A 54,177-nucleotide genomic window follows, 5' to 3' on the forward strand; every position below is an offset into this window, starting at 1 on the left:
CACGTCGCACATGACGTATGACAAGCACCCCGAAGAGGTGGGTCTGCCCAAGCTGGAGGAGTACCTCGGCGCGAACCGAAAGATCATTGCCTGGGTCAATTCCGGAACGATCCTAGGCTCCAACGACCAGCGCACCTCGCCCGATCACTTCCTCGTCGTGACCGGGATCGACACCAACAAAGAGCTGGTCCACCTCAATGACCCCTACGCCGATCACGCCGACACCAAGGTCAGCATCTCCACATTCATGATGGCGTGGAAGATCGGGCAGGAATCGATCGTGGTGACCGCGCAGGCCGGCTGAGAATCGGCTGCGCGGTTTCGACGTCGCGGTAAGTTCTGACAGGTGAGCGAAGACAGAGTTCGAGTACAGGTCGGCCCCGCTGGCGTGGCGACGGTGACGATGACGCGCGCCGACAAGCACAACGCGCTTGACCAAGCCATGTTCGAGGGCTTGATGAATGCCGCGGCGCAACTAGCCGACGACACGTCGGTGCGCGCGGTCGTGCTGCACGGCGAGGGGAAGAGCTTCTGCTCAGGCCTCGATGTCGCCAGCTTCATGTCCGGCCGTGGCGGCACCGGAATTCTGCTGGAACGCGACGGCGACCGGCTCGCCAATTTCGCTCAGCGGGTGAGCTACGACTGGTCCTTGGTGCCGGCTCCGGTCATCGCCGCTATTCACGGCAATTGCTTCGGCGGTGGCCTCCAAATCGCGCTGGGCGCCGACATCCGGATCGCTGCGCCGGAGTCGAAGCTGTCCGTTATGGAGATCAAGTGGGGTCTGGTGCCCGACATGGGCATCACGCAGGCACTGCCTCGACTGGTGCCAATCGACGTCGCCAAAGAGTTGACGTACACCGGCCGCATCATCTCTGGGAGCGAAGCTTTGGCGCTCAGGTTGGTGACGCGCAATAGCGACGACCCGCTGGCCACGGCGCTGGCGCTGGCCAGCGAGATCGCCCAGAAATCTCCCGATGCCGTCCGTGCCGCCAAGCGCCTCTACGACCAGACCTGGGCCAGCGACGACGCCGCCGGCGCCCTGAAGCTTGAATCCGAGCTGCAAGCCGGGCTGATCGGCAAGCCCAATCAGCTCGCCGCCGTCATGGCCGGAATGTCGGGGGAGCCGCCGGTATTCGCCGACCCCGTCTAGTGCTGCATCGGGAAGGCCCGTGATGCAGGGGTTCGGCTTCGAAACACTGGCGTTGTTGACCGCCGTAGGTTTCGTCGGCCCAGCACTGGCGTCATTGCCGCGCTTGCGAATCCCGGTCATCATCGGCGAGCTGTTGGCCGGGCTTGTGGTCGGTGACACGGGTTTCCGGATCGTCGGTGTTGCCAATCCAGCGTGTCAGTTGTTCGCCAATATCGGCTTCGCACTGGTGATGTTTGTCGTCGGCACCCATGTCCCAGTTCGGGATCACGAGATGCGCTCGGCGGTGCCCATGGCGCTGGCGCGGGTCGCTCTGGTCGGTCTACTGGCCGCGGCTCTCGGCGTAGGGCTGGCCGCGGTGTTCGGCACCGGTCATGCGGCGCTCTACGCGGTATTGATGGCGTCTTCGTCGGCGGCGCTGGCATTGCCGGTGATCGATTCGCTGCGGTTGCAGGGACCGCCGGTGCTGTCGGTGACTGCGCAGATCGCTATTGCAGACGCCGCGTGTATTGTCTTGCTGCCGTTGGTAATTGACTTAGAACATGCGATAAGGGCGGCGCTGGGTGCGCTCTCGATTGCGGCCGGCGCGGCGGTGCTGTTCCTGCTGCTGCACCTGCTGGACCGCCCGGCCTGGCGTCGGCGCATGCACGACTACTCCAAGAAGCGTCGGTTCGCACTCGAGTTGCGGATCAGCTTGCTCGTGTTGTTCGCGCTGGCGGCGCTGGCCGTCAGCACCCACGCATCGATCATGCTGGCCGGTTTCGCGTTGGGCTTGGTGATTGCCTTCGTCGGCGAACCGCGGCGGCTGGCGCGCCAGCTTTTCGGCATCACCGAGGGATTCTTCGGTCCGTTGTTTTTCGTCTGGCTGGGAGCCTCGTTGCAGGTACGCGAGCTGGGGTCGCATCCGAAACTGATTCTGCTGGGTGTGGGCCTGGGGCTGGGGGCGGTGCTGGCGCACAGCGTGGGAAGGTTGCTCGGCCAGCCGCTGACGCTCGCGGTGCTGTCGGCGGCGCAGCTCGGGGTGCCCGTGGCGGCAGCCGCCATCGGCACCGAGAAGCACCTGCTCGTCGCCGGGGAGTCGGCAGCACTGATGTTCGGCGCCCTGCTGACAATTGCCTGCACTTCGATCGCGGGCGCGCTGGCGGCGCGTGGGCAGGACGCCGCTGGATCCGAAGAGCCTGACAAGCGCGCTGAGGCTGACCGGTCCTAACGGGCAAGAAAAAAGGTCAGAGGGCGAAAAGCCCTCTGACCTGTGGGGTGAGTGACGGGACTCGAACCCGCGACATTCAGGATCACAACCTGACGCTCTACCAACTGAACTACACCCACCACGGCCGCCTGCAGGTCCGGGACGGACTAACGAGCGGCGACGTCGATATTAACCGCTCGGACGCTCGCCGGCCGAATCGACTGCCTCAGCCGTGTCCGCGGCTTCTTGAATGCCGGCGACCACCGCGGCGATTTCGCTGGTAGAGGGCCCAGGCGGCGGCACAAAGGCCGTCCGGCGGTAATACTGCAGTTCCCGAATCGACTCGTGAATGTCGGCCAGTGCGCGGTGCGCCAACCCCTTGGGCGGCTGCCCGAAGTAGATCCGCGGGTACCACCGGCGACAGAGTTCCTTGATCGAACTGACGTCGATCATCCGATAGTGCAGGAACGAATCCAGCGCCGGCATGTCCCGGGCGATGAAGGACCGGTCGGTGGCAATCGAATTGCCTGCCAGCGGCGCCGTCTTAGCCTGTTTCACGAATTGACCGATGTAGTCGAGCACCATCGCCTCGGCGGTAGCCAGGTCGACCGTGGATGCCCTGACCTCGTTGGTCAGGCCCGAACGCGAATGCATATCGGCGACGATGTCGATCATCGACGTCAACGAGGCTTCCTCGGCGTGAATCACGATATCGATTCCGTCGCCCAGAATGTTGAGGTCGGCGTCGGTGACCAGGGCGGCGATTTCGATCAACTTGTCCGACCCCAGATCGAGCCCGGTCATCTCGCAGTCGATCCACACCAATTCGTCACGCACAGGCCTCACATTAAGCCCACATGCCGACTACGCGCGTTCTGCCCCTGCTCGGCGTCGGGAAGTAGGGTGATGTTTTGCCGTAGAGCGACGGGCTTGAAGAGGGGATTGAAGATGAGCACCGGAGCAGAGGAAGGGCCAGCAAAGAAGATCGCTGCGGGCTATGCCGTCGAAGGCCAGGCGCTCGAACTGGGCACCGTCGTCGTCGACGGCAAGGTGGACCCGACGGCCCAAATTCGTATTCCACTGGCCACCATCAACCGGCACGGCCTGGTGGCCGGCGCCACCGGCACCGGCAAGACCAAGACCTTGCAGTTGATCGCCGAGCAACTCAGCGCGGCCGGTGTGCCGGTCTTCATGGCTGATGTGAAGGGTGACCTGTCCGGTCTGTCCCGCCCGGGAGAGCAGAACGACAAGACCGCCGCGCGCGCCACGGACACCGGTGACAACTGGGCGGCGACGGGATTTCCGGTCGAGTTTCTCTCCCTGGGCACCGACGGCATCGGGGTGCCGGTGCGTGCCACCGTTGCCGGCTTCGGTCCGGTGCTCCTGTCGAAAGTGTTGGGGCTCAACGCTACTCAGGAGTCGACGCTCGGGCTGATCTTTCACTGGGCCGAGCAGAACGAGTGGCCGCTGGTCACCCTGGATCAGCTCCGCAACGTCATCAGCCACCTGACCAGCGACGAGGGCAAAGCGGACCTGAAATCCCTTGGCGGGGTGTCTAATACGACGGCGGGTGTCATCCTGCGGGCGCTGGTGAACCTCGAAGGCGAGGGCGGCAAGACGTTCTTCGGTGAGCCCAAGCTCGATTCACACGACCTGCTGTACACCGACGACCAAGGCCGGGGCACCATCTCGTTGCTCGAGTTCAGCGGTCAGTCGTTGCGCCCGGTCATCTTCTCGACCTTCCTGATGTGGTTGCTGGCTGATCTTTTTGTGCAACTGCCTGAAGTCGGTGACATCGACAAGCCCAAGCTGGTGTTCTTCTTCGACGAGGCGCACCTGCTTTTCGCCGACGCATCGAAAGCGTTTTTGGAGCAGGTCGAGCAGACCGTCAAGCTGATTCGTTCCAAGGGCGTCGGAGTCTTCTTCTGCACCCAGTTGCCGACGGATCTGCCCAACGACGTGCTCTCTCAGCTTGGTGCGCGAGTCCAGCACGCGTTGCGCGCTTTCACGCCCGATGACCAGAAGGCGCTGAGCAAGACGGTACGTACCTATCCGAAAACCGATGTCTACGACCTGGAGTCGGCGTTGACGTCGTTGGGGATCGGCGAGGCTGTCGTCACCGTGCTGTCCGAAAGAGGTGCGCCCACACCTGTTGCCTGGACGCGGATGCGGGTGCCACGGTCGTTGATGGGCGCCATTGGGACTGACGCGGTCCGCGAGGCGGCTCAAAAGAGTCGCCTGTACCCCACATACGGAACGACGCGCGAACAGCCTGCCGCGCCGCCGGCGCCCCGGCCTTCGGGTCAATCCGCTCCGCCCGCTCAGTCCGACGCCTATCCGCCGGTGCCAACGACCTACGAGATACCGCCCATGCCTGCGCCGGCTGAGCCGAAGGGGCCCGGCATGTGGGAGGACGTGCTGAAGAACCCGACGGTGAAAAGTGGCATCAACACGGCGATACGCGAGATCGTCCGCAACCTGATGGGCAGCAGTCGTCGCCGCAAGTAGGCCCTAACCGCCGCCGAGCTTCTTGTAGATGGCGCCCACGATCGGTGCGACGATGGCCCGTGGTCCGTACCCGGTGGCCGCCGACATCGCCTTGGACGTCAACCCGGGAACGACGCGCATCTTGTTGCGCTCCAAGGCATCCAGCGATACCTGCGCGGTGTGTTCGGTCGAGATCCACAGGAAATCGGGCACCAGCTTTTCCACGAGTGATCGTTCGTCACCCTCGGGCAGATCGGTGCGCACCGGGCCGGGGGCCAGCACCGTGACATGCACGCCGTGCTTGCGTACTTCCCCGCGCACCGATTCGCTGAAGGTGTTCGCGAACGCCTTGGTGGCGGCATAGGTGGCGTTGTAGGGAATCGGCGAATTCCCGGCTACCGAGCCAGAAATCAGGATGCCGCCGGCCTTGCGCGCGACCATGCCCGGCAGTACTGCCAACGTAAGGTCGTGCACGGCAATGGCATTCAGCTGTACCTGGGCCTTCTCGCCCGCCGGGTCCAGGTCGGCGACGGCGCCGAACGTCGCGGTGCCCGCGTTGGCGCACAGGATGGAGATGGGCCGCGCGGCCAGTTCGTCGCAGAGCTTGTCGCGGTCGGACGGGTCGGCGAGGTCGGCCGCTCGCACCTCGACCGCGACGCGGTACTTGTCCACCAACCGGGCGGCCAGGTCGGTGAGTTTGTCCTCGCGTCGTGCGGTGACGATCAGACTGTGGCCGCGCGCGGCGAGTTCGGTGGCCAGCGCCTCGCCGATGTTTTGCGAAGCCCCGGTGACAACGGCGCGCGCGTCAGGGCTGGGAGCGGGAATCGGCATGAGGACGATGGTAACGACCCCGGTCCCTATCGAAGTTATAGGCAGCGGGTGGTGACCAAATACCAATAGAGTGCCGGGCATGAGTGAGTCGGAGCGCGGTTCAGCCGGAGAGGGCCGCGACCCGAACAACGACGGCGCTACCGAATCCTTCATGCGACCGCGGGTACTCGCCTGGGCCATGTGGGACTGCGGTTCCACCGGCCTGGCCGCTATAGCCACGACCTTCGTGTTCTCCGTCTACCTGACCGACAGCGTCGGGGTGGGAACCCCGGGCGGCGCGACGCCCGAGAGTTGGCTGGGGCGGGCCGGGGCCACGGCAGGTGTGACCATCGCGTTCCTGGCGCCCATCGTCGGTGTCTGGGTGGAGTCGCCGCATCGCCGACGCGTGTCGCTGGGCGTGCTGACGGGCCTCGCGGTGGCGATGACCTGCGCGATGTTTCTGATTCGGGACGACTCCAAATACTTCTTCGCCGGGCTGGCCTTGCTGGCCACGACGGCGGCATGCAGCGACCTGGCGAGTGTTCCCTACAACGCGATGCTGCGCCAACTCTCGACGCCGGAAACGGCGGGTCGCATCTCCGGCTTCGGCTGGGCGGCGGGCTACGTGGGCAGTGTCCTGTTGCTGTTGTTGGTCTACTTCGGCTTCATGTCTGGAACCGGCGACACTCGCGGGCTGTTCCACCTGACGACCGACGACGGATTCAACGTCAGGGTGGCCGTATTGACGGCTGCGGCCTGGCTGGCGCTGCTGGCGCTGCCGCTGCTGCTGATTGCCCACCGGCTACCCGGAGCGCCAGAAGTCTCTCGACCACCCAGTGTGCTGGGCGCCTACCGCAAGCTGTGGACGGACATCAGCGGCGAGTGGCGCCGCGACCGCAACTTGGTCTATTTCCTGCTGGCCGCGGCGATCTTCCGCGACGGGCTGTCGGCAATATTCGCCTTCGGAGCGGTGCTGGGCGTCAACGTCTATGGCGTCGCCAAAGCCGACGTACTCATCTTCGGCGTCTGCGCAAGCCTGGTCGCCGCGGTGGGCGCGGTAGTGGGTGGCTTTGTCGACCATCGGATCGGATCCAAGCCGGTCATCGTCGTCTCGTTGATCGCCATCCTCGCGGCCGGGATGACGATGCTTGTGCTGTCGGGACCGCTCGCCTTCTGGATGTGCGGACTGTTGCTGTGCCTGTTCATCGGCCCGTCACAGTCGTCGGCGCGCGCGCTCTTGCTGCGGATGTCGCAGAACGGCAAGGAAGGGGTGGCGTTCGGCCTCTACACGATGACGGGCCGCGCGGTGGCGTTCATTGCGCCGTGGCTGTTTTCCGTCTTCGTGGACTGGTTCAACGCGGTCCGCGCCGGCCTGGGCGGCATCTGCGTCGTCCTTTTCGTCGGACTGCTGGCGATGCTGATGGTGCGGGTGCCGGAATCAGACCGGAGCGTCGCAGATAAGTAGTCCCTGACCGGTGCGCTGACGCACCTGGACTCCGGCCACTGACACCGAACACGTCACGTTGTGACCGATGTTGACAACCGTGACGCTCGCCGGCCGCTGAGCCGACGATGACAGGCTGACCTGCTTGCTCCACGGCAGCACCACGTTGAACTCGGTCTGGATCAGATCGCCGGAGTCCATGTACATGACGCTGATGGCGCGGCCTTCGCCGGTGACGCTGTAAACCACCGTCTGCAGTGCGCCCGGTGTGCCCGGAGTGGTGGGCTGGCCGGGAGGCACGGTGCTCGGTGGGGTCGTCGTGCGCGGTGGCCGGCGGGTGGTCGTCGGCGGCGGTGACGTTCTGGTCGTCGGAGGTGGGACGGTGATGCTGGGCTGGGGCATCGGCGGCAGCGGTTCGATCGCCGTCTGCTGTTCGGACGAGTTGTTGGTGATGACCAGCGCAATGGTCAACGCGATGACGAGCAGCACCGCCGCGCCGGCCACGATCCACAGCCAACGCGGCGATCGCGGTGGTGGGGAGCCTGCTGGCGGCTTGTCCGGCGGCGGCTGGTCCTTCTGCCAGTACTTGGGTGGCAGTTGCTGGGTCGGGTTGGGTTCGTAGCTGCCGGGCGCCCAGGGCGACCTGCCGCCGCCGTAGGTGGCGTACGGCGTCTCATCGGCATAGGCCGGGTAGTCGACGACTTCCGAATCTCGATAGTCGTTCGGCCACGCCGAAGCAGACCCCTGTTGCGGGGGACCGAATTGCTGGGTGCGAGGTGGATCGTTCATGTCCACTTCGCAGGGTACCGGGCAATACGGGGAACTGGTTTTGTGAGTGCGCTGGCCTGCCCGATCGGCACGGCCCAGAGCCTGCGCGGCTACTGGTCGCCGGCGGTCAGCGCGGCGATCGTCATCGCCTTCATGACGGCGCGCGACTGGACGGCACGCGACGGTTTGGTGTCGCTCGACTTCATGCTGTGCGGTGTGGAATTCAGCAGCCCGAACGCAGCGTGCGCCATCAATCGGGCGTCGGCCTCGGCCAGACCCGGGTGTAATTCACGCAACACGCCTACCCAGATCTCGACGTATTGCCGCTGAGCTTTGCGCACCTGTCGCTCCGCTGCCGCGGGTAGGTGCGCGAGGTCGCGGTCCTGAATCCGGATGAGGTCGGGTTCGCCGAGCGCGAAGTCGAGATGAAAGTCGATCAGCCCGTGCAGCGTCGCGGCGGCATCCGCACCGCGGTCTGTCACCGTCTTTGCCCCGGCGAGCAATCCGGCACTGATCCCGACCAGCAACTCCACCAGCAGCGACTCCTTGTTCGGGAAGTGCCGGTAGATCGCCGGACCGCTGACGCCGGCGGCGGCGCCGATGTCTTCCAGTCGTACGGCGAGGAATCCACGCTCGGCGAACAACCGCTCGGCGGCCGACAACAGCTGTTGGCGCCGATCGGATTTCAACTGGCTACGACGACTCGGCGTCTCAGTCTGGCCGGTTGGGCTGTCCGGGTCGGACGTTGCCATGACGGACTCCTGGACATGTCGGTTAATCGTCACTAACGTAGCATCCGAGTCGCGATCGCAAGCGCGGCCGGTGGGCCGGGTGCAGCGGGTCGCGCCCGCCGGCACGCACGGGCCGGAGGAACCGTGGCAACCACTCAAGCCGCAGGATGCGATCCGCTTTCCTATGAACGCGGCCCCGGCGCACCCCCTCTCCTCGAAACGACCATCGGTGCCAATCTTGCAAGCACCGCAAGCACATTCGGCCGTCGTGAAGCTCTCGTCGACGTAGCGGCCGGTCGGCGCTGGACCTACGCAGAATTCCTCGCGGACGTGCGCCAACTGGCGACAGGACTGCTGCGCGCGGGCATCGGCGCGGGCGACCGGGTCGGCATCTGGTCGCCCAACCGGTGGGAATGGGTCCTCGTGCAGTATGCGACCGCTGAGGTCGGCGCGATCCTGGTGACCATCAATCCGGCTTATCAGGTGCGTGAATTAGATTATGCCCTAACGCAATCCGGCGTTGCGATGATGATCGCGGCAGCGGGCTTCAAAGGTTCGGACTATGCGCTCATGCTGGCCGAGGTGTCATCGGCCTGTCCCGACCTTCGCGATGTGGTGATTATGGGCAGCGAGCGTTGGGCCGAATTGGCCGGCGCGGAAGCCGACCTCGGCGCGCTGGCTCAAATCGCTGCGACGTTGACGCCGGGCGACCCGATCAACATCCAATACACCTCGGGCACAACGGGATACCCGAAGGGCGTCACGCTCAGTCACCGCAACATCCTCAACAACGGTTACCTGGTCGGTGAGCTACTCGACTACACCGAGCACGATCGGATCTGTATCCCGGTGCCGTTCTATCACTGCTTCGGCATGGTGATGGGAAACCTGGCGGCCACCAGTCACGGTGGTTGCATGGTGATCCCGGCGCCGGGGTTCGATCCCGCCGCCACCTTGCGCGCGGTGCAGGACGAACGGTGCACCAGTCTCTACGGAGTGCCGACGATGTTCATCGCCGAACTGGCGCTGCCGGATTTCGCCGATTACCAATTGCACAGTCTGCGTGCCGGCATCATGGCCGGCTCGCCCTGCCCGGTCGAGGTGATGCGCAAGGTGATCGAGCGGATGAATATGCCCGGCGTTTCGATCTGTTACGGCATGACCGAGACTGCACCCGTCTCGACCCAGACTCGCAGCGACGATTCGCTGCAACGGCGGGTGAGCACGGTCGGACGGGTGGGTCCGCACTTGGAGATCAAAGTGGTGGACCCAACCACGGGTGCGACGGTGCCCCGCGACGTGGCGGGCGAGTTCTGCACGCGCGGCTATTCGGTCATGTCCGGCTATTGGAACGACCCGGCGAAGACCGCCGAGGTTGTCGATGCCGACGGTTGGATGCACACCGGAGACCTGGCGTCGATGGACGCCGACGGCTACGTGCAGATCACCGGTCGCATCAAGGACATCGTGGTCCGCGGCGGCGAGAACATCTCGCCGCGCGAGATAGAGGAGTTCCTCTACACCCATCCCGACATCGTCGACGGTCACGTGATCGGCGTCCCCGACGAGCGCTACGGCGAGGAACTGATGGCGGTGGTGAAACTGCGCGACGGGGCTGCGGCGCTGACGGCCGAACAGTTGCGGGAGTTCTGCGTCGGCAGCATCGCCAAGTTCAAGATCCCGCGATATCTGTGGATCGTCGACGAGTTCCCGATGACCGTCACAGGCAAGGTGCGCAAAGTCGAGATGCGTCAGAAGGCAATTGAGTTCCTCGGCGGCGCCGAGTAGGTGCAGGTGAGCAGCCACCCTCTCTGGACGCTCCGCGCGGGGAATGGTATTCTCGCATCTGAGTTAATGATTATTAACTGAAATCGGAGGCCCTGCGGCAATGGACAAGGTAGTGGCTACCGCTGCGGAGGCGGTCGCTGACGTCATCGACGGGTCGTCGCTGGCCGTCGGTGGATTTGGACTGTGCGGGATCCCGGAAGCGTTGATCGCCGCGCTGGTCGACAGCGGGGTGACTGACCTCGAGACGGTTTCCAACAATTGTGGTGTCGACGGCATCGGCCTGGGAGTGTTGTTGGCGAACAAGAGGATTCGCCGCACGGTGTCGTCCTACGTGGGCGAGAACAAGGAGTTCGCGCGCCAGTTCCTGTCCGGCGAACTCGAGGTCGAGCTGACGCCACAGGGCACCCTGGCCGAGCGTTTGCGCGCCGGCGGGCTCGGCATACCGGCCTTCTACACCCCGGCCGGTGTCGGCACCCAGATCGCCGACGGGGGACTGCCCTGGCGTTATGACGCGTCGGGTGAGGTCGCGATCGTGTCGCCGCCCAAGGAGACCCGCGAGTTCGACGGCGTCACCTATGTTCTGGAACGCGGTATCCGCACCGACTTCGCGCTGGTGCACGCCTGGAAGGGCGACCGGCACGGCAACCTGGTGTACCGCTACGCCGCCGGCAACTTCAACCCGGAGTGCGCGCCGGCCGGACGCATCACCATCGCGCAGGTCGAACACCTCGTCGAACCGGGCGAGATCGATCCCGCGACTGTCCACACACCGGGTGTGTTCGTGCAGCGCGTCGTGCATGTGCCTGATCCCGAGAAGCGGATTGAGAAAGAGACGGTGCGGTCGTGACCGCGGGCGCCGAGGGTGCGGCCAGCCGCACGTTGGAAGCCGAGTGTGCGGCCAGCCGCACACTCGAGGGGCGAAGGAGAGTCCGATGACCTGGACCAGGGACCAGATGGCCGCCCGGGTGGCCACCGAATTCGAGGACGGCCAGTACGTCAACCTCGGCATCGGCATACCCACCTTGATTCCCAACCACATTCCCGACGGCATCCACGTCGTCCTGCACTCGGAGAACGGCATCCTCGGCGTCGGGCCCTACCCCCGCAAAGAGGACGTGGACGCCGACCTGATCAACGCCGGCAAGGAGACCGTCACCACCCAACCGGGTGCCTCGTTCTTCGGCTCGTCGACCTCATTCGGCATCATCCGCGGCGGCCACCTCGACGTGGCAGTCCTTGGGGCGATGCAGGTTTCGGCTACCGGCGACCTGGCGAACTGGATGATCCCGGGCAAGATGGTCAAAGGTATGGGCGGCGCAATGGATTTGGTGCACGGCGCTCGCAAGGTGATCGTGGTGATGGAGCACGCAGCGAAAGACGGTAGTCCGAAGATCCTCGAGCGGTGCACGCTGCCGCTGACCGGCGTCGGGTGCGTCAACCGTATTGTCACCGAACTCGCGGTCATCGATGTCCGGGAGGACGGCCTGCACCTGATCGAGACGGCACCGGATGTATCGGTCGAAGAGGTCATCGCCAAAACGCAGCCACCGCTTATCGTTTCGGACCTGGCGACCAAGTGACTACCGCAAACGCACCGTCGTTCGCCGATGAACACCAGCGGCTGATCGCCGAACTCAACGACAAGTTGGCCGCCGCCGCACTCGGTGGGAATGAGCGATCGCGCGAGCGTCACGTCAGTCGCGGCAAGTTGTTGCCCCGCGAGCGGGTGGACCGCCTGCTCGATCCGGGCACGCCTTTCCTCGAGCTGGCCGCGTTGGCCGCCAACGGCATGTACGGCGATGAGTCTCCCGGCGCCGGCATCATCACCGGCATCGGTCGGGTGTCCGGGCGCGAATGCGTGATCGTGGCCAACGATGCCACGGTCAAGGGCGGCACCTACTACCCGATGACGGTGAAAAAGCATCTGCGCGCGCAAGAAGTTGCGTTGCAGAACCTGTTGCCATGCATCTATCTGGTCGACTCCGGTGGCGCGTTCCTGCCTCGTCAGGACGAGGTGTTTCCCGACCGCGAACACTTCGGGCGGATCTTCTTCAACCAGGCGACGATGAGCGCCAAGGGAATTCCGCAAGTGGCGGCGGTGCTGGGTTCGTGCACGGCCGGTGGTGCCTACGTGCCGGCGATGAGCGACGAAGCCGTCATCGTCCGTGAGCAGGGCACGATCTTCCTCGGTGGCCCACCCCTGGTCAAGGCGGCGACCGGAGAGATCGTCACCGCAGAGGAACTCGGCGGCGGCGACCTGCACTCCCGGGTATCGGGGGTCACTGACCATCTTGCCGACGACGATGAGGACGCGTTGCGCATCGTCCGCGCGATAGCGGCGACCTTCGGGTCCCGCGAACCCGCGCAGTGGGAAATCGTCCGAGCCGTCGAACCCAAGCATGCTCAGAGCGAGCTTTACGACGTGGTGCCTCCGGACCCGAGGGTGCCCTACGACGTCCACGAGGTCATCGTGCGATTGGTCGACGGCGGCGAATTCAGTGAGTTCAAGGCCAACTACGGCAAGACGCTGGTGACCGCCTTCGCTCGCATCCACGGTCACCCGGTCGGCATCATCGCCAACAACGGAGTGCTGTTCAGCGAATCCGCGGTCAAGGGAGCACATTTCATCGAGCTGTGCGACAAACGCAAGATCCCGCTGCTGTTCCTGCAGAACATCGCAGGCTTCATGGTCGGCCGCGACTACGAAGCGGGCGGCATCGCCAAGCACGGCGCCAAGATGGTGACCGCGGTGGCGTGCGCCCGGGTGCCGAAGTTGACCGTGGTGATCGGCGGATCCTATGGAGCGGGCAACTATTCGATGTGTGGACGGGCCTACTCGCCGCGATTTTTGTGGATGTGGCCGAACGCCCGCATCTCGGTGATGGGTGGCGAGCAGGCGGCGTCGGTGCTGGCCACGGTGCGCGGCGAGCAGTTGACCGCATCCGGCAAGCCCTGGTCCGCCGATGACGAAGAGGCGTTCAAAGCGCCCATCCGCGAACAGTACGAGGATCAGGGAAATCCGTACTATTCCACGGCCCGCCTCTGGGACGACGGAATCATCGACCCAGCAGATACCAGAACGGTTGTGGGGCTTGCTCTTTCGGTATGCGCCCACGCACCCCTGGAACCTGTCTCCTACGGCGTCTTCCGGATGTGAGTGTGATGTTTGACACCGTACTAGTGGCTAACCGCGGCGAGATCGCGGTGCGGGTGATCCGGACTCTGCGTCGACTGGGCATTCGCTCGGTCGCCGTCTACAGCGACGCGGACGCCGGCGCCCGGCATGTTCGCGAGGCCGACACCGCCGTTCGCCTTGGTCCGCCGCCGGCCCGGGAGAGTTACCTCGACATCGGGAAAGTCGTTGACGCCGCGGTATCCACCGGGGCGCAGGCGATCCACCCGGGCTACGGATTTCTTTCCGAGAACGCCGATTTCGCGGCGGCCTGCGAGCGGGCCGGAGTTGTATTCCTAGGTCCCCCCTCGCGCGCGATCGAGGTGATGGGCGACAAGATCGCCGCCAAGAACGCGGTTGTGGAATTCGACGTGCCCGTCGTGCCGGGCATTGCGCGGCCCGGGTTAACTGATGACGAACTGGTGGCGGCCGCCGACGAGGTGGGCTACCCGGTGCTGGTGAAGCCGTCGGCGGGCGGTGGCGGCAAGGGTATGCGTCTGGTGCAAGACCCGGCCCGATTGCGCGAAGCCCTGATCAGTGCCCGTCGGGAGGCGGCGTCCGCATTCGGCGACGACACGCTTTTCCTGGAGCGTTTTGTGTTGCGGCCCAGGCATATCGAGGTCCAGGTGCTCGCCGATACGCACGGCAACACCGTGCATCTCGGCGAACGCGAATGCAGTCTGCAGCGACGTCATCAGAAGGTCATCGAGGAAGCTCCCTCACCACTGCTGGATGCCGCGACGCGAGCGCGCATCGGCGCGGCGGCCTGTAACACCGCCCGCAGCGTCGACTACGTCGGCGCGGGCACGGTGGAGTTCATCGTCTCCGCCGACCGGCCTGACGAGTTCTTCTTCATGGAGATGAACACCCGACTGCAGGTGGAACATCCTGTCACCGAGGCGGTTACCGGCCTCGATCTCGTCGAGTGGCAGCTTCGCGTGGCCGCGGGGGAGAAGCTGGGATTCTCCCAGGACGACATCGAGCTCACCGGTCACGCCATCGAGGCCCGGGTGTACGCCGAAGATCCCGCCCGTGGATTTCTGCCGACCGGCGGCCGGGTGCTCGGATTGTCCGAGCCGTCCGGCGTCGGGGTACGGGTGGATTCGTCGCTGCTGGCGGGCACCATGGTCGGCAGTGACTACGACCCGATGCTGAGCAAGGTGATCGCCTACGGCGAGGATCGCGAACAGGCGCTGGCCAGGCTCGACAACGCGCTTGCCCAGACCGCCGTCCTGGGCGTGCAGACCAACATCGAATTCCTGCGGTTTCTGCTGGCCGATCAGCGGGTGCGCGCGGGTGACCTCGATACCGCGCTGCTCGACGAGCGGTTGGCAGATTTCGAGCCGCTGCCCGCCCCGGATGACGTGTTCGCCGCCGGCGGCCTGTACGTCCAGTGGACCTTGGCTTCTCGGGCCCGCCGCGCGGCCGCGGACCCGTGGGCGGCGCCGACCGGATGGCGGGTGGGTGGCGTCACCGCCCCGGTTCGCACCGCGATGCAAACCCCGCTGCGCGCCGAGACGGTCTCGGTGTGGGGTCTGCCCGACGCGGCGAAGGTTCAGCTCGGTGATGGTGAAATCCGCTCCGCGAGTGTGCAGCTCGGCAGTGGCCATCGAAGTGGCCACCTGAGCCTGACGTTGGACGGCGTGCGCCGCGAGTATCGGTGGGCTGAAGCCGACCGGCACCTGTGGGTCGCCGACGAGCGGGGCACCTGGCATATCCGCGAAGCGGAAGAACACAAGATTCACCGAGCGGCGGGGGAGCGGCCGGCCGAGGTCGTCAGCCCGATGCCCGGCAACGTCATCGCGGTGCAGGTCGAGTCCGGCACCCAGGTGGCCGAGGGCGACGTGGTGGTGATCGTCGAAGCGATGAAGATGGAACACTCACTGGCCGCACCGGTTTCGGGACAGGTGGAGGTGCTGGTGTCCGTCGGCGAGCAGGTGTCGGTCGATCAGGTGCTGGCCCGGCTCGTCCCGGAAGCTACCGAAGCCATAACAGCAGCAACAGAGAATTAAGGACTAACCGATCATGACGACAACGATTCCGGCAGGAACATTGCCCAAGGAATACGAAGAACTCCGCGATACGGTGGCCGACTTTGCGCGCACCGTTGTTGCGCCGGTGTCGGCCAAACACGATGAAGAGCACAGCTTTCCGTACGAGGTCATCAAGAAGATGGGCGAGATGGGGCTGTTCGGGTTGCCGTTCCCGGAGGAGTACGGCGGCATGGGCGGTGACTACTTCGCGTTGGCACTGGCACTCGAGGAACTGGGCAAGGTCGACCAGTCCGTGGCTATCACGCTGGAGGCCGGAGTCGGCCTGGGCGCCATGCCGATCTACCGGTTCGGCAACGAGGAGCAGAAGGAGAAATGGCTGCCGGACCTGACCGCCGGCCGTGCCCTCGCCGGTTTCGGGCTCACCGAACCGGGTGCCGGTTCGGATGCCGGCGGGACCCGGACCACCGCCCGCCTCGAGGGTGATGAATGGATCATCAACGGCAACAAGCAATTCATCACCAACACCGGAACCGACATCAGCTCATTGGTCACCGTCACCGCGGTCACCGGCACTCTCGCGGACGGCAAGAAAGAGATCTCGACGATCATCGTGCCCAACGGCACCCCGGGCTACACGGTGGAGCCGACCTACAACAAGGTCGGCTGGAACGCGTCGGACACCCACCCGCTGTCCTTCGACGACGCCCGGGTCCCGGCGGAGAATCTGCTCGGCACCCAGGGCAAGGGCTACGCCAACTTCCTGTCCATCCTCGATGAGGGCCGGATCGCGATCGCTGCCGTCGCCACCGGGGTGGCGCAGGGCTGCGTCGACGAAAGCGTGAAGTACGCCAAGGAACGGGAATCGTTCGGGCGGCCGATCGGCTCCTACCAGGCGATCAGTTTCAAAATCGCACGCATGGAAGCGCGGGCGCATGCCGCGCGTACCGCCTACTACGATGCCGCGGCAAAGATGTTGGCGGGCAAGCCTTTCAAGAAGGAGGCGGCGATCGCGAAGATAATCTCCTCGGAAGCGGCGATGGACAACGCCCGCGACGCCACCCAAGTCCACGGCGGCTACGGATTCATGAACGAGTACCTGGTGGCCCGTCACTACCGCGACAGCAAGATCCTCGAAATCGGTGAGGGAACCACCGAGGTGCAGCTGATGTTGATCGCGCGATCGTTGGGGCTGTCATGACGGTGCCGAACCAAGAGGGCAAGTCGATTGTCCAGCGCGGCTTGTGGTTTGAGGAATTCGAAGAGGGGACGACTTATCTGCACCGCCCCGGCCGCACTGTCACCGAGGCCGACAATGTCTTCTTCACCACGCTGACCATGAACACGCAGTCGCTGCATCTGGATGCGGCGTGGGCCGCAGAGCAGCCGGGCTTTCGTGGTGAGCGGCTGGTGAATTCGATGTTCACCCTGTCCACGTTGGTGGGGCTGTCGGTGGCGCAGCTGACGCTGGGCACCATCGTCGCGAATCTCGGCTTCTCCGAAGTGTCGTTTCCCAAACCGGTCTTTCACGGCGACACCCTCTACGCCGAGACGGTGTGCACCGGCAAGCGGGAGTCCAAGAGTCGTCCCGGCGAGGGCATCGTCACCCTGGAGCACACCGGGCGCAATCAGCACGGTGACGTTGTCGCGCGTGCGGTGCGCACGACGCTGGTACAGAAGCGACCGAGTGAGGAGTCCGAATGAGCCTGCGTGACGCGGGCCCGGCATGGCTGTTCTGCCCGGCCGACCGGCCCGAGCGCTTCGCGAAGGCCGCGGCGGCCGCCGATGTGGTGATTCTCGACCTCGAAGACGGGGTGGCGGCCTCGGACCGGCCCGCCGCCCGCGTCGCGTTGCGCGACACTCCGCTGGACCCTGCGCGCACCGTCGTCCGGATCAACGCCGCCGGCACCGAAGACCAGGCCCGTGACTTGGAGGCCTTGGCCGACACCGCCTATACGACGCTGATGCTGTCCAAGACCGAATCGGCAGCCCAGGTGACCGCGTTGGCGCCGCGTGACGTCATCGCGTTGATCGAAACCCCGCGCGGCGCGGTGTTCGCCGTCGAAATCGCCGCCGCCGAGCCCACCGTGGCGCTGATGTGGGGCGCCGAGGACCTGGTCGCCACCCTTGGTGGCACCTCCAGTCGGTGGCCGGACGGCAGCTACCGCGATGTCGCCCGCCACGTGCGGTCGACCGCGCTGCTAGCGGCGTCCACCTTCGGCCGGATGGCGCTCGACTCCGTGCATTTGGACATCCGCGACTTGGAGGGCCTGGAAGCCGAGGCGGTTGACGGTGTCGCGGTCGGCTTCGACGCGACCGTCTGCATCCATCCGACTCAGGTGGCGGTGGTACGGAAGGCATACCGGCCCAGCGACGAAAGGCTTGACTGGGCACGCCGGGTGTTGCAGGCGGCGAAGACCGAGCGGGGCGTGTTCGCGTTCGAAGGACAGATGGTCGACTCGCCCGTGTTGCGGCACGCAGAAGCGGCGTTACGCAGGGCCGGAGCGGCTGTTCCGGACTGATGGAGCGATCGGCCCGGCTGATCGACCATAATCAACGGGTGATTTCTTTCGTTTTGCGGCCGAGGGTCAGCACATGAGCGCGGCGGTCTGGTGGGCAATCGTTGCCCTCATCGAGTTCGGCGGCCTCGTGACGTTGGGAATCCTTCTCCTCGTGGCGCGACGGCAACTCAACGGGGCGCGCAAGAACTTGCGCCGGAGCTTGAGGAAGAAGAAGCGCGTGAGTCGCGTGGGCCAGGACGCGACTGTGCCTATTGTTCGACGGTCGCCCCCTCCGGGGCTTGCCCCACTTGCGATCAGGACCGTTTGGCACACGGCCGACTCGCTGATCAACAAAGGAATCGGCGCCACGGCGCGCAATGCCTTCGAGGACCTTGCGGGCTGGGCCAAGATAGAGCGTCCCGATCTCGCCAAAATTACGGCGGACGGCAATGTGGTGATCGCCTTCTCCGACATCGAACGGTCAACAGAACTCAACGAGCAACTCGGCGACGCGGGCTTCGTGAAGCTTCTCGAGCGGCACAACAAACTGATCTATAAGGCCGTCAACGATCATGGCGGGCACGTGGTCAAAACCCAGGGTGACGGTTTCATGATCGCGTTCGCGGATCCGATGGAGGCGGTGCGCTGGAGTCTGGATGTGCAAGAGGCGCTTCGGTCAGACCCGGACCGCTGGGCACACATCCGGGTGCGCATCGGACTTCACATGGGTGACTCGGTGCGGCGCGGAGACGACTTGTTCGGGCGCAATGTCGCGATGGCCGCGCGGGTGGCGGCACTGGCCAGCGGAGGAGAGATCCTGATCAGTGAGTCGGTGCGTGCAGCGATCTCGGGGGCCCGCGACATCGTGCTCGGCACACCTCGCGAGGTTGAACTCAAGGGTCTCAAGGGCAGCCATGAGATCTACCCGGTAGTCGTCGCGGCGCCCGCTCTGACGACTGACGAGTGATTGTGACTATTTTCCGCGCCAGCGCAGCACGTTCAACGCGACAGCGACGTTGACACTGCATTCGGCCAGCGGCCGCGGCAGCAGCTCATCGGCCCGCGCCAGCCGCCGCAGCAGTGTGTTGCGATGTGTGTAAAGCCGCGCTGCCGCGCGGGAAGCATTGCACTGCTCGTCGACAAAGACTCTGACGATCTCGTGTAATTCGCTGCCCGCTGCTTCGAGGTCGCCGAGAGTGCGACGCACGAATTCGGCGGCGCGGTCGGTGTCGGCGGTGATCATCGCGACGAGTTCGACGTCGGCGAAATGCGCAACGCGTTGCGGTGATTGCAAACGCGCCATCATCTGCTGAGTGGTGATGGCCTCGAAGTGGCTGCGGCGGAATCCGTCGATCCCGTCGGCGCAGGGCCCGACCGCGACTCGGATGTCCGGCGTCGCCTCAATCGAATCGCGCAGCGCGCCCAGGTCGATCGATCGGCCGGGCACCCAGACCCAGCGGGTGGCCGTGCTGGCGAAAATGGTCAGTGGCCGGACTTTGGCCGCATGGCCGAGCGCCTCGGCGGCCGCATCCAGGCGGGCCATGTCCGCGGCTGGGTCGTCGCACCAGATCACGGCAGCGATGTGGGGTCCGGTCAAGGCATATCCTAGTCGCGACTCGGCCCGCTTTCGGGTAATGGGCGCGCCGTCCAGGATTAGTGCGACGGTCTCGAGCCGGTCCGCGTGGCTCCCGCCGGTGAGGTCGTCGCGCTCCTGGTCGATCTGCTCAGCGATCCCCGCCAAGGTGCCGTCGATGAATGCACTGATCGAGCGTGAGCACACATCGAGCAGCTCATGGAGCTCGGCGGGATCCGAAGTCAGGCTGAAGGCGATCTCCATCAACCGGCGCCAGGCGACTGCTTCGCCGATCCGATACGCGTCGAGGGTGAAGGCAGTGAGCCCGCGCCGGGCCACTTCGCGGGCGATGTTCATCGGCTCCGGTCCGGTGTTCGGGGGCACCGGCGCCCCGGGATCGCGCACATTGGCCGTGCCCCAGAAGTACATGTTCGCCCTGTTGCTCCGGCCGACCGCCGCGGCAAGTTCCGGGTCGGCGGCGAGCGTGGGGCTGGCCGCGAGAACCTCCGCATCGAGTTCTTCGAGCCATTCGCCCCGAGGATTGACAGAGATCTGCGCGCACTGCCGAATCAACTCTCTGACCGGCTCAGATGGGCGTTTCCAGGCCACCTGGCCAGCGTAAGTCGCTGGTGCAAATTGCACCAGAGGTTGACGAATTTGGGCATATCTCACCTTGGTTAGGGCGCCAGGGATCGCGACTATGGATACAACGCAGTTCCACCACCGTCAGGAGTCACGACCATGTCCCGCACCTCCACCGCCGTAGGTACCGACCTCGACCACGTCGACGTCCTGATTGTCGGAGCCGGCATCTCCGGAATCGGCGCCGCCTACTACCTGCAGAGCGAGCACCCGGGCCGCAGCTACACGATCTTGGAGGCGCGCGGCGCCACCGGCGGCACCTGGGACCTGTTCCGCTACCCCGGAATTCGTTCCGACTCAGACCTGCACACCTTCGGCTACGAGTTCAAGCCCTGGCGCGACGACCACGCCATCGCCACCGCCGACAAAATCCTGGCCTACCTGCGCGAGACGGCCGCCGAGAACGGTATCGACGGCAACATTCGGTTCCACCACAAGGTGCACGGCGCCGCGTGGTCGAGCGCCGACGCGCGCTGGGTTGTTGACGTGGAGCGCACGGACACCGGGGAGCGCGGGCAGATCAGCGCGAACTGGCTGTTCTGCGCCGGTGGCTACTACCGCTACGACGAGGGCTACACGCCGCACTTCGAGGGTCGCGAGCGCTTCACCGGACAGATCGTGCACCCGCAGCACTGGCCCGAAAACCTGGACTACGCCGGCAAGAAGGTCGTCATCATCGGCAGTGGCGCCACCGCGGTGACCCTGGTGCCCTCAATGGCTGGGACCGCCGGTCATGTGACCATGCTGCAGCGTTCGCCGACCTACATCATGCCGGTGCCGTCGAAGGACGCCTTCGCCAATACGGCGAAGAAACTGTTCGGCGACAAGCTGGGCTACGCGCTGGCCCGCCGCAAGAACATCGGCCAGCAGCGCGCCGTCTATCAGTTCTGCCAGAAGTACCCGGCGCTGGCCAAGCGGATCATCCGCAGCGTCAACGCCAAGCGGTTGCCTGAGGGGTATCCGGTCGACGAGCACTTCAGCCCGGCCTATAACCCGTGGGACCAACGGCTGTGCGCGGTGCCCGACTCCGACCTGTTCAAGGCGATCAGCAACGGCAGCGCATCGGTGGTCACCGACCGGATCGCCACGTTCACCGAGACCGGGATCAAGCTCGAGTCGGGTCGCGAACTGGACGCCGACATCATCGTCACCGCAACCGGTTTGAACATGCAGGCCTTCGGCGGCATGGCACTCACGGTGGACGGCGAACCGGTCAACCTGCCCGAAACCGTCGCGTATAAGGGGATGATGTTGTCCGGCGTGCCGAACTTCGCCTACGCGATCGGCTACACGAATTCATCCTGGACGCTCAAGGTCGGCCTGCTTTGTGAACACTTCTGCCGGCTGCTGGCGCACATGGACGATGCCGGCTACGACACCGCGGTGCCCGTGCTCGACGACCCGGACATGGAAACCCGACCGCTGATGGACTTCTCGGCCGGCTATGTCCAGCGTGCGGTCAGCCAGTTGCCCCGACAGGGTGCAGGCCAGCCGTGGCTGACCTCGATGAGCTACCACGCCGACGTGGAGTTGCTGCGCAACAACGGCGTGGTCGATCCCGCCCTGCGGTTGGCGCGCTCTATTGACGTACGTATCCGCGAATCAGTCCCAGCCTGAACGCAACTCACTCCGGCCCGGTTGCATCGGCAGTTATTCCATGCCGGTGCGGCCGGGCGTCCAGAACGGTTTGGTGCGGATTTGGCGCCGATCCCAGCCGAACTCGGTGATCAGAATTTTTCGCAGCGTTTGGATTGTGCGATCTTCACCAGCCAGTACTGATGAGTTCACCGCCGCCGCCGTCACGCAGCGCCACCGCCAGGTAGATGGTGGAAATGCCGAACGACGTGCCGAACTCCACGATGCGTTTCGCCTGCCTGGCTCGCGCGCAGATATAGAGAAAGCGCCCAGACTCGGCCGAGACGTTCAGGAAGTCGGCCGCATACCCGGGATATAGGCCTTTGTAATCGGTTGCCTCTCTGGCCAGTAGCTCGGCGATTGCTTCACCGCGGCTGTCTAACTCCGCGCTGAGCCGTGCCTCGAGGGCCCCGTCGGCGACTTGCGCTTCATCGAACAAGCGGGCCAGCACGTCGGCTACCGGTGCAGAGGTGAGGGTGTCCATGGTGCGTCTCCTCGCCCTAGTCGTAGTTAGGGTTGCCTAATCTAATGAGACGCTACTGCGGTGTCAGGGGGATTTCAAGGGATCGGTCAGCCACCTAGTGCGGAGCTGCGACACTGCGCGGACCGAGTTGGGACTGCGCTGAGGGTGACGTTTACTCGTAAAATCGCACCCTCAGCGCAGAATGAATGCCGTAAAAGCAGCACGACCGACCACCGGCGTGGCGAGCTTTGCGATCAAAAGCCTTTGGCGTTCAACCATTGGAGAACGACGTCGGCGACCTGCTTCCAGCCGTTGTCGAGTGTCAAGGAGTGACCTCGTCCCTCAAAGACATGAAAGTCGGTTTCTGCCAAACCTTTTGAATACATGCCAACTACTTCTTTGGTGACTTTGAGGGGAATTACGTGGTCCTTGGTGCCCGAGGTCAGCAGTAACGGGCCACGATCGGCGATGCGGGTGTCGACTTTGGCCGGCGAGCGGCGGGCGAAGTTGGCGCTTGCGGCCTCAAAGAGCGGCCGGCCGGCGCCTGGGATGGACCAAGCTTCATACAGCGCGTTGGATTCGTCTTCGGTCAGGGCGTTGCCGAAGGCGAAGCGGAATTGTTTGGCGGTCAACGAGACTGTACGGCGCCGGTTGGCGGGGTTGCTGAGTACAGGGAACGCAGAACGCAATTGCGCCAGTGGCAGCGCCTTGACTCCTTTGATGGCGGCGGGGTCGATCGCGACGGCCGCTGCGGCGTGCCCGTCGGCGAGCAATTGCTGGGCGATCAGCCCGCCGAAGGAGTGTCCGACGATGATTGGTTTCGTACCACGAGTGCCGATGATCTTGGCGTAGTGGTCGACCATCTCCGCGATGCCGACACCGTTCATTCCGTCCGGGTTGTCCCGTGTCTTGGCCACTGTCGTTCGCTCACCCGGCCAGCCGGGTGCCGATGCGCTGTATCCATTGCTTTCGAAGAGTTCAAGCCAGGGTTGCCAGGCGGTCGAGTGAATCCATAGTCCGTGGATGAAGAGGACGGGAACGGGCTTGGTCGGCGATGTCATGAGGTGTCTCCTTAATTTGTGCCAGCGGATGGCTCGTGGGAAGGTTTGCGGCTAAGTCGGTTTGGACCACTCACGACGAGCGGTCGGGTCTTCATCACGACGCTAGAACGGTTTTGGCACAGCGGGCCCGACGACGAACAGCTCCGGCACGCCATGCACATGTCCCGGCACGCGATGACGCAGTTGTGCCTCCGCAACAGCTAGCACTTCGGGCAGTTCCGGAGCCGGTTCGAAGGCGTCGTTCCCCCATGATCTGCCCGGTCGTTGGATTTGCGGCAACTTTCGCAGGAGATGTGGCCGTGGCATCCACCGTAAATCGGTTAAGGCCCAATGCCTCTGGGCGGAGACCGATGTGGCACACGACGCACACCTAATGGGCACGCCACAACGCGCGCACCTACGAAGCGGCCGTCGCTCTGCGGCGGTTCATCTCACGCCACTCGCGGGGCGAGGTGCCGAACTCGGCTCGGAACATCCGCGCGAAACTGGAGGCGTCGGTGAAACCCCACCGGCGGGCCACCGCGGAGATGGAATCACCAAATCCATTTGACGCAAGCTCTTTCCGACATTCCTCAAGACGTCGCTCCCGGATCCAATCCCCGAGCGAAATGCCCCCGTCAGCCAGGATCCGATATAGCTGCCGCACCGAAATGTGGTGCTCCGCCGCGATGCGGCCCGCACTGAGGTCCGGTTCGCGCAGATGGCTGCGGACATACTCCATGATTCGCACAACCTGCGTGACGTGCAGTGCCTCGCTGCCCAGTTCAGCGGAGTCGAGATGGGTCGTGATCACCGCTCGGAGCAACTCGATGCTGGGCTGACTTACCACCGCTCCGCCCGGTCGGTCGTACATCCCTGGTCGCGCCGCAAGCCGACGAAAATAAGCGGCAGCGAGATCCGCGATCGGATGCCCGGGGGCAAGTTTGACTGCACATACCTGCCGAACGACATCGGGCGGCAGCGCGAGCCGATCCAGTGGGATGCGGAACTTGTGCTGTCGGATTCCGTCGCCGTCAGAGATCACCCAGGGCGTCATCGACTCATACACGACAAGATCATTGGGCCGTAGCAGGACTTGCCGGCCGTGCTGGGCTACCACGCAGGATCCCGCCATCTGCAGACCCAGGGAAATGCTGGGCCGGTAGTCATCGTGCGTCAGTGCGGCGGTCCGGCGCACTTCAACCGCGGTCGAGGTCACCGAGAGAATTGTCAGGTCGCCTAAGTCGGTCACCGCCCCCCGCGCCGCGGCGGGGCCGTGGTCAGCCGAGAAATCCATCTCGACCGGGAGAAAAGACTCGGAGATCGTCGTGCGGACCGCCTCGGCGCGGTCAGCATGACGGGTCCGCAGTACATCGAATGTCGTAGTCATCTGCACGCTCTATCGCTGTTTAGTCGGACCTCAGCTGACAACGCAAGGCCGCCAGGTATGTCGATAGTGGTCTACCGCATGCCGGGAAGCCCTGAGCTTGGGAAGGACTATACCAGCTGAGTATAGTCAACTATGTCTAGCTGTTTTTGGGTCGGTAGCGATGATCGTGGCGGAGATCGTTCGCGCTCTCGCTACCAATCTCTTCGGCCGATGGAGAAACACGTGGCTTCTGGTGCCGAATCCCGCCAACTTGGCGGGTGCACGGCACACCCGCCACGAGAGGCTCGCGACAACTTGCCTACCCCTCGAGGTCTCCCTCAGGCACTTGTTCAACGACGTTTTCCTGCAATGCTTCTGAGTTCTCGCGGCGGGCGATCTCAGCACGCTGCACCGCGTCGTCGACAAACCGCTGTGCGATAACTGCAAGTTTGACATTCGCCAACGAACTGCTCCGCCGCAGCTCGTTGAAAGCGTCCTCGGCGGTCCCTCCGATGGTGCCGCGGATAAGGCCGATCGCCTGATCGATAGTCTTCCGGCTAACCAGTGCCGCTTGCAGTTGCCGGGCTCGTTCTTGTGCATCGATGAGCAACTGTGAGTTGTACACCGACACGGCTGCGGGTCCGGCGAACTTGGAGCCCAAGTCCACCGCGTGCTGCCCGAAGACGTCGAAATCATAGGCGTAGCAGTTGATCGAGCCCACTACCTGATCCTGGATCAACAACGGCAGCGACAGCGTGGAGTTAACTCCCATGTCCGCGACGCGGGACCCGAAACGCGGCCATCGCGGATCCTGGCCTATGGAGCCACTGACCACCGGGCGCCGGGTCTGCATGCTCGCTATGCGGGGACCGTCGTTGAGCGCTTCGTATTGCAGAATGTCGATCTCGCGGACGAACGGTGCGGTGACCGCCCATGTCCGAACCTTCAGCTTTCCGTGCGAAACCTGGAGCGCGGTCACGCCCACCCCGTCCACACCGGGAATTGCGTGTGCGGCGAACGTCGCCACTTCTGTGAGTAGCTGGTCGACGCTGAGTGCGCCGCCCACAAGCGCGGCAAGCTCGCTCAAGCTGGCCTGTAGGTCGTGCTCATCGGACTCGATCTGCTCCGGGGTGGGTTCGGGATTGTTCAGCCCGAAGCGGTTGGCTTGCCCCTCATACCGTGTCACGGCGCTTGGCCAAAATCTCGAGTCCCACCCGGCGTGCGCATCCCTCTACTCCTCATAATCACTAATCGAAGAGGATAGCCACTATGCGTCATCGGAAACAGTGCCTGAAGGTGCTCTCAGGAACGCAAAATCAAACCGCACCCGCCGTTACTGCTGCCCGGCTTGCGCTCACGCGCCACTTTCGTTTCTGGCGGCCTCTGCTTTCGAACGATTTTCTCCGGCATAACGCCGGTGTTTCGCGGCGGCGTCCCTATGCAGGTCGCCGCTGGTACCAGGGTTTGCGTCATCGGCCCACTGATGGCCTTGCGCCACCTGCTCATTCAGTTGCGCCGCTCGGTCACCCGCGCTCGCGCGGTCGTGGGCTGAAGTATCCATGTAATTGGATAGCCCGGCAGTCGCGCCCCAAACAACGGCGGCAGAGCACAGTTCGCAGACTCAAGGGTTTCCGGTCACATCTAGGTCACGCCCAGAGGATGGCCGTTCTATGTGCCCTTGAACTGCAAGGACTCTAGCGCGCGATCGTGGGATTGAACCTACTGGACAGAGGGATGGAGTGCTGACATCTAGTCGCTCTTGCAGTCGCGTGGGCAGTGACGCACGCGCCGTCGACGGCCTTTCATGACGAATGAAGAAGCGGCCCAGGTTCTTCTCGGAACCATAGTGTCGGTGACAGGACCGGAAGTGACACGTACAACCTGTGATCCTCAACAGCGTGATATCTAGGTCGCGGCGTCGAATCACCCTCGATAGCAGAAGATCTGGCTGACTGATCAACGCGCGCTATGGACAGCAATGCTTTGCGACGCAAACAGCAACGGCCTCCACCATTTGCTCAGCTGCCCAGTAGGGCGAACGCACGATTTTTAGGCGCGCCGATCGTGGTGCTCGGTAAGCGGTCAGGAAGCGCCAGTTTGTGGATGGTGCGCAACGTCTGTAGGTACTGGCCCAACAGGGGACCGGTGGTGTAGGGCAGGTCGTATGTCTCGCACAACGCTTGCACCCGGGTGGCGATCTGAGCGTAACGGTTGCTGGGCAGGTCGGGGAAAAGGTGGTGCTCAATCTGATAACACAGGTTTCCACTCGAAAACGCCAGCAGCGGGCCGGCATCAAAGTTCGCGGTACCCAGCATTTGGCGCAAATACCAGTGAGCTTTGGTTTCTTGCTCGAGTACCTCTGCCGTGAATTTCTCTGTGCCGTCAGGGAAGTGGCCGCAGAAGATCACCACGTATGCCCACAGATTGCGCATCACGTTTGCGGCGACGTTCGCGCCCAGCGTCCGGCGCCACCGAGAGCGGCTTAGGGCGGGATAGATCAGGTAGTCCTTCGCAAGCTGTCGACCGATTTTTTTGAAGACCGCCCGTGATTGCGGGTTCTTGGCCTGTGCTGTCGAGGCGCGGTCCTGCACGGCGTGAAAGCCATGGCGGGCGATACCCCATTCGAACCCGACCGCCAACAACAGGTTTCGTAGTGGCTGCAGCAGATGGTGCCGCTGCCATGGTTGATCCGGGGTGATCCGCATGATGCCGAAGCCGAGGTCATCGTCCATATCTAGGATGTTGGTGAATACGTGATGGCGGTAGTTATGGGAGTACCTCCACTGCGACGACAGTCCGGCCATGTCCCATTCCCAGGTGTTGGAGTGGATTTCAGGGTCGTTCATCCAATCCCATTGCCCGTGGCCGACATTGTGGCCAATCTCCATGTTTTCCACGCTCTTTGCGAACGCCAGTGCTGCAGTGCCCGCGAGCCAGCCCGTCTTGGAGTGGCTAGTAGCGACCAGCAGGCGCGCACTGGCCTCCAGGACGCGTTGGAACGCGATGGTGCGTCGAATATAGGTCGCGTCTTGCGCGCCAAGGGATTCTTCGACGTCACGGCGGATTTTATCGAGTTCAGCGCCGAGTGACTCGATGTCGGTGTCGCTCAGGTGCGCATACTGCGCGACGTCGGTAATGGCCATGGATGTCCTCACTCGATTCAGCCATGGTCAAAAGACTTGGCTGGCAACGAAAGTCAAATGGTGGGGGACGGTTCCACGCTTTCTGAGAACCTGAACATTGTGGGGACCAACGAAGTTATGGCTAAGCTTCGGACCCACTCTTTGGCGCGGCACTGCGCTAACCGATCCGCTGGATGGAATACCCGGCGCCGTTCAGAGGAAACGCTGTTGTTCAGCCAACGGTTGCGGTCACGCCCTCGTTTGATAGCTCAGACGTCTGGGAATGCTGACAAGGCTGAATGAACAGCCGGCCTGGGGCTGGTGTCGCCGTCTCTCGTCGGCCCGCGGCGCCATGCGAATGACGCGCCGCCCAAACAAGCACCCTGGCTAAAGTCCTATTGGAGTCTTGCCGTGGTCTCAATACACCCCATCGCGTTCGCCACGAATCATCCCATCGCGCGGCCGTGTCCGCATCGGGCGACGGCCGTTATCTGTTTGCAGTGTTGGCGGGTCTCAGCGCTGACCGACTCCGCACGCCCGGGTAGACGGTCATCTCGCGACCACTGCGGGATCTTGCTGCATTTTCCTGGCCCCCGGTCAGGGGAGTACTTCCATCACGCGCCCAGGTAGTCCGACGCAGGCGATCGGCGTTGCTCGTCCGCTCCTTCGGCGCCGACCTCACAGTCGCTTCAGACCAGATGCGAAGTCGCTCGCAGGTGAGGGATGCCAACGGCTACTCAGCAGACTATCGAGTCATTTTTGGCTCCGTAACTTACTTTAACCGTGCCATCCTGGTATGTGTCTGCCCGTGTGCAGGCCACGCCGCTAGACGTTTCAGAGAGTAGGTTCGGGGTACTTCTCTTCCTGCGGCGCGCATCTCGCGTCGATTCGTAGAAACTAGAGCCCACTGGTTCGCGGAGCTTGTCTCGGACACCCCTATCTGGTGGTCGATCACAAAATAACCTCTCAGGAGTGAATCATGCGTAAAACCATTGCCGTAGTTTCTGCAACCGGGGCGTTGCTATTCGGCGGCGCAGGTGTTGCCAGCGCTACCGTGCCAAGCGCACCGACACCGTCGTCAACGACAACCACGTTGGCAGACAATGGAAATGACAAAGTCACGGAGCAGCACAGCGACAAGACGGGGCTCTGGGGGCTCCTCGGCCTTTTGGGTCTGACGGGACTGGTGGGCCTCAAGCGCCGGGACGCCGACACGACCAGAGTCGCCACCGCCGATCGCGGACGCGTCTAGCATCCCTTTCGTTCAACGTCGGCCCCCGCCAGATACCCTCTGGCGGGGGCTTGACCGACTCCCAGCGACCAGTTGCGACTGGATGCGCATTCAACTCAGCATCACCGAAAACGTTTGGGATTGTTACCGGTTTGGTTGATTTCCTGCCCTGTAATTACGGTGCCCTCACGACGGCCGCTGGCCTGGCTACGCAGTCACCACGCGGGCGGCACAGTTGCGCCGGTCATTGACCCTTATCGGGGCCTTGAGCGAGTGGTCCGTGTCGGGTACGCGCAGACCTTGGGCTGTAGTGAGGAATTCACCTTGCTGGCTGCGCGGATCTGCGTCAAAACTGCCGGAACTGGTGGTCGCCCCGGTCGGGCCAGTGAGACGGGGTCCGGATTGCGAGGGTATGCGGGCTGCGCGCATGGCGACTCCGAGCTGTAGCTATAGAGGGGAAATCGTATGCAGCGCAATATTTTTGGTGCAACGAATTAGTGGCCGCCTTCCAGCGGCGGCCTGGAGCGACTTGCGCATGCGCTCCACGGTCGAACCAAGTCGAAGTCGATATCTACCCGGCCATGCACAAACCGTTGGCGGCTTGCGTGAAGTGAGTCGTCGCGTGTCGGTCGCGTCAGCCAGTTGCCGCTAAGCCTGGAAGGTCAGCGCCACCGCGCAACGTTTGCAAGGCTTTGGCGAGCAGGCGAGACACGTGCATTTGCGAACACCCGATGCGCTCCGCGATCTCGGTCTGTGTCAGCTCGTCGAAGAATCGAAGCTTGATGATCGTGCGTTCGCGCTCCGGCAGAGCAGCGATCAACGGGCGCACGGTCTGGACCTGAAGGACTTTTTCGAAACGCGGGTCCGACCCCCCGACCGTTTCTACTAACGACTGCTCCTCGGCCCGCCTTGGAGCATCTATCGATAACACCGAGTAATTGCTGCTAGCTATCAAGGCATCGACGACCAGCGCACGATCGACTCCTAAGTACTCGGCAATTTCTGAGGCTTTAGGAGCTCGGTGGAGCCGCCGACCGAGATCCTGCGTGGCAAGGTTCAAGTGCGACTGCAGATCCTTGATCCGGCGCGGTACCTTGACCGCCCATCCGTGGTCGCGGAAATGGCGACGTAGTTCCCCGGCGATTGTCGGAACGGCAAACGAGACAAAATCCGAACCGGTGTCGACGTCGAACCGGTTGACAGCGTTGACCAAACCAACGCGGGCCACCTGTACGAGATCCTCGAAGCACTCACCCCGACCGCGGTAGCGACGGGCAATATGATCGGCCAAGGGTAAACAGCGCGCCATGATTTCGTCACGCTGATTCGCGTAAGCGCGGGATTCTGGATCAAGTTGCCGCAGTTGGCGAAACATGATCGCTACGTCTGCGTACTCGCTTGTCGATGCCAAAAGTCAGCCCTCTATGCCCGGTTGGATTATCTGCGGGCTCTGAGCTGAACTCGGCGTGGAGGTTGGTTACCCCAAAAGTCCCTAGAGCGAAACGTTGCGACGGCAACGGCAATGCAAACTTAGCGACGATCCTGGCCTGGTCGTGCCTGCGCGTGCACACCAGCGTGCCAGGGTGCCCGTACCTGGCGTTGGTGCACCACACCGGGTCACCGTTACCGGCGCCGGTTGGGTAGTCCACCGTGCTCGCCCGGCGGACTCGCCGGTGCCAGCGGTCTTCGACACCGGCGAGTGCTCCTCGTGTCGTCATGTCGCATGTCTAGGACGTTGCGGGCAGGCTGCAGCGCTGCAGCGCGCCCAAAAGTCCCTGATCAGCGCCCCCGGCACGACTCGAACGTGCGACCTAGGGATTAGAAGGCCCTTGCTCTATCCACCTGAGCTACGGAGGCAATGCGCTGGTCAGTGTATCCAACGACCGAAATAAGCATGATGCCTAACGACGCAACGCCCGAAAAGTCTTCCGCTACCGTAAATATCAGTTATGGTGTGAGCTCCGACACACGTACAACATCGGCCGGTAATCGGCCGTTAACCGCAACGAGGCGTGTGCCTGACGTCGGGGAGTGAAATTCGTTATGTGCTTATCCGGTGTGACTTCGCGCTTCTCGCGGGTCGGTGCTGAAGCATTGCGACAGGGTGGACAACTGGCGGCTGGGGCCAGAGACGCCTCCCGGTCCGCTGGCGTGCTGCTGCGCGGCTCCCCGTTCGCGGTGGGATGGGTGGCCGGCTGGCTGGCCACTGAATTCCCCCCGCAGGTGGTGACCGGACACGCGTTGTCCCGGGTCGCGCCGCCGTCGATCAACCGGATGGGTACCAGCTGGGCCGCTCAGCGGGCGGATCTGGCCCTCACTGCCGCGCTTGAGGGCGCCTTCGGGTCGGACTACCGCGAGCAGGTGTATCACCCGGCCACCGCAGCAGCATTGGCTGTCCGCCGCGGCCTGCTGCCCAAGCCCAAGGCGGGTCCGCACCGCCGGTACGCGGCCAGGACCTCCAACATCTCGTACGGTCCCGGCGGCAACGAGCATCTGCTCGACGTCTGGCGTCGCCCCGATCTGGCACCTGGCCACCGCGCGCCCGTGCTGATACAGGTCCCCGGCGGGGCCTGGGCGGTCAACGGCAAGCGGCCGCAGGCGTACACCCTGATGAGCCGCATGGTGGAACTCGGCTGGATCTGCGTTTCGATCAACTACAGCAAGAGCCCGCGATGCAAGTTCCCCGCCCACATCATCGACGTGAAACGCGCAATCGCCTGGGTCCGCGAGAACATCGCCGACTACGGCGGCGACTCCGACTTCATCGCGATCACCGGCGGCTCAGCAGGTGCCCACCTGGCTTCCCTGGCCGCACTCACCCCCAACGACCCCACCTTCCAGCCGGGCTTCGAACGCGCCGACACCACCGTGCAGGCGGTAGCGCCGTACTACGGCGTGTACGACTTCACCGACTTCGACAACATGCACGAGATGATGTTGCCGTTTCTCGAGCAGTTCGTCATGAAGGTCCGCTACGCAGACGACCCCGAGCGGTTCACCGCGGCCTCCCCGGTCTCCTATGTGCACAGCGATGCGCCGCCGTTCTTCGTCCTGCACGGTGACCGCGACGAGCTCGTCCCCGCTGGACAGGCCCGAGCCTTCTGCGCGGCACTGCAAGGGGCCGGAGCTGCCAACGTGACGTATGCCGAGCTCGCCAACGCGCACCACGCATTCGACATCACCCCGACGGTCCGTTCCCGGCTGGCCGCCGAAGCCGTCTCCGACTTCCTGGGTGTCGTCTATGGCCGTAGGGAAAGCGCGCTGCTGGGTTCGTTGGCCCTGTCGGCCTCTCCGGCAAGCTGAGTCGCGCGACGTCATCTCGATGATTCGCCGACTGGGCGGCCCACCGCGAGGACTCGCGCACGCTTGATCAGGGCTCGACCTAGTGAGTCGATCATCACTTTCACCACTGCGATAACCGGACTAGCGTTGTGTTGGCATTCTGGTGGGTGGGTCCTGATAGCAGGAGGTTTGATCAGCGGTGAGTGGGTTGACGTGTCGAGGTGATCGCCTCGTGAGGCGTGGTGGCCGTGCCTGAGTCCGGGGGAACCAAGGACTACTCCGATGAACTCGGACCGGTTGACTATTTGCTGCACCGGGGTGAGGCGAATCCCCGGACGCGATCGGGGATCATGGCGCTCGAACTGCTCGACTCGACGCCCGACTGGGACCGGTTTCGCAGCCGCTTCGACAACGCTTCCCGCAAGGTGCTGCGACTGCGGCAGAAGGTCGTCGTGCCGACGCTGCCGACGGCGTCGCCGCGCTGGGTGGTCGATGCCGACTTCAACCTCGATTTCCACGTGCGCCGGGTACGGGTGTCCGAACCAGGATCGTTGCGCGAGGTGTTCGACTTCGCCGAGGTGATGCTGCAGTCACCGATGGACATCACCCGGCCGCTGTGGACCGCCACGCTGGTCGAGGGCCTGCCCGACGGCCGGGCGGCGATGCTGCTGCACCTGAGTCACGCCGTCACCGATGGCGTCGGCAGCGTCGAGATGTTCGCCGAGATCGTCGACCTGGAGCGGGATCCGGCGCCACGGCCGGAGTTGCCACAACCCATTCCGGAGGATCTGACTCCCAACGACCTGATGCGCCAAGGCATCAATCGTCTGCCCATCGCGATCGTGGGCGGCGCACTCGGTGCTTTGACCGGCGCTGTGTCGGCGGCAGGACGAGCGGTCATGGACCCGGTGTCCACGGTGTCGGGGATTGTCGGATACGCAAACTCGGGCGCACGGGTGTTGAACCGGGCCGCCGAGCCATCACCGCTGTTGCGCAGGCGCAGCCTGATCAGTCGTACCGAAGCGATCGACATCCGGCTTTCCGACCTGCACAAGGCGGCGAAGGCCGGTGGCGGATCCATCAACGACGCTTACCTGGCGGGATTGTGCGGAGCATTGGGCCGCTACCACGCCGCCCTCGGAATGCCGATCAAAACCTTGCCGATGGCGGTCCCGGTGAACCTGCGCGCAGAGGGCGATGCGGCCGGCGGGAACCAGTTCACCGGTGTGAACCTGGCCGCGCCGGTGGGCATGGCCGACCCGGTGGCCCGGATTCAGAAGATCCGTAAGCAGATGACGCAGCGCCGTGAAGAGCCCGCCATGAACATCATCGGGGCCATCGCGCCGGTGCTCAGCGTGCTGCCGACGGCGGTGCTGGAGGAAATCACCGGATCGGTGATCGGCAACGACGTGCAGGCCAGCAATGTCCCGGTCTATCCGGGTGACACTTACATCGCTGGCGCAAAAGTGTTGCGGCAGTACGGAATTGGCCCGCTGCCCGGCGTTGCGATGATGGTTGTGCTGATCTCGCGCGGTGGTTGGTGCACCATCACCGTTCGCTACGACAGGGCCTCGGTGACAAAGGACGAGTTGTTCGCCCAGTGTCTGGTGGAGGGTTTCGACGAGATCCTGGCTCTGGCCGGTGATCCGCCGCCCCGCGCGGTTGCTGCGTCGTGTGAGTTCGACGTAGCGGACGAGGCCTCCCGATCGGTGTCGAGTTCGTGAGCGCCACGGACGAGAAGGACGACGCGGCCGCCGCCCGGCAGCCCAAGGACCTGCGGTTACCCGGATCGGTGGCCGAGATCATGGCCAGCCCGGAGGGGCCGAAGGTCGGTGCGTTCTTCGATCTGGACGGAACTCTGGTGGCCGGCTTCACCGCCGTCATCCTCACGCAGGAACGTCTGCGCCGCCGCGATATGGGCGTGGGTGAGTTGCTCAGCATGGTGCAGGGGGCGCTGAACCACACCCTGGGTCGCATCGAGTTCGAGGACCTCATCGGGAAGGCGTCCGTGGCGTTGGCCGGTCGGCTTCTGACCGATCTGGATGAAATCGGCGAGCGCCTGTTCAACCAACGCATCGAGTCGAGGATCTACCCGGAAATGCGGGAGCTGGTGCGGGCGCACGTGGCGCGCGGCCACACGGTGGTGCTCAGCTCTTCGGCGTTGACGATCCAGGTCAACCCAGTGGCCCGTTTCCTTGGCATCTCCAACACGCTCACCAACAAGTTCGAGACCAACGAGGACGGATTGCTCACCGGCGGTGTGATCAAGCCGATCCTGTGGGGTCCCGGCAAAGCGTCTGCGGTACAAGAGTTCGCGGCTGCGCACGACATCGATTTGAAGGACAGTTACTTCTACGCCGATGGTGACGAGGACGTCGCCCTGATGTATCTGGTCGGCAACCCTCGGCCGACCAACCCCGAAGGCAAGATGGCCGCCGTCGCTAAGAAACGCGGGTGGCCGATCCTGAAATTCGACAGCCGCGGCGGTCTCGGACTGCAACGTCAGATTCGCACACTTGCCGGGTTCGGCGCGATGGTCCCGGTCGGGGCCGGTGCCGTTGGGTGGGGCCTGCTGACCCGAAACCGGCGCCGCGGCGTGAATTTCTTCACCGGCAACTTCGGCGCAGTGCTGCTCGCCACCTGTGGTGTCCATTTGAATGTCACCGGGAAAGAAAACCTGACCGCGCAGCGGCCTGCGGTCTTTATCTTCAACCACCGCAACCAGGTTGACCCGATCATTGCCGGTGTGCTGGTGAAGGACAACTGGGTCGGCGTGGGAAAGAAGGAACTCCAACGCGACCCGATCATGGGCACCTTGGGCAAGTTGCTCGACGGAGTGTTCATCGATCGCGACGATCCCAACTCGGCGGTGGAGACGCTGCACACCGTTGAAGAGCGAGCCCGCAACGGCCTGTCCATCGTGATCGCCCCGGAAGGCACGCGGTTGGACACCAATGAGGTTGGCCCGTTCAAGAAGGGGCCGTTCCGGATCGCCATGGCGGTCGGAATTCCCATCATTCCCATCGTGCTTCGTAATGCGGAGATCATCGCGTCGCGCAATTCGACCACTTTGAACCCGGGCACGGTCGACGTAGCAGTGTTCCCGCCGATTCCGGTGGACGATTGGACTCTGGAGACGCTGCCAGACCACATCGCCGAAATCCGCCAGCTCTACCTCGACGTACTGTCGGACTGGCCGATCGACGAGCTTCCGGAGATCGGGCCATACGCCAAGCCGGTCAAGAAGCAGCCCGCCAAGAGAACGGCGAAAAAGGCTTCCGCCGAGCCGATTCCGGAGCCGGAAGCGGACGCCTCGCCGCAATCCGGTCCCGAGCAGCCTGACGGTGTCGACACGTCGAGCCCGCAAGCCTGAGGCCGGCAGTGACCAAGCCGGCCGCCGACACCAGCGCAGTCCTGACCGCCGACGACGCACTGGTACTTGCGTCGATGGACACTCCGGTCGAGATGGAGTTGGTCATGGCCTGGTTGGGCCAGCAGCGCGCTCGTCACCCGGAGACCAAGTACGACGTCTTGAAGCTGCCACGACCCAACGCACCCGCGGGTGCGTTGACGGCCCTGGTGGAGCAACTCGATTCCGGTAGCGACCGCTCGGTCGTGCCGGTGCGGGTGTTCTGGCTACCCGCGGCCGACCGGGGCAAGGTCGCCAAAGTTGCCGCGCTGCTGCCGGGGCGGGATCCCTACCATCCCAGCCCGCGTCAGCAGCGTCACATCCTGCGCACCGAGCCGTGGCGCGCGCGGGTGGTGACAGGCGAGTCGGCCGATGTGTCCGAACTCCGCCAGCAATGGCGCCAGACCACCGTCGGGGAGAACACCCAGGAATTCGCCGAGTTCGTCACCCGGCGTGCGCTGCTCGCCCTCGCGCGCGCCGAGTATCGAATCCTTGGGCCGCAATACAAATCGCCCCGTCTGGTCAAGCCGGAGATGCTGGCCTCGTCGCGTTTTCGGACCGGCTTGGAAGCGATCTCGGGCGCGACCGTCGAGGAAGCCGGAAAGATGCTCGACGAGCTGGCTACCGGGTGGAGCCAGGCATCGGTTGACGTGATCTCGGTGCTCGGCAGGTTGCTCAGCCGCGGGTTCGACCCCGACCTCGACTACGACGAGTATCAGGTCGCCGCGATGCGCGCCGCGTTGGAATCCCACCCGGCGGTCTTGCTGTTCTCGCACCGGTCCTACATCGACGGTGCCGTGGTGCCAGTGGCGATGCAGGACAACCGATTACCGCCGGTGCACATGTTCGGCGGCATCAACCTGTCATTCGGTGTCATGGGTCCGCTGATGCGCCGATCCGGGACGATCTTCATCCGGCGCAACATCGGCGACAACGCGTTGTACAAGTACGTGCTCAAGGAATACGTGGGTTACATCGTCGAGAAGCGGTTCAATCTGAGCTGGTCGATTGAAGGCACCCGGTCGCGGACCGGAAAGATGTTGCCGCCCAAGCTCGGTCTGATGAGTTACGTGGCCGATGCATATCTGGACGGTCGCAGCGAAGACATTCTGCTGCAAGGAGTTTCGATCTGTTTCGACCAGTTGCACGAGGTCGCGGAGTACGCGGCCTATGCGCAGGGGGCCGAGAAGACGCCCGAGGGCTTCAGTTGGTTGTACAACTTCATCAAGGCGCAAGGGGAGCGCAACTACGGCAAGATCTACGTGCGCTTCCCCGAGGCGGTTTCGATGCGGCAGTACCTGGGGCCGCCCAACGGTCCCATTGCCAACGACCCGGCCGCCAAACGCCTTGCGTTGCAGAAGATGTCGTTCGAAGTCGCGTGGCGGATCCTGCAGTCCACGCCGGTCACGGCGACGGGTCTGGTGTCGGCGCTGCTGCTGGCCACCCGCGGGACGGCGTTGACGCTGGATCAGCTGCACCACACCCTGCAGGGCTCGCTGGACTACCTGGATCGTAAGAACACGCCGGTATCCACCAGCGCGTTGCGGCTGCGATCCCGTGACGGCGTCCGGGCCGGGGCCGACGCACTGTCCAACGGCCACCCGGTGACGCGGATCGACAGCGGCCGGGAACCGGTGTGGTACATCGCTCCGGATGACGAACATGCGGCGGCGTTCTACCGCAATTCGGTGATCCACGCTTTCCTGGAGACCTCTATCGTCGAACTGGCGCTGGCGCACGCCCGGTACTCCGGGGACGGCGACCGGCTGGCGGCGTTTTGGGCGCAGGCGATGCGGCTACGCGATCTGTTGAAGTTCGACTTTTATTTCGCCGACTCGACAGCGTTCCGCACCAACATCGCCGAAGAGATGGCGTGGCACAAGGATTGGGAAAATCACGTTTCCGCCGGTGGCGACATGATCGAGGAAATGCTTTATGCCAAGCGGCCGTTGATGTCTCATGCGATGCTGCGGGTTTTCTTCGAGGCCTATGAGATCGTCGCCGACGTCCTGCGCGACGCTCCCGCTGATATCTCCCAGAAGGATCTGACGGATTTGGCGCTCGGCGTCGGCCGTCAGTATGTGGCGCAGGGACGGGTTCGCAGCAGCGAGTCGGTGTCGACGCTGTTGTTCGCGACAGCCCGCCAGGTGGTGGCCGACCAAAATCTGATCGCGCCTGGGCCGCAGCTGTCCGAGCGGCGGGACGCATTCCGCAGGGAACTGCGTGACATCCTGCACGATTTCACCTATGTGGAGCAGATCGCCCGCAGACAGTTCACCGACCGCGAAGTCAAAGCACGGCAGGCGCGGTCCGAACGGCGTGACGCCGCTTCGGATCGCTAGGTCGCCTCCGCTTCATCCACAGTCGCCACTTTCTCCACAGGCTCACCCATCGGCTGCGATCACCCGCGTCATTCGTCGGTGCTGACGAGCTAAATGGGCTTCAACAGCAGTACGACCGAGGATTCCCGAGAACAAGGACCCACGGATGGGAATCCTCCCGAACCGAAAGTTGAGCCAATGTTCGAGACACCGCTAACCATCGTCGGTCACATCGTCAACGACCCGCAGCGCCGCCACGTCGGTAGCGACGAATTCATCAGATTCCGGGTGGCAAGCAACTCACGGCGACGGACCGACGACGGGACCTGGCAGCCAGGCAATTCGTTGTTCGTCACGGTCAACTGCTGGGGGAGGCTGGTCACCGGAGTAGGCGCTGCGCTGTCCAAAGGCGCACCGGTGATCGTCCATGGCCATGTCTACACAAGTGAGTACGACGATCGCGACGGCAATCGCCGTTCGTCGACGGAGATGCGGGCGATAGCGGTCGGGCCGGATCTGGCCCGCACGATCGTGCGCATCGAGAAGCCCCGCTACACCGGCCCGAATCCGGTGCCGAGCCCGGCAACCGACGGTCACGGCGACACCGCGGAGGCTGCGGCGGCCGGCCCCGAGTCGGCCGAAGATCCCGCCTCCGCTCCCAGTGCACTGCCACTGTCGGCCTGACGTTCCGCGGCGGTGCATAGGATGGGCCGCGGATATTTCCGAAAAGACCAGAAAGGCAATACCGCGGCATGGCTGAGTTCATCTACACGATGAAGAAGGTCCGCAAGGCGCACGGCGACAAGGTGATTCTCGACGACGTCACGTTGAGCTTTTACCCCGGCGCCAAGATCGGCGTTGTCGGCCCCAACGGGGCCGGCAAGTCGAGCGTCTTGCGGATCATGGCTGGTTTGGACAAGGCCAACAATGGTGACGCCTTCTTGGCCCCCGGGGCCTCCGTTGGCATCCTGCTACAGGAACCTCCCCTCAACGAGGAGAAGACGGTTCGGGGCAACGTCGAAGAGGGTCTGGGCGAGATCAAGGTCAAGCTCGACCGATTCAACGAGGTCGCCGAATTGATGGCCACCGACTACTCCGACGAGCTGATGGAGGAGATGGGTCGGCTGCAGGAAGACCTGGACCACGCCGACGCGTGGGATCTGGATTCGCAGCTGGAACAGGCGATGGACGCGCTGCGCTGCCCGCCGCCGGACGAACCGGTCACCAACCTGTCCGGTGGCGAGCGTCGCCGCGTCGCGTTGTGCAAGCTGCTGCTGTCCAAGCCAGACTTGCTGCTGCTCGACGAGCCGACCAACCACCTCGACGCCGAGAGCGTCCAGTGGCTCGAGCAGCACCTGGCCAGCTACGAAGGCGCGATCTTGGCGGTCACCCACGACCGGTACTTCCTCGACAACGTCGCCCAGTGGATTCTCGAGCTGGACCGTGGGCGGGCCTATCCCTATGAGGGCAACTACTCGACCTACTTGGAGAAGAAGTCCGACCGTATCGCCGTGCAGGGCCGCAAGGACGCCAAGCTGCAGAAGCGGTTACAGGACGAGTTGGCCTGGGTCCGTTCCGGCGCCAAGGCACGCCAGGCCAAGAGCAAGGCGCGCCTGCAGCGCTACGAGGAGATGGTCGCCGAGGCGGAGAAGACCCGCAAGCTCGACTTCGAGGAGATCCAGATCCCAGTCGGGCCCCGGTTGGGCTCGGTGGTAGTCGATGTAGGCCACCTTGACAAGGGCTTCGAAGGACGCACTCTGATCAAGGATCTGTCCTTCACGCTGCCCCGCAATGGCATCGTCGGTGTCATCGGTCCCAACGGGGTCGGAAAGACCACGCTGTTCAAGACCATTGTCGGGCTCGAGGAGCCCGACAGCGGCACTGTCAAGGTCGGCGAGACCGTCAAGTTGAGCTACGTGGACCAGGGTCGGGCCGGGATCGATCCGAAGAAGAACGTGTGGCAGGTCGTCTCAGACGGGCTGGACTACATCCAGGTCGGCCAAACCGAAGTGCCGTCTCGTGCGTATGTGTCGGCGTTCGGGTTCAAGGGGCCTGACCAGCAGAAACCTGCTGGTGTGCTGTCGGGTGGTGAGCGCAACAGACTGAACCTGGCGCTCACCCTCAAGCAGGGCGGCAACCTGATCCTGCTCGACGAACCGACCAACGACCTGGACGTCGAAACCCTGAGCTCGCTGGAAAACGCGCTGGTGAATTTCCCCGGTTGTGCGGTGGTGATCTCCCACGATCGCTGGTTCCTGGACCGGACCTGTACGCACATTTTGGCCTGGGAGGGTGACGACGACCACGAGGCCAAATGGTTCTGGTTTGAGGGCAATTTCGGCGCCTATGAAGAGAACAAGGTGGAAAGACTTGGCGCCGATGCGGCGCGTCCGCATAGGGTCACCCACCGCAGGCTGACCCGGGACTAATGTCTAGCTCGCCCCGCGACGATGCGGTCTAGTCGGCCGCTGAGAAGTGAGGCATAGTGAGCGCCGACTGGTATCCGCCGCGAGTTGTGGAGAATCGGAATGACGATCGATCCCGGGACCAAAGTTGATGTAGATGATGTCGCGGCGTGGACCACGTCCACGCCAGACACTGACATCCCGACCTGGGTTTTCAAGGCCTACCTCGATAGTTATCGGGGGCCGCAGGACGACGGCTTTGACGGGGTGGTCGACCCCGCCTCGACGGTGACTCCCGCGGTGGTCAGCGCTCACCGCCGGCTCGCTGTGCAACGCCCGCTCGGCGAAAGCTCGGTCGTCGTCTACCCGTCCGACGACCCGTCCGGATTCGGGCCGGCGTTGCAGGTGGTCACCGATCAGGGCTCCATGCTGATGGATTCGGTCACCGTGCTGCTGCACCGGCTCGGTCTCTCCTACACCGCCATCATGACTCCGGTCTTCGAGGTACGTCGCGACGCGGCGGGTGCACTGCAGCGCGTCGAACCGAAAGCCGACGACACATCGCCCTACGTCGGCGAGGCGTGGATTCATGTGCAGCTCTCGCCCGCGCTCGACCGCAAGGCACTCGTCGAGGCAGAACGACTGCTGCCCAAGGTCCTTGCCGACGTGCAGCGGGTCGCCAAAGATGCTGCGGCGATGACCTCCATGCTCGGCGAAGTTGCCGAAGACATCGACAGCGACCCCGAAGGTCGCTACGCGGCTCCCGACCGGCAGGAAGTCGCCGCTCTGTTGAAGTGGTTGGGCAGAGGCAACTTCCTGCTGCTCGGCTATCAGCGAACCAGGGTGCAGGACGGGCTGGTCGCCGGTGACGGGTCCAGCGGTCTGGGCGTACTACGGGCCCGCTCGGGCACGCGTCCGCGGCTGACCGACGAATCCAAGTTGCTCGTCTTGGCTCAGGCTACCGTCGGCAGCTACTTGCGTTACGGCGCATACCCGTACGCGATTGCCATCCGCGAATACACCGCCGGGCCGGACGGTCCCGACGGAAGCGTGTTCGAGCACCGCTTCGTCGGGCTGTTCACGGTCGCCGCCATGAACGCCGACGTCTTGGAGATCCCGGCGATCTCGCGCCGGGTACGCGATGCCCTCACCCTGGCCGGCAGCGACCCCAGCCACCCCGGCCAGCTGCTGCTCGACGTCATTCAGACCGTCCCGCGTCCGGAGTTGTTCACCCTGAGTGCCCAACGGCTACTCGAGATGGCCATGGCCGTTGTGGACATGGGATCGCAACGACGCGCACTTCTGTTCCTGCGCGCCGACCGGCTGCAGTTCTTCGTCTCCTGCCTCGTCTACGTTCCGCGCGACCGCTACACCACGGCCGTGCGGCTGCAGGTCGAGGACATCCTGGTCCGCGAGTTCGGCGGGACGCGGCTGGAATTCACCGCTCGGGTCAGCGAATCCCCTTGGGCGCTGATGCATTTCATGGTCCGGCTGCCCGATGACGGAAGTGCTGCGGCCCCCGTCGACGTCTCCGATGCCAACCGCACCCGGCTGCAGGCACTGCTCAGCGAGGCTGCGCGCACCTGGCCCGATCGGCTGATGGCTGCCGCGGCAACCGGCGCGATTTCGTATGCCGACGCCGAGCACTACTCGACCGCCTTCTCCGAGGCGTACAAGCAGGTCATCCCTCCTGCCGTGGCCGTCCAGGACATCGCGATCGTCAACGAACTGACCGAGGATTCGGTCAAGCTGGTCTTCTCCGAACGCGACGAGCACGGGATCGCAAACCTCACCTGGTACCTCGGGGGACACACCGCTTCGCTGAGCAAGTTGCTGCCGATGCTGCAGAGTATGGGCGTCGTGGTTCTCGAAGAGCGTCCGTTCACCGTCGTGCGGCCGGACGGGTTGCCGATATGGATCTATCAGTTCAGGATCTCCCCGCACCCCACCATCCCCTTGCCCGACACCGAAGCCGAGCGGGAGGCGGGTGCACACCGCTTTGCTGACGCGGTCACCGCGATCTGGCAGGGCCGCGTCGAGGTGGACCGGTTCAACGAGTTGGTCATGCGGGCCGGGCTGACCTGGCAACAGGTGGTTCCGCTGCGGGCCTACGCCAAGTACCTGCGGCAGGCGAACTTCCCCTACAGCCAGTCCCACATCGAGTCGGTGCTCAACGAACATCCCTCGACCGCGCGCTCACTGGTGACCTTGTTCGAGGCGCTGTTCGATCCCGAGTCGCAATCAACGGGTGCCGACGCGCAGGCGGCCGCCGCAGCCGTCGCCGCGGACATCGACGCACTGGTCAGCCTGGACACCGACCGCATCCTGCGTGCGTTCGCGTCGTTGGTCCAGGCCACGTTGCGCACCAATTACTTTGTCACGAAGGAAGGTTCGGCCCGCAGCCGTAACGTCATCGCGGTCAAGCTCGACGCCCAACTGATCGACGAATTGCCGCTGCCGCGGCCCAAGTTCGAGATCTTCGTGTATTCGCCCCGCGTCGAAGGCGTGCACCTGCGATTCGGGCCGGTCGCACGCGGCGGGTTGCGCTGGTCCGACCGCCGCGACGACTTCCGCACCGAAATTCTGGGGCTGGTCAAGGCGCAAGCCGTGAAGAACGCGGTCATCGTGCCGGTCGGGGCCAAGGGTGGGTTCGTCTTGAAGCGGCCGCCGCTGCCTACCGGCGACCCGGCTGTCGACCGCGATGCCTCGCGCACCGAAGGTGTCGCCTGCTACCAGCTGTTCATCTCTGGATTGCTCGACGTGACCGACAACGTCGATATGGCAAGCGGGAAGGTCAATCCGCCGTCCGGGGTGGTGCGTCGGGACGGCGACGACGCCTACCTGGTGGTGGCCGCCGACAAGGGCACCGCGACGTTCTCCGACATCGCCAACGACGTGGCCAAGTCCTACGGCTTCTGGCTGGGCGACGCGTTCGCCTCCGGCGGATCGGTCGGGTACGACCACAAGGCCATGGGCATCACCGCCAAGGGCGCCTGGGAGGCGGTCAAGCGGCACTTCCGCGAGATCAGCGTCGACACCCAGAGCCAAGACTTCACCGTCGTCGGAGTCGGCGACATGAGCGGCGACGTGTTCGGCAACGGCATGTTGCTCAGCAAGCACATCAGGCTGATCGCCGCCTTCGATCACCGGCACATCTTCATCGACCCCAAACCCGAGGCGGCGCCCACCTGGGTGGAGCGCAAGCGGATGTTCGACCTGCCCCGGTCCAGCTGGGACGACTACGACAAGTCGCTGATCAGCGAAGGCGGCGGCGTGTACAGCCGCGCGCAGAAATCGATTCCCATCAGCCCGCAGATCCGCGACGCCCTGGGCATCGACGGTGACATCGAAGAAATGACCCCGCCCAGCCTGATTCGGGCGATCCTGCAGGCGCCGGTGGACCTGCTGTTCAACGGCGGCATCGGCACCTACATCAAGGCGGAGAACGAGTCAGACGCCGACGTCGGCGACCGCGCCAACGATCCGGTACGCGTCAACGGAAACCAAGTGCGCGCCAAGGTCATCGGCGAAGGCGGCAACCTCGGGGTGACGGCCCTGGGCCGCGTCGAATTCGATCTGTCCGGTGGCCGGATCAACACCGACGCGATGGACAACTCCGCCGGCGTGGACTGCTCCGACCACGAGGTCAACATCAAGATTCTGATCGACTCCCTGGTCACCGCCGGCAAGGTGAAGGCCGAGGAACGCAGTCAACTGCTCGAGTCAATGACCGATGAGGTCGGACACCTGGTGCTGCTCGACAACGAGGACCAGAACGACTTGATGGGCACCAGCCGTGCCAATGCGGCCAGCCTGCTGCCCGTGCATGCCGACCAGATCAAGTTCCTGGTGGCCACCCGGGGCGTCAACCGCGAACTGGAAGCGTTGCCTTCGGAGAAGGAGATCGCCCGGCGCACCAGCATCGGCATCGGGCTGACCTCGCCCGAGCTGGCCACGTTGATGGCGCACGTCAAACTGGGCCTCAAAGAGGGCCTGCTGAAGACTGAGGTGCCGGACCTGGATGTGTTCGCGTCCCGGCTGCCGGAGTACTTCCCGAAGCCGCTGCGCGACCGGTTCACTCCGGAGATCCGGACGCACCAACTCCGTCGCGAGATCATCACCACCATGTTGATCAACGACCTGGTCGACACCGCGGGGATCACCTACGCTTACCGGATCGCCGAAGACGTTGGCGTGACAGCGATCGACGCGGTGCGCACCTACGCGGCCACCGACGCGATCTTCGGGATCGGCGGTATCTGGCGACGGATCCGTGCGGCCAACCTGCCGGTCCCACTGTCGGACCGGTTGACTCTGGACACCCGCCGGCTTGTCGACCGCGCCGGGCGTTGGTTGCTCAACTATCGTCCGCAGCCGCTGGCTGTCGGCGCCGAGATCAACCGGTTCGCCGCCAAGGTCAAGGCGCTGACGCCGCACATGTCGGATTGGCTGCGCGGAGACGACAAGGCCATCGTCGAGAAGGAGGCCGCGGAATTCACCGCGCTGGGCGCTCCCCACGACCTGGCCTACCGGGTAGCCGCCGGCCTGTACCGCTACAGCCTGCTCGACGTCATCGACATCGCTGACATCACCGAGCTGGAGACCGACGACGTCGCCGATACCTACTTCGCCTTGATGGACCGGCTGGGTACCGACTCCCTGCTCACGGCGGTGTCCGAGCTGCCTCGTAACGATCGCTGGCATGCGTTGGCGCGCATAGCGATTCGGGACGATATCTACTCGTCGCTGCGGTCGTTGTGCTTCGACGTGCTGGCGGTGGGTGAGCCGGGCGAGAGCGGCGAGCAGAAGATCGCCGAGTGGGAACACGTCAGCGCGTCTCGAGTCGAGCGGGCACGCCGGACTCTCAACGAGATTCGTGAGAGCGGCGCAACGGACCTGGCGACCCTGTCCGTGGCGGCCCGTCAGATCCGCCGCATGACCCGGACCAGCGGACGGGGATCGACAGGGTGAGCGTTGGTTATGTTGCACCTGTGCCGGTGCGTTGGTCGGACATCGACATGTACCAGCACGTCAACCACGCCACCATGGTCACGATCCTCGAAGAGTCGCGAGTTCCGTTCCTCAGGGAGCCTTTTGGCGCCGACATCACGACCATCGGCCTGCTGATCGCCGATGTCCGCGTCACCTATAAAGATCAGCTGCGACTGGTCGATTCGCCGTTGCAGGTGACGATCTGGACCAAGCGTCTGCGGGCGGTGGACTTCACCCTGGGCTACGAAGTGCGCTCGGTGAACGCCGATCCGAAGTCGAAGCCGGCTGTCATCGCCGAGTCTCAACTCGCCGCTGTGCACATCGAGGAGCAGCGGTTGGTGCGCCTGACGCCTCATCATCGGGAGTACCTGCAGCGGTGGCTCCGAGAATAGAGGGGGAGAGAACATAGCGGGCAGACCCGAACGCGGACTGTGGCTGGGCGATCAAGCCCACCGCGCGGATCTGGCTACATTCGTCGATCACGCGTTGCGGCTCGACGATGCCGCCGTCATCAGACTCCGGGCGCGATCGGCAGATTTGTTGACGGCTTGGGTGGCAACGGGTTTCGAGGTGCTGGCCAGTCGTGTGGTGATCGGCGAAGTCCGGCCGGACGACATGTCGGTCGGTGCCGACGCATTGGCGCGTGGGCTGGCCGCACTCGATCCAACCGACTCAACGGGCTATGTCGATCCCGGCTATGCGATGGACTCGGCGTGGCGGGTCGGATTGCCCCCCGAGTCCGGCTTCACCCACCTCGACGACATACCGGCCAAAGTGATGCTGGACTTGGCCCAACGCGGTGTCCAACTGGCCAGGGAGCATGGAAGTGCGCACGGCCCGCCGACCTCGCTGTTGGACCAAGAGGTGATCGAAGTCAGCTCCGGCGACACCGTGGTGGGACTGCCGATGCGCTGTGTATTCGCCCTCACCGCAATGGGTTTCTTGCCGCAGTCGGCCGAGACGATCGACGACGACGAGATGATCCGAATACGGATTCTGCCGGCGTGGTTGCGTATCGATGCGCGGTTCGGCTCGGTGTACAGACGCCGTAGTCACGCCGCCTTGGTGTTGCGCTGACGTTGTCCGTTTGAATCAGCACGAGTTTTTGGAGCCGTCAGGTGCTGTAAACCATCCATAAAGGCAGCACCGAGTTCAGGTAATCCATGAATTTCTTGAGACCGACGCGATACTGACCGTAGCCGTAGGGGTCTTCCGCATATTCCGGAAATGCGATACCCAACCCGAACAAGCCGGGGGCAATGACGCCGTTCTGCGGGTTGTAGTCGAGTGGGCCCCACTGTGGCGTTTCCGGCAGTCTTCTGCGCTCGAAGCCGACGGTATAGACCACGCGGTCGCACGCTTCGAGTTGCTTCTTGAATTCGGGGTCCGATACCCAGTACCGCTCCAATCGGTCCGGGTACACCCCATCGATGTTTTCTCTGGCCCAATCGGCCGCACGGCCTTTGAGTCCGGTGTCGTCGAACAGAATCCAATCGTCAAGATAAACCGCATATTTGAGCGGCGCGCGGTAGAAATTGATCACCTTCGCGACCGGATGGCGCAGCAGATTCGGTAGCGCGATCATCGAGGAGTGCGACGAACCGAACACGGCGACCGTCGCACCCTCCAACTGCTGCTCGGCGAGCTTTTCCGGATCGAGAGCGACTTCGACCGGGATCTCTTCCAGCTCGGGATAATCGAGCCGCCGAGGAACCGCTCCGACCGCGAGCACAACATTCTTTGAAGCGACTACCTGGTCTTCCGTCTGGATATTCCAGCGCCTGCCCTGCAAATTCAGGGCGGTCGCCGTCGTCTTGAACACCTGTACTCGCTCGCGCAGGTGTTCAGTGACCCAGAGCAACGGCTCTGCCACCAACCCGAGCGCACAAGTATCCTGCGGGTCGACTTCTCCGAGCGCTGAGGGCGGTGCATCGGAGAATCGAAAAGCCGAGGAGCCGTTCAGATATTCCAGAAAGGTGCCGGCAATCGTATTGCTTGATACTGGCCGCCATTTCTGACCGAGGTCTCCGGCGGCGAAAGCCGGATCGATCCAGGCGATTTTTTCTGCCGGGATTCCATGGTCAACCAGTCGGCCTACCGCTGCAATTCCGGCGGGTCCGGCCCCGATCACTGTCCACTCGTGGGTCGGCGTCATCAGATACGTATATAGGAATGAGCAGCGGCTCGCCAAACGGTCGCCAGGCTTGCTGCGCGGGTCCCTCCGGCGGGGACTCACAGGCGGTCGCAGTACATGGCGGCATCGACTGCCGCCGCCGTAACCTTCGCGGCAACGCGACGTGCTTACAGCCCCGTCGAATTCATACCCAACCTCGTAGGGCTTTCCCATTACGATGCGAATGCGTCAGCCATCCCGCCGGACATTTCGTCGGGCTCCGTGGGGTCGGCGGCGTCGAACGCACGGGCGCTGAAGCAGGGCCGATTAACCGGAGGGGTCACCTATGTCCTATTTGGTCACGAGCCCGCAGGCGGTCACTGCGGCAGCCGCCGAAGTCGCCGGAATCGGATCGGCGGTCAACCAAGCAGAGGTCGTCGCGGCGGGTCCGACAAGCAACATGGCCGTCGCTGCCGCCGATGAGGTTTCCGAGGCGGTCAACGCCCTGTTTCGGGCATATGCCCAGGACTATGCGGCAGTCAGTCGGCAAGTGGCGCAGTTTCATCAGGCGTTCACGCAGTTGTTGACCGAGGCGAGCGAATCTTATGCGCAAGCTGATGCGGCGGCTTCAGCGGCACTCGCGGGGTTCGCCCAACCAGTCCAGGCGCTTTTCGCGCCGTTGCGGGCGGGAGGCTTAGCGGCAAACGCGGGAGCTTTGTTGGCACCCCCTGCGCCGGTAAACGTTGACGCCGCACTGATATTGAGTCCAAGTGGCGTGGCGACACCGTCCGCAACTTACGTGTCAAACGTCTACTCGAAGTTCGTCCTGCCGAATTTCCCTTCCGCGACCCCACCCCAGATTGTGTCCACCCCTGAAGGTCTTTACCCCTTCACTGGGGTCAAGGATTTGGTTCTGAACGTCTCAGTGGCGCGCGGTGCATTGATTCTCAAGGACGCGATTTTGCAGCAGGTCGCGGGACTTCCCCCGGGGGGTTCTATCGCCGTCATGGGCTACTCGCAGAGTTCGGCGATTTCCTCTCTCGTGATGCCGATGCTTGCGTCCGCGGGCGTCCCGAGTTCACAGGTCAACTTTGTTTTATTGGGAAATCCAATGAATCCTAATGGCGGTGCACTTGCCCGCTTCGCCGGACTGGAATTGCCGGCACTGGGCTTCTCGTTCTACGGTGCGACGCCGGATAACCTGTATCCGACGGTCACCTACACACTCGAATATGACGGCTTCGCCGACTTCCCGCGGTATCCGCTCAACCTGCTCGCCGACGTGAATGCTGTCATGGGTATCGCCCTGGTGCATGGGAACTATCCATTGCTCACTCAGGCTCAGATCGACACAGCTGTTCAGTTGCCGACATCGGGGCCGACCCAGAGCACTTACTACATGATTCCCACCGAGCATTTACCATTGTTGCAGCCATTGCGGTTCCTGCCGTATGTCGGCAACCCTCTCGCTGAATTGCTGGAACCAAATATGCGGGTTCTGGTGAACTTGGGCTACGGAGACCCGGCCTACGGCTACGACACGGGCCCCGCCAATGTGCCGACGCCGTTCGGCATATTTCCGCCGGTCAGTCCCTTGACGGTCTTGGATCACTTGGCGATCGGTACGCAGCAGGGCATTGTCAATGCCGGTCATGAATTGCAGGTGCAGGGTCCGCCGAGGCTACCGGACATCTCGCTGTCGAGTGTTCTGGCGACACTCGGTTTGAATGCTCCGGTAACAGTTTCTGGTTCACCGGCGTCGACAATCGAGAACTTGCTGCTGGCCGCCAAGAATGTGAACACAATGGCTTTCGACGGCGTGGTGGCAGACCTTTCCACCGCATACGGGGTGCTATTACCCACGGCAGATATTGCGAGCAGTCTCGCGCTCAGTCTCCCGGGTTATGACATCAACTTGGTCATCGATGGGCTGATTCAAGTGGTGAATGGCCAGCCTGCCGAAGGCCTGATGTATGCGCTCGGCGCTCCACTCGCTGCCAATGTTGGGCTGTCGACGCTCGCCGGCGGTTTTCAGTTGATCGTTCTCAGCTATGCGCTCGACACGATCATATTCGGCACGCCGCATCCTTATCCGTTTGCGCCCGCCGGTTTCTAGACCAATTCCGGCTAAACCAGCCACGCCGCAGCATTGGGCGGCAACTGGCCGTCGATCAACCCGGCGCTGGTCAGGATCACCTCGCCGGGGGGTAGTGCCATCGCGCGTTCGCCGGCGTTCAGGGCACACACCAGACCGCCGCGGCGCGCGAATACTACGGCGTCGTCGGGTGCCGACAACCAATCGATCTGTGCGCCATCGAATTCCGAGCGCTGCCGGCGCAATTCGAGAGCGCGGGTGAAGAACGACAACGCCGATCCGGCGTCGGCCCGCTGCTTCGCCACCGTCAGCGTCGCCCAATCTGCCGGCATCGGTAGCCAGGTGTCGGCATTGGTCGAGAATCCGAACGGGGGAGTGTCGCCGGACCACGGCAGCGGCACCCGGCACCGATCGCGGCCGCGTTCGGTGTGTCCCGAGCGTTCCCACGTCGGGTCCTGCAGCACCTCGTCTGGCAGATCCACGTCAGGCAGACCCAACTCTGTCCCGTTGTAGATGAACACCGCGCCCGGCAGGGCGAGCATCAGCATGGCCATGGCCTTGGCTCGGTACAACCCGACCTCGCCGCCGCCGTACCGCGTGACCTCGCGGCCCACATCATGGTTGGACAGCGTCCACGTCGGGGTGGCGTTCTCCAGCGCCGCCGCTTCCAGTGAGTTCTGCACCGCTTCGCGGATCTCGGCAGCGTCGAAGTCGGTACGGGTGAGCCGGAAGTTGAAACCGAGGTGCAGTTCGTCGGGCCGGAGGTACTCGGCCCATTGGGCGTTGTCGTGCACCCAGACCTCGCCGACGGTCACGGCTTCGGGGTAGTCGTTCATCACGGCGCGGATATCGCGGTGGATCGCGTGGACGTTCGGTCGATTGAACCTGGGGTCGTCGTCGGTGTGGCGCAATACCTCGGAGGCGTCCGGCGAATCGGGCAGTCCTTCGGGCTTGGCCATGCCGTGCGCCACGTCGATGCGGAACCCGTCGACGCCACGCTCGAGCCAGAAGCGCAGCGACTTTTCGAAGTCGTCGAAGATCTCTGGGTTGTCCCAGTTCAGGTCGGGCTGCTCGGTGTCAAAGAGGTGCAGGTACCACTGGCCAGGATTGCCGTCCGGTTCGGTGATTCGGGTCCAGGCCGGTCCGCCGAAAACCGACTCCCAGTTGTTGGGCGGCAACCGACCGTCGGGTCCGCGGCCGTCGCGAAAGAAGTAGCGATTCCGCGCGTCGGTGCCGGGACCCGCGACCAGCGCGGCCTGGAACCACGGGTGCGCAGAGCTGGTGTGGTTGGGCACCACGTCCATGGTCACCTTGATGCCCCGAGCGTGCGCTTCGGTGATCAGCCGCTCGAACGCGGCCATCCCGCCGAACAGTGGGTCGATGTCGCGTGGGTCGGAGACGTCGTAGCCGTGGTCGGCCATCGGCGAGACGGTGACCGGGTTGAGCCAGATTCCGTCTACACCGAGCTGTTCCAGGTGGTCGAGGTGGTCCGCCAGACCCGCGAGGTCACCGACGCCGTCGCCGTTGCTGTCGGCGAAGGAGCGCGGATACACCTGATAGAAGACCGCGGTTTGCCACCAAAGCCGTCCTGCCGGCTCGGATTCGCCGACCATCAGAACGCGGAGTTGACGAGGGAGTGGGCGGCCATCTCCAGGTACTGAAGCAACTGGCGCCGGTGATCGTCGTCGAGGGTCTGCGAGTCGATGGAGCCGACCGCGATCTGCATGCATCGCAGCCAGGCGTCGCGCTCGATGGGACCGATCCGGAAGGGCACGTGCCGCATCCGCAGCCGCGGATGACCGCGCTGGTCGGAGTACGTCCGCGGGCCGCCCCAATACTGCTCGAGGAACATCCGGAGCCGTTCCTCGGCCCCGGACAGGTCCTCTTCGGGATACAACGGACGCAGGATCTCGTCCTCGGCGACCTGCTCGTAGAAGCGGGCAACGATCGCATCGAAGGTCGCGGCGCCGCCGACGGCGTCGTAGAAAGTCTCTGTTGTCTGATCCATCGCTCTCCATTGTGGGCCACCGGTCTTCTTCAGCCGCGATAGCGCCTTGTGTTCACCGGATCGACACGGCGCGGCTGGAGGCAATTGGGGTGCGATCGACAGCGAATCGTGATGGACTGTCGGCGGAGGATTTATGGCGCAGCGCAACAAACGCCGCAGCCACCGCAGTGCGGGTGCCGCGGCAAACGGAACTGGGCCCGTGTCGTGTCTGCACAGTGTCAATGCCCATCCCAGTACCCACCGCGCTGCCCCCGGTGCCGATCCGCCGCCCTTGCGCGTCGACAGCGCTTCAATCTGGAATCGCCGCCGGGTGCTGTTGCTGAACTCCACCTACGAGCCTCTCACCGCATTGCCTATGCGGCGCGCGATCGTGATGGTGATCTGTGGCAAGGCCGACGTTGTGCACGACGATCCGGCCGGGGCCGTCATCCACTCCGCGACCAAATCCATAGCGATGCCGTCGGTGATCCAACTGCGTGCCTTTGTCCGGGTGCCCTACCGGGCGCGGGTGCCGATGACGCGGGCCGCACTGATGCATCGCGATCGTTTCTGTTGCGCCTATTGCGGCGCGAAGGCCGACACCATCGACCACGTTGTGCCCCGCAGTCGCGGCGGCGACCACTCCTGGGAGAACTGCGTGGCGTGCTGCTCCGCATGCAACCACCGCAAGGGCGACAAGATGCTGGCCGAACTCGGCTGGGTTCTTCGACGCGTGCCGTTGCCGCCGACCGGACAGCATTGGCGACTGCTTTCGACGGTCAAAGAACTCGACCCGTCCTGGGCGCGATACCTCGGTGAGGGCGCGGCGTAGTTCGTATCGATTTCTGGGGTCCTAAGTGCGCCGGTTGGACCTTCGGTGGGATACGGTTTTCGTCGTGAACGCTATGGAGACTCACCTCTTGCTCGTCGGAATACCGTTGTTGCTGGTGGTCATCCTCGGGTCGTTGTTCTTGACCCGTAAGGGGCCGCACCCCGCAAGCTATGACTTGTCCGAGAAATGGACACACCCGCCGATCCTGTGGGCCGCCACCGATGAGGCTGTCGGTGGTTCGCACGGCGGGCACGGCTCAGAGTTCACGGTTGGAGGTGGCGCAAGTGGCACATGGTGAAATCGCGACGATCGATCCGGCCGACCTGCCGAGGGGCTGGGTTCTCACCACCAGCGGCCGGGTCTCCGGAGTCACCGAGCCGGGTGATATCTCGGTGCACTACCCGTTCTCCATCAAAGACCTTGTGGCCGTTGACGATGCGCTGAAATACGCGTCGCGGGCGTCGTCGGCGCGGTTCGCGGTCTACCTGGGCGATCTGGGTAGCGACACCGCCGCGCGGGCGCGGGAGTTGCTGGCCAAGGTGCCGACGCCGAACAACTCGGTGCTGCTTGCCGTGTCTCCGGAGCAGAGCGCCATCGAGGTGGTGTACGGCTCGCAGGTGCGCGGTCGGGGCGCCGAGTCTGCAGCTCCGCTCGGCGTCGCAGCCGCTTCGTCAGCGTTCGAACAGGGCAACCTCATCGACGGCCTGGTGAGCGCGATCCGAGTGCTCAGCGCTGGGATCTCGCCGGCCTAGAGTCGGCCCGCCCATCGCCGCACCGCGTTCCCGGATTTAACCGGTGTATGAGTATGAGCACGCGCTGCTGAAGGCCGAGTTGCTCATCGGTCTCCGGCCGACCGGCTACGGGCAGAAGTGGCTGGCGAGCGCTGCGCGACGGGCTGTGCCGCCGGAGGTCGTCGTCGAGATCGCTCGGCAGCACCGGGGCGTCCTGTCGAGCCTGGACATCCTCGAGAACACCGAAGAGATCGTCGATCCACACGGCAAGTCGTTCTTTCTTCTCCCGGAGACGATCAGCGGTGAGGGCGCACGCCGGGCCACCCTGATGACCTACGTCGTCAACGCGGGCACGGACTACGGCAGGGCGGGCTTGGCGGTTCGCAACGATTTCGCCGAGACGCCGTATTGCGCCGGCGAGTTGAGGCGGATCGAGAACCGCCAGCTGGCGAACCGCTGGTCCTACAGCCGAGACGTCCGATTCGTGCACCGCAACGGCGGCCGGCTGGTCACGACGCCGAACGGCATTCTCATGGGCCTCGGCGGCAACTGGCTCCAGCGTCTGTTCAGTCAGCGGGGCGGAACCGCTTGGGGCGACATATTCATGGTCAACCTGGGCCGGGTCGCCGACCCCGCGCAGCAGATTCGCGCCGTCGTCGAATCCGGGCGCGCTTGGTTCACCGACAGTCACGGCAAGCCGGTCGTCGGCAACCTCGAACTTGACCGGGTGCTGCATCACGAGGAGCGGCACTGCGTCCAGTGGGCCGCGAAAGGTTATGCGGGCATGATCGCGGCCTACAGCTGGGAGGCGATCCGGGAGGTCGTGTTGCGTGAGACCAACCGGCTCGAAGAAGACGCCGGTCTACGCGACGGCGGCTACCGGTGACATGCGCTGCTTGACGCAGCG

General features: G+C 64.1%; 43 protein-coding genes, 2 tRNA genes and 2 pseudogenes (1 of these 47 cut by a window edge). 30 read left to right on the plus strand and 17 right to left on the minus strand.

Annotated elements, in window-relative coordinates; translation table 11 throughout:
- The 3 genes in view from ACZY1I_RS14675 to ACZY1I_RS14685 are tightly spaced (at most 42 nt apart) and all read left to right on the plus strand, a layout consistent with a single transcriptional unit that may run on beyond the window.
- On the plus strand, positions 1-304 hold the end of the coding sequence (locus tag ACZY1I_RS14675; protein ID WP_463755188.1) for a C39 family peptidase. Its footprint begins 419 nt before the window's first position; only the last 304 of its 723 coding nucleotides appear in the window; the start codon falls outside the window, past its left edge; the stop codon is at positions 302-304.
- Positions 305-346: 42 nt separating this feature from the next.
- On the plus strand, positions 347-1,150 hold the full coding sequence (locus ACZY1I_RS14680; protein WP_463755189.1) for a crotonase/enoyl-CoA hydratase family protein: 804 nt from the start codon (positions 347-349) through the stop codon (positions 1,148-1,150).
- Positions 1,151-1,172: 22 nt separating this feature from the next.
- The gene (locus ACZY1I_RS14685) at positions 1,173-2,357 is read left to right on the plus strand and encodes a cation:proton antiporter (RefSeq protein ID WP_463755718.1); all 1,185 of its coding nucleotides are present in this window, start codon (positions 1,173-1,175) and stop codon (positions 2,355-2,357) included.
- 43 nt (positions 2,358-2,400) lie between these two features.
- Here the strand turns inward: ACZY1I_RS14685 and ACZY1I_RS14690 are convergent.
- Together ACZY1I_RS14690 and orn are read right to left on the minus strand one after the other, a co-directional pair.
- Positions 2,401-2,476, minus strand: a tRNA-His gene (locus ACZY1I_RS14690).
- 49 nt (positions 2,477-2,525) lie between these two features.
- Positions 2,526-3,173, minus strand: coding sequence for an oligoribonuclease (orn, locus tag ACZY1I_RS14695; protein ID WP_463755190.1), 648 nt, complete (start codon positions 3,171-3,173; stop codon positions 2,526-2,528).
- Positions 3,174-3,284: 111 nt separating this feature from the next.
- Between orn and ACZY1I_RS14700 the strand changes: the two genes are divergently transcribed.
- The gene (locus tag ACZY1I_RS14700; RefSeq protein WP_463755191.1) at positions 3,285-4,844 is read left to right on the plus strand and encodes a helicase HerA-like domain-containing protein; all 1,560 of its coding nucleotides are present in this window, start codon (positions 3,285-3,287) and stop codon (positions 4,842-4,844) included.
- A 3-nt stretch (positions 4,845-4,847) separates the two neighbouring features.
- Here the strand turns inward: ACZY1I_RS14700 and cmrA are convergent, their stop codons facing one another.
- Entirely contained in the window at positions 4,848-5,654 is an 807-nt protein-coding gene (gene cmrA / locus ACZY1I_RS14705; RefSeq protein WP_463755192.1) for a mycolate reductase, read from the minus strand.
- Positions 5,655-5,805: 151 nt separating this feature from the next.
- Here cmrA and ACZY1I_RS14710 point away from each other — a divergent pair, with 151 nt between their 5' ends.
- Positions 5,806-7,098 (plus strand): MFS transporter, encoded by a 1,293-nt coding sequence (locus ACZY1I_RS14710; protein WP_463755719.1) that lies wholly within the window; start codon positions 5,806-5,808, stop codon positions 7,096-7,098.
- Here the strand turns inward: ACZY1I_RS14710 and ACZY1I_RS14715 are convergent.
- Together ACZY1I_RS14715 and ACZY1I_RS14720 are read right to left on the minus strand one after the other, a co-directional pair.
- Entirely contained in the window at positions 7,072-7,866 is a 795-nt protein-coding gene (locus ACZY1I_RS14715) for a hypothetical protein (RefSeq protein WP_463755193.1), read from the minus strand. The two genes, ACZY1I_RS14710 and ACZY1I_RS14715, sit on opposite strands and share 27 nt — an antisense overlap.
- 89 nt (positions 7,867-7,955) lie before the next feature.
- Positions 7,956-8,597, minus strand: a complete 642-nt coding sequence (locus ACZY1I_RS14720; RefSeq protein ID WP_463755194.1) for an SACE_7040 family transcriptional regulator — start codon at positions 8,595-8,597, stop codon at positions 7,956-7,958.
- A 123-nt stretch (positions 8,598-8,720) separates the two neighbouring features.
- On the opposite strand from ACZY1I_RS14720, the gene ACZY1I_RS14725 reads away from it, so the two are divergent.
- The 9 genes from ACZY1I_RS14725 (at position 8,721) to ACZY1I_RS14765 (ending at position 18,995) form a co-directional block, all read left to right on the plus strand.
- Positions 8,721-10,364 (plus strand): AMP-binding protein, encoded by a 1,644-nt coding sequence (locus ACZY1I_RS14725; RefSeq protein WP_463755195.1) that lies wholly within the window; start codon positions 8,721-8,723, stop codon positions 10,362-10,364.
- 100 nt (positions 10,365-10,464) lie between these two features.
- Positions 10,465-11,211, plus strand: a complete 747-nt coding sequence (locus ACZY1I_RS14730; RefSeq protein ID WP_463755196.1) for a CoA transferase subunit A — start codon at positions 10,465-10,467, stop codon at positions 11,209-11,211.
- Between the two features lie 85 nt (positions 11,212-11,296).
- Positions 11,297-11,944, plus strand: a complete 648-nt coding sequence (locus tag ACZY1I_RS14735; protein ID WP_463755197.1) for a CoA transferase subunit B — start codon at positions 11,297-11,299, stop codon at positions 11,942-11,944.
- Positions 11,941-13,521: a carboxyl transferase domain-containing protein gene (locus ACZY1I_RS14740; RefSeq protein WP_463755198.1), complete on the plus strand. Its 1,581-nt coding sequence runs from the start codon at positions 11,941-11,943 to the stop codon at positions 13,519-13,521. The genes ACZY1I_RS14735 and ACZY1I_RS14740 overlap by 4 nt, the downstream gene beginning before the upstream one ends.
- Positions 13,522-13,526: 5 nt before the next feature.
- The gene (locus ACZY1I_RS14745; RefSeq protein ID WP_463755199.1) at positions 13,527-15,548 is read left to right on the plus strand and encodes an acetyl/propionyl/methylcrotonyl-CoA carboxylase subunit alpha; all 2,022 of its coding nucleotides are present in this window, start codon (positions 13,527-13,529) and stop codon (positions 15,546-15,548) included.
- A 13-nt stretch (positions 15,549-15,561) separates the two neighbouring features.
- Complete coding sequence (locus ACZY1I_RS14750) at positions 15,562-16,728, plus strand: acyl-CoA dehydrogenase family protein (protein ID WP_463755201.1); 1,167 nt, start codon at positions 15,562-15,564, stop codon at positions 16,726-16,728.
- On the plus strand, positions 16,725-17,231 hold the full coding sequence (locus tag ACZY1I_RS14755) for a MaoC family dehydratase (RefSeq protein WP_463755202.1): 507 nt from the start codon (positions 16,725-16,727) through the stop codon (positions 17,229-17,231). Before ACZY1I_RS14750 ends, ACZY1I_RS14755 begins: the two co-directional genes overlap by 4 nt.
- Positions 17,228-18,049, plus strand: coding sequence for an HpcH/HpaI aldolase/citrate lyase family protein (locus ACZY1I_RS14760; protein WP_463755203.1), 822 nt, complete (start codon positions 17,228-17,230; stop codon positions 18,047-18,049). The genes ACZY1I_RS14755 and ACZY1I_RS14760 overlap by 4 nt, the downstream gene beginning before the upstream one ends.
- A 73-nt stretch (positions 18,050-18,122) precedes the next feature.
- Positions 18,123-18,995: an adenylate/guanylate cyclase domain-containing protein gene (locus tag ACZY1I_RS14765; RefSeq protein WP_463755205.1), complete on the plus strand. Its 873-nt coding sequence runs from the start codon at positions 18,123-18,125 to the stop codon at positions 18,993-18,995.
- 6 nt (positions 18,996-19,001) lie between these two features.
- On the opposite strand, the gene ACZY1I_RS14770 is transcribed toward ACZY1I_RS14765, so the two are convergent.
- A complete protein-coding gene (locus ACZY1I_RS14770) occupies positions 19,002-20,210 on the minus strand; it encodes a PucR family transcriptional regulator (RefSeq protein WP_463755206.1) in 1,209 nt (402 codons plus the stop codon).
- A 132-nt stretch (positions 20,211-20,342) separates the two neighbouring features.
- On the opposite strand from ACZY1I_RS14770, the gene ACZY1I_RS14775 reads away from it, so the two are divergent.
- Positions 20,343-21,860 carry a flavin-containing monooxygenase gene (locus ACZY1I_RS14775; protein WP_463755207.1) on the plus strand — a complete coding sequence of 506 codons (1,518 nt, stop codon included), beginning with the start codon at positions 20,343-20,345 and terminating at the stop codon, positions 21,858-21,860.
- A gap of 33 nt (positions 21,861-21,893) precedes the next feature.
- Here ACZY1I_RS14775 and ACZY1I_RS14780 read toward each other — a convergent pair.
- The 6 genes and pseudogenes from ACZY1I_RS14780 to ACZY1I_RS14805 all read right to left on the minus strand — a co-directional run.
- Positions 21,894-22,016 (minus strand): annotated as a pseudogene (locus ACZY1I_RS14780) (SIP domain-containing protein); the annotation flags it as partial.
- Positions 22,006-22,362, minus strand: coding sequence for a hypothetical protein (locus ACZY1I_RS14785; protein WP_463755208.1), 357 nt, complete (start codon positions 22,360-22,362; stop codon positions 22,006-22,008). The pseudogene ACZY1I_RS14780 and the gene ACZY1I_RS14785, both read right to left, overlap by 11 nt.
- A gap of 233 nt (positions 22,363-22,595) precedes the next feature.
- Complete coding sequence (locus tag ACZY1I_RS14790; protein ID WP_463755209.1) at positions 22,596-23,402, minus strand: alpha/beta hydrolase; 807 nt, start codon at positions 23,400-23,402, stop codon at positions 22,596-22,598.
- A gap of 397 nt (positions 23,403-23,799) precedes the next feature.
- Positions 23,800-24,771 carry a helix-turn-helix domain-containing protein gene (locus tag ACZY1I_RS14795; RefSeq protein ID WP_463755210.1) on the minus strand — a complete coding sequence of 324 codons (972 nt, stop codon included), beginning with the start codon at positions 24,769-24,771 and terminating at the stop codon, positions 23,800-23,802.
- Positions 24,772-25,069: 298 nt separating this feature from the next.
- The gene (locus ACZY1I_RS14800) at positions 25,070-25,936 is read right to left on the minus strand and encodes a GAF and ANTAR domain-containing protein (RefSeq protein WP_463755211.1); all 867 of its coding nucleotides are present in this window, start codon (positions 25,934-25,936) and stop codon (positions 25,070-25,072) included.
- A gap of 832 nt (positions 25,937-26,768) precedes the next feature.
- Positions 26,769-27,893, minus strand: a complete 1,125-nt coding sequence (locus ACZY1I_RS14805) for a fatty acid desaturase family protein (protein ID WP_463755212.1) — start codon at positions 27,891-27,893, stop codon at positions 26,769-26,771.
- Positions 27,894-28,851: 958 nt separating this feature from the next.
- Between ACZY1I_RS14805 and ACZY1I_RS14810 the strand changes: the two genes are divergently transcribed.
- The gene (locus ACZY1I_RS14810; protein ID WP_463755213.1) at positions 28,852-29,124 is read left to right on the plus strand and encodes a WGxxGxxG family protein; all 273 of its coding nucleotides are present in this window, start codon (positions 28,852-28,854) and stop codon (positions 29,122-29,124) included.
- Positions 29,125-29,737: 613 nt separating this feature from the next.
- On the opposite strand, the gene ACZY1I_RS14815 is transcribed toward ACZY1I_RS14810, so the two are convergent.
- Both ACZY1I_RS14815 and ACZY1I_RS14820 read right to left on the minus strand, forming a co-directional pair.
- Positions 29,738-30,478 (minus strand): SigB/SigF/SigG family RNA polymerase sigma factor, encoded by a 741-nt coding sequence (locus ACZY1I_RS14815; protein ID WP_463755214.1) that lies wholly within the window; start codon positions 30,476-30,478, stop codon positions 29,738-29,740.
- A 408-nt stretch (positions 30,479-30,886) separates the two neighbouring features.
- Positions 30,887-30,960 (minus strand) — tRNA-Arg (locus tag ACZY1I_RS14820).
- A 186-nt stretch (positions 30,961-31,146) separates the two neighbouring features.
- On the opposite strand from ACZY1I_RS14820, the gene lipQ reads away from it, so the two are divergent.
- From lipQ to ACZY1I_RS14865, 9 genes and pseudogenes are all read left to right on the plus strand, one after another.
- Entirely contained in the window at positions 31,147-32,406 is a 1,260-nt protein-coding gene (gene lipQ, locus ACZY1I_RS14825; protein WP_463755720.1) for an esterase LipQ, read from the plus strand.
- A gap of 221 nt (positions 32,407-32,627) precedes the next feature.
- Entirely contained in the window at positions 32,628-34,109 is a 1,482-nt protein-coding gene (locus ACZY1I_RS14830; RefSeq protein WP_463755215.1) for a WS/DGAT/MGAT family O-acyltransferase, read from the plus strand.
- Positions 34,110-34,189: 80 nt separating this feature from the next.
- Positions 34,190-35,600: pseudogene (locus ACZY1I_RS14835) on the plus strand (HAD-IB family hydrolase); the annotation flags it as partial.
- Between the two features lie 166 nt (positions 35,601-35,766).
- A complete protein-coding gene (locus tag ACZY1I_RS14840; RefSeq protein ID WP_463755216.1) occupies positions 35,767-38,136 on the plus strand; it encodes a glycerol-3-phosphate 1-O-acyltransferase in 2,370 nt (789 codons plus the stop codon).
- A gap of 177 nt (positions 38,137-38,313) precedes the next feature.
- Entirely contained in the window at positions 38,314-38,799 is a 486-nt protein-coding gene (locus ACZY1I_RS14845; RefSeq protein WP_463755217.1) for a single-stranded DNA-binding protein, read from the plus strand.
- A gap of 68 nt (positions 38,800-38,867) precedes the next feature.
- Positions 38,868-40,544 (plus strand): energy-dependent translational throttle protein EttA, encoded by a 1,677-nt coding sequence (gene ettA, locus ACZY1I_RS14850; RefSeq protein WP_463755218.1) that lies wholly within the window; start codon positions 38,868-38,870, stop codon positions 40,542-40,544.
- A 99-nt stretch (positions 40,545-40,643) separates the two neighbouring features.
- Complete coding sequence (locus ACZY1I_RS14855; protein WP_463755219.1) at positions 40,644-45,491, plus strand: NAD-glutamate dehydrogenase; 4,848 nt, start codon at positions 40,644-40,646, stop codon at positions 45,489-45,491.
- Positions 45,488-45,904 carry an acyl-CoA thioesterase gene (locus tag ACZY1I_RS14860; RefSeq protein WP_463755220.1) on the plus strand — a complete coding sequence of 139 codons (417 nt, stop codon included), beginning with the start codon at positions 45,488-45,490 and terminating at the stop codon, positions 45,902-45,904. Before ACZY1I_RS14855 ends, ACZY1I_RS14860 begins: the two co-directional genes overlap by 4 nt.
- A 13-nt stretch (positions 45,905-45,917) precedes the next feature.
- A complete protein-coding gene (locus ACZY1I_RS14865; protein ID WP_463755721.1) occupies positions 45,918-46,589 on the plus strand; it encodes a DUF8185 domain-containing protein in 672 nt (223 codons plus the stop codon).
- A 37-nt stretch (positions 46,590-46,626) separates the two neighbouring features.
- Here the strand turns inward: ACZY1I_RS14865 and ACZY1I_RS14870 are convergent, their stop codons facing one another.
- Positions 46,627-47,643: an FAD-dependent oxidoreductase gene (locus ACZY1I_RS14870; RefSeq protein WP_463755722.1), complete on the minus strand. Its 1,017-nt coding sequence runs from the start codon at positions 47,641-47,643 to the stop codon at positions 46,627-46,629.
- A gap of 328 nt (positions 47,644-47,971) precedes the next feature.
- Between ACZY1I_RS14870 and ACZY1I_RS14875 the strand changes: the two genes are divergently transcribed.
- Positions 47,972-49,741: a PE family protein gene (locus ACZY1I_RS14875; RefSeq protein WP_463755221.1), complete on the plus strand. Its 1,770-nt coding sequence runs from the start codon at positions 47,972-47,974 to the stop codon at positions 49,739-49,741.
- 11 nt (positions 49,742-49,752) lie between these two features.
- Here the strand turns inward: ACZY1I_RS14875 and ACZY1I_RS14880 are convergent, their stop codons facing one another.
- Together ACZY1I_RS14880 and ACZY1I_RS14885 are read right to left on the minus strand one after the other, a co-directional pair.
- Complete coding sequence (locus tag ACZY1I_RS14880; RefSeq protein WP_463755222.1) at positions 49,753-51,333, minus strand: glycoside hydrolase family 13 protein; 1,581 nt, start codon at positions 51,331-51,333, stop codon at positions 49,753-49,755.
- Positions 51,333-51,728: a globin gene (locus ACZY1I_RS14885; protein WP_463755223.1), complete on the minus strand. Its 396-nt coding sequence runs from the start codon at positions 51,726-51,728 to the stop codon at positions 51,333-51,335. The genes ACZY1I_RS14880 and ACZY1I_RS14885 overlap by 1 nt, the downstream gene beginning before the upstream one ends.
- 133 nt (positions 51,729-51,861) lie before the next feature.
- Here ACZY1I_RS14885 and ACZY1I_RS14890 point away from each other — a divergent pair, with 133 nt between their 5' ends.
- From ACZY1I_RS14890 to ACZY1I_RS14905, 4 genes are all read left to right on the plus strand, one after another.
- Positions 51,862-52,539 (plus strand): HNH endonuclease, encoded by a 678-nt coding sequence (locus tag ACZY1I_RS14890; RefSeq protein WP_463755224.1) that lies wholly within the window; start codon positions 51,862-51,864, stop codon positions 52,537-52,539.
- 73 nt (positions 52,540-52,612) lie between these two features.
- On the plus strand, positions 52,613-52,837 hold the full coding sequence (gene ctaJ / locus ACZY1I_RS14895; RefSeq protein WP_463755723.1) for an aa3-type cytochrome oxidase subunit CtaJ: 225 nt from the start codon (positions 52,613-52,615) through the stop codon (positions 52,835-52,837).
- Positions 52,824-53,291, plus strand: a complete 468-nt coding sequence (locus tag ACZY1I_RS14900; RefSeq protein ID WP_463755225.1) for a DUF5130 domain-containing protein — start codon at positions 52,824-52,826, stop codon at positions 53,289-53,291. The genes ctaJ and ACZY1I_RS14900 overlap by 14 nt, the downstream gene beginning before the upstream one ends.
- Before the next feature lie 43 nt (positions 53,292-53,334).
- A complete protein-coding gene (locus ACZY1I_RS14905; RefSeq protein ID WP_463755226.1) occupies positions 53,335-54,156 on the plus strand; it encodes a hypothetical protein in 822 nt (273 codons plus the stop codon).
- Positions 54,157-54,177: the final 21 nt, after the last annotated feature.

The organism is Mycobacterium sp. IDUB_37, from assembly GCF_055419245.1.

What these genes read in the sequence shown, in the direction of transcription:
- ACZY1I_RS14845 (WP_463755217.1), top strand. Translation starts at nt 38,314, where the DNA reads ATGTTCGAGACACCGCTAACCATCGTCGGTCACATCGTCAACGACCCG.
- ACZY1I_RS14795 (WP_463755210.1), bottom strand. Translation starts at nt 24,771, where the DNA reads ATGACTACGACATTCGATGTACTGCGGACCCGTCATGCTGACCGCGCC.
- ACZY1I_RS14735 (WP_463755197.1), top strand. Translation starts at nt 11,297, where the DNA reads ATGACCTGGACCAGGGACCAGATGGCCGCCCGGGTGGCCACCGAATTC.
- ACZY1I_RS14790 (WP_463755209.1), bottom strand. Translation starts at nt 23,402, where the DNA reads ATGACATCGCCGACCAAGCCCGTTCCCGTCCTCTTCATCCACGGACTA.
- ACZY1I_RS14720 (WP_463755194.1), bottom strand. Translation starts at nt 8,597, where the DNA reads ATGGCAACGTCCGACCCGGACAGCCCAACCGGCCAGACTGAGACGCCG.
- ACZY1I_RS14760 (WP_463755203.1), top strand. Translation starts at nt 17,228, where the DNA reads ATGAGCCTGCGTGACGCGGGCCCGGCATGGCTGTTCTGCCCGGCCGAC.
- ACZY1I_RS14890 (WP_463755224.1), top strand. Translation starts at nt 51,862, where the DNA reads ATGGCGCAGCGCAACAAACGCCGCAGCCACCGCAGTGCGGGTGCCGCG.
- ACZY1I_RS14715 (WP_463755193.1), bottom strand. Translation starts at nt 7,866, where the DNA reads ATGAACGATCCACCTCGCACCCAGCAATTCGGTCCCCCGCAACAGGGG.
- ACZY1I_RS14685 (WP_463755718.1), top strand. Translation starts at nt 1,173, where the DNA reads ATGCAGGGGTTCGGCTTCGAAACACTGGCGTTGTTGACCGCCGTAGGT.
- ACZY1I_RS14805 (WP_463755212.1), bottom strand. Translation starts at nt 27,893, where the DNA reads ATGGCCATTACCGACGTCGCGCAGTATGCGCACCTGAGCGACACCGAC.
- ACZY1I_RS14855 (WP_463755219.1), top strand. Translation starts at nt 40,644, where the DNA reads ATGACGATCGATCCCGGGACCAAAGTTGATGTAGATGATGTCGCGGCG.
- ACZY1I_RS14815 (WP_463755214.1), bottom strand. Translation starts at nt 30,478, where the DNA reads ATGTTTCGCCAACTGCGGCAACTTGATCCAGAATCCCGCGCTTACGCG.
- cmrA (WP_463755192.1), bottom strand. Translation starts at nt 5,654, where the DNA reads ATGCCGATTCCCGCTCCCAGCCCTGACGCGCGCGCCGTTGTCACCGGG.
- ACZY1I_RS14700 (WP_463755191.1), top strand. Translation starts at nt 3,285, where the DNA reads ATGAGCACCGGAGCAGAGGAAGGGCCAGCAAAGAAGATCGCTGCGGGC.
- ACZY1I_RS14775 (WP_463755207.1), top strand. Translation starts at nt 20,343, where the DNA reads ATGTCCCGCACCTCCACCGCCGTAGGTACCGACCTCGACCACGTCGAC.
- ACZY1I_RS14785 (WP_463755208.1), bottom strand. Translation starts at nt 22,362, where the DNA reads ATGGACACCCTCACCTCTGCACCGGTAGCCGACGTGCTGGCCCGCTTG.
- ACZY1I_RS14710 (WP_463755719.1), top strand. Translation starts at nt 5,806, where the DNA reads ATGCGACCGCGGGTACTCGCCTGGGCCATGTGGGACTGCGGTTCCACC.
- lipQ (WP_463755720.1), top strand. Translation starts at nt 31,147, where the DNA reads ATGTGCTTATCCGGTGTGACTTCGCGCTTCTCGCGGGTCGGTGCTGAA.
- ACZY1I_RS14750 (WP_463755201.1), top strand. Translation starts at nt 15,562, where the DNA reads ATGACGACAACGATTCCGGCAGGAACATTGCCCAAGGAATACGAAGAA.
- ACZY1I_RS14875 (WP_463755221.1), top strand. Translation starts at nt 47,972, where the DNA reads ATGTCCTATTTGGTCACGAGCCCGCAGGCGGTCACTGCGGCAGCCGCC.
- ettA (WP_463755218.1), top strand. Translation starts at nt 38,868, where the DNA reads ATGGCTGAGTTCATCTACACGATGAAGAAGGTCCGCAAGGCGCACGGC.
- ACZY1I_RS14765 (WP_463755205.1), top strand. Translation starts at nt 18,123, where the DNA reads ATGAGCGCGGCGGTCTGGTGGGCAATCGTTGCCCTCATCGAGTTCGGC.
- ACZY1I_RS14885 (WP_463755223.1), bottom strand. Translation starts at nt 51,728, where the DNA reads ATGGATCAGACAACAGAGACTTTCTACGACGCCGTCGGCGGCGCCGCG.
- ACZY1I_RS14730 (WP_463755196.1), top strand. Translation starts at nt 10,465, where the DNA reads ATGGACAAGGTAGTGGCTACCGCTGCGGAGGCGGTCGCTGACGTCATC.
- ACZY1I_RS14880 (WP_463755222.1), bottom strand. Translation starts at nt 51,333, where the DNA reads ATGGTCGGCGAATCCGAGCCGGCAGGACGGCTTTGGTGGCAAACCGCG.
- ctaJ (WP_463755723.1), top strand. Translation starts at nt 52,613, where the DNA reads ATGGAGACTCACCTCTTGCTCGTCGGAATACCGTTGTTGCTGGTGGTC.
- ACZY1I_RS14755 (WP_463755202.1), top strand. Translation starts at nt 16,725, where the DNA reads ATGACGGTGCCGAACCAAGAGGGCAAGTCGATTGTCCAGCGCGGCTTG.
- ACZY1I_RS14745 (WP_463755199.1), top strand. Translation starts at nt 13,527, where the DNA reads ATGTTTGACACCGTACTAGTGGCTAACCGCGGCGAGATCGCGGTGCGG.
- ACZY1I_RS14810 (WP_463755213.1), top strand. Translation starts at nt 28,852, where the DNA reads ATGCGTAAAACCATTGCCGTAGTTTCTGCAACCGGGGCGTTGCTATTC.